Origin of the sequence: Rugamonas fusca (genome assembly GCF_014042365.1) — a bacterium.
GTDB classification, from domain to species: Bacteria; Pseudomonadota; Gammaproteobacteria; order Burkholderiales; family Burkholderiaceae_D; genus Rugamonas; species Rugamonas fusca.
Genome location: NZ_JACEZS010000013.1, coordinates 55187 through 112343, shown reverse-complemented (window position 1 = coordinate 112343; position 57157 = coordinate 55187). Strand labels below are relative to the sequence as shown.

The following is a 57157-nucleotide window of genomic DNA, read 5'->3' as shown; positions in this document are numbered from 1 at the left end:
GCCTGGCGCATGCGGCGGCTGGACCGGCAATGGCGCCGCCAGCACGGCCAGGAGCGTCCATGACGGCTACCCGCTCGCTGTTCCAGCGCCTGCGCAGCACCTACCTGTGGTTCACGGCCGGCTTCGGCTGCTTCCTGGTGGCGCTGGCCGTACTGGAGCAGGAAGGCATGCCGCGCCAGTGGATAGGCTATCTGTTCATGTTCGGCACCATCGTCCTGTACGCCACCATCGGCGTGCTCAGCCGCACCTCCAACGTGCTCGAATACTACGTGGCCGGACGCCGCGTGCCGGCCCTGTTCAACGCCATGGCCACGGCGGCCGACTGGATCTCGGCCGCCAGCTTCATCAGCCTGGCCGGCGGGCTGTACCTGCGCGGCTTCGACGGCCTGGCCTACATCATGGGCTGGACCGGCGGCTATTGCCTGGTGGCGTTGCTGATCGCGCCCTACCTGCGCAAGTTCAGCCAGTACACCATCCCGGACTTCCTGGCCGCCCGCTACGACGGCGGCGACGGCGGCCGGGCCGTGCGCATGCTGGCCGTGGCGGCCACCATCGTCATTTCGTTTACCTACGTGGTGGCGCAAATCTACGCCGTGGGGCTGATCGCCTCGCGCTTTACGGGCGTCGATTTCTCGGTCGGCATCTTCCTCGGGCTAGCCAGCATCCTCGTGTGCTCATTCCTGGGCGGCATGCGCGCCATCACGTGGACCCAGGTGGCGCAGTACATCATCATCGTGGTGGCGTTCCTGATCCCGGCCATGTGGCTGGCCGCCAAGCACAGCGACAACCCGATCCCGCAACTGGCCTACGGCAAGCTGCTGTCGCGCCTGAGCGCGCGCGAGTCGGTGCTGCAGCAAGACCCGAAGGAAGTCCAGGTGCGCGCCACGTTTCGCCAGCGCGCCGCCGAGTACGACGAACGCTTGCGGCAATTGCCGGTGTCGTGGGAAGTGGGCCGCATCGAGGCCCAGCGCCACCTGGACCGCATCAAGCAGCGCAATGCCTCGCTGCTGGAGATCCGCGCCGCCGAGCGGGCCCTGATCGCCTATCCGAAGAACGTGGACGAGGCCAGCCGCGAGTGGAGCGAGGCGCGCGACCAGTTCCTGGCGCGGGCCGAACCGCTCACGCCGCACGCCCAGCCGTATCCCGGCACACCCGAGCAATCGGACATCAAGCGCAACAACTTCCTGGCCCTGGTGTTCTGCCTGATGCTGGGCACGGCCGGCCTGCCCCACATCCTGATGCGCTCCTACACCACGCCCTCCGTCGATGAAACGCGGGTGTCCGTGTTCTGGACCCTGTTCTTCGTGCTGCTGATTTACCTGACCATCCCGGCGCTGGCCGTGCTGGTCAAGTACGACATCTACAACGCCCTGGTGGGCAGCGACTACGCCCACCTGCCCAACTGGGTGTCGTACTGGGCCAATGTGGACAAGGTCAACCCCTTGCTCAACATCACCGACATCAACCACGACGGCGTGGTGCAGCTGGCCGAGATTGCCATCGATGGTGACGTGCTGGTGCTGGCCACGCCCGAGATCGCCGGCCTGCCCTATGTGATTTCCGGGCTGGTGGCGGCCGGCGGGCTGGCCGCCGCACTGTCGACGGCCGACGGCCTGCTGCTGGCCATCTCCAACGCCCTGTCGCACGACGTGTACTACAAGCTGGTCGATCCCACCGCCTCGACCCAGAAGCGGGTCACCATTTCCAAGCTGCTGTTGCTGGCCGTGGCCTTCATCGCCGCCTACGCCGCCTCGCAAAAGCCGGGCGACATCCTGTCGCTGGTGGGCGCGGCGTTCTCGCTGGCCGGCTCGACGCTGGTGCCGGCGCTGGTGCTCGGCGTGTTCTGGAAGCGCGCCAACCACTACGGCGCGCTGGCCGGCATGGCGACCGGATTTTGCATGTGCGTCTACTACATGGTGCACACCAACCCGGTGCTGGGCGGCAGCGCAGCCGGCCAGTGGCTGCACATCGCCCCCATCTCGGCCGGCATCTTCGGCGTGCCCGCCGGGCTGCTGGCCATGGCCGCCGTCAGCCTGGCCACGCCGGCGCCGGCGCACCGCATCGCCTCCATGGTGGACTATATTAGAGCGCCTGAACCATAGCCGTTTTGACAAGTTGATGTTATCCTGCGGAAATTATTAATTTGGCAAATTGGTTTGCCGGGCAATTTCCACACCATGCGACACCCCCACCTCACACTGGCCGCCCTCGCGCTGGGCTGCGCCGTGCTGGCGCGCGCGGCCTCGGCCGCACCACCCGCGCTGGAGAGCTTCTTCGAAAACCCCGCCTTCACGGGCGCCCGGCTATCACCGAGCGGCAAGTTCCTGGCGGCCAAGGTGGCGCTGCCTGGCCAGCGCGACCGGCTGGCCGTCGTTGACCTGAGCAATAATCAGGCCAACATCGCGGCCAGCTTCAGCGACGCCGACATCGGCGAATTCGTCTGGGTCAACGATGAACGGCTGGCGTTCACGGCCACCGACCGCGACCTGGGACGCGGTGACCAGCACTACGCCCCCGGCCTGTACGCGGTGGACCGTGATGGCCAGCATTATCGGCAACTGGCCGAACGGGGCATCACCTTCATCCGCGACGGCATCGGCCACAACCTGCTGCCCTGGAATACCTATTTGCTGGAACAGGACGGGGCCCAGGATTCGGAGTACCTCTACGTGCTCCACCCCAGCCTCGAAGGGGCGGGGCAGTTGGGCGATTTCCAGTTGCAGCGGCTCAACACCTTGACGGGACGCGTCAAGCCCATCGAGGCGCCGGCCCACAACACGCAATGGCTGCTGGACCAGCACGGCGAGCCGCGCCTGACCATCACGACGGAGCAGGGCACGTCCAGCGTCCAGTACCTGGATCCGGCCAGCAAGGCGTGGCGCGTGCTCAACAGCTACAATTCCTACACGGGCAAGGGCGCGCACTTCACCCCGCTGGCCTTCGCGCCGGACGGCAAGCTGTATGTCAGCGCCACCGGGCGCCACGACGAACAGGCGGCCCTGTACCTGTTCGACCCGGCCACGGGCAAGCTGGGCACGCAGCCGCTGCTGCGGGTGAAGGGCTACGATTTCAGCGGCCATGTCATCACGGACCAGCACCGGCTGCTCGGTGTGCGCTACGACGGCGCAGCCGAAGACACCCAATGGCTGGTGCCGGAAATGCAGGCATTGCAGGACGCCGTGGACGCCAGCCTGCCATCGACCATCAACCTGCTAACCCTGCCGGCCCGGCCGGACGCGTCCTGGGTGCTGGTGGAAGCGTATTCCGACCGCCAGCCCCACACCTTCCTGCTGTACAACCGCGACACCAGGAAGGTGCAAATGGTGGGCGAGACCTTCGCCCACATCACGCCGAACGACATGGGGCGCCAGACACTGGTGCACTACGCGGCCCGCGACGGGCTCAACATCCCTGCCCTGCTGACCTTGCCCAAGGACCGGCAAGGCAAGCTGCCGCTGGTGGTGCTGGTCCATGGCGGCCCCTGGGTGCGCGGCAACCATTGGGGCTTCAATCCGGAATCGCAGTTCCTCGCCTCACGCGGCTATGCCGTGCTGGAGCCGGACTACCGGGGCAGCACGGGCTATGGCTACCACCATTTCCAGGCCGGCTGGAAACAGTGGGGCTTGAAGATGCAGGACGACATCGCCGACGGCGCGCGCTGGGCCATCGTCCAGGGGTATGCGGACGCCGGCCGCATCTGCATCGCCGGCGCCAGCTACGGCGGCTACGCCACGCTGATGGGCCTGTTGAACAACCCCGAGCTGTTCAAGTGCGGCGTGGACTGGGTGGGCGTCACCGACATCAATCTGATGTATGACGGCAACTGGCGCTACGCGTCCGACCTGTCGGACGCCTACAAGCAATATGGCATGCCCGACCTGGTAGGCGACCAGGTCAAGGACGCGGCCCAGCTGGAGGCCACCTCGCCGCTGCGGCAGGCGGCCCGCATCAAGCAGCCGCTGCTGCTGGCCTACGGCGGCGCCGACATGCGCGTGCCGCTGTACCACGGCACCAAGTTCTACGACGCCGTCAAGGCCGGCAACAGCCAGGTGGAATGGATCGAATACCCGGAGGAAGGCCACGGCTGGAAGCTGCCCAAGAACCGCATCGACTTCTGGGGCCGGGTCGAGAAGTTCCTCGACCGCCAGATCGGCCAGCACTGAGACGGCGGCGGCCCACACCACGGGCCACCTCCCCCCAACAACCACCAAGGATCATCGTGAACGCTCTTTCCCATCCCCTGCTGCGCGCCTGCGTACTGGCTTGCACCCTGAGCCTGGCTGGCGGCGCCCTGCCCGCCAAAGCCGCCGCGACGGCCCTGCCGCCGCTGGCCGCCTTCTTCGACAATGAAACGTTCAGCGACGCCAAGCTGTCGCCGGATGGCAATTTCCTGGCCGCCCGCCTGTGCACCGAGGGCGAGCGGGCCTGGCTGTCCGTGCTCGACATCAACACCAGGCAGCTCAAGGTGGTGGCGCAATTGCGCGATGCCGACATCGGCCAGTTCGAATGGGTCAACGACCACCGCCTCGTGTTCAACGCCCACGACAGCCGCAGCGCCCAGGGCGAACAGTTCTATGGCCCCGGCCTGTACGCGGTCGAGCGCGACGGCAGCAAATTCCGCCAGCTGGCCGACCGCAGCGGCGACGTGACGGAAACGACGGACATGCGCAAGATGCTGCCCTGGAACACCTTCATGCTCGACGAAACGGGGCCGCAGGACAGCGATGACTACTACGCCGTCAACACCAAGTACGACGAGCAATACCGCTTCAACAACCTGAGCCTGATGCGCGTGAACACGGTCACGGGCCAGTCCAGCCACGTGGAACAACCGAGCAAATGGCGCGACATCTGGCTCGACCAGCACGGCCAGGCGCGCGTGGCCAGCATGAGCGACAGCGAAACGCAAACGCTGTCCTACCGCGACCCGGCCAGCGGCGCATGGCGCACCCTGGCCGTGTTCAAGCGCTACGACACGGAGGCGGCCAGGTTCTGGCCGCTGGCCTTCGGCCCGGATGGCACGCTGTATGTGGTCAGCGCCAACGGCAAGGACAAGCAAGCGCTCTACACCTACGACCTGGCGGCCGGCCGGCTGTCCGGCGAGCCGCTGCTGAGCCTGCCGGACTTCGACTTCACGGGCAAGCTGATCATGGACCAGCACAAGCTGCTGGGCGTGCGCTACACCAACGACGCCGAGAACACCCTGTGGTTCGATCCCGGCATGAAAGCCATGCAGGCGGCCGTCGATGCGCTGCTGCCGGACACCATCAACCTGCTGACCCCGGCCACCCGGGGCAGCGCGCCGCGGGTGCTGGTGCGCGCCTATTCGGACGCCAAGCCCGGCACCTACTACCTGTACGATGGCCAGGCCAAGGCGCTCACGCGGCTGGGCCTGAGCCGCCCCGGCATCGAACCGGCCCAGATGGGCGAGCAGAACCTGGTGCGCTACCCGGCCCGCGACGGCCTCACCATTCCCGCCTGGCTGACGCTGCCAGCCGGCAAGAGCAAGCACCTGCCCATGGTGGTGCTGGTGCACGGCGGCCCCTATGTGCGCGGCGGCCAATGGGGCTGGGATGCGGAGGCGCAATTTCTCGCCTCGCGCGGTTACGCCGTGCTGGAACCGGAATACCGGGGCAGCACGGGCTTTGGCACCCAGCACTTCCACGCCGGCTGGAAACAGTGGGGCTTGAAGATGCAGGATGACATCGCCGATGGCACGCGCTGGGCCATCGCCCAGGGCATCGCCGACGGCAAGCGCGTGTGCATCGCCGGCGCCAGCTATGGCGGCTACGCCACGCTGATGGGGCTGGTCAACGACCCCGACCTGTACCGCTGCGGCATCGACTGGGTGGGCGTGACGGACATCAATCTGCTGTACACCGACAACAGCTGGTTCGACGACAGCGCCATGAGTTCCGAATGGCGGCGCTACGGCATGCGGCGCCTGGTGGGCGACCCCGACCAGGATGCCGCGCAATTGCGCGCCACCTCGCCGCTGGTCCAGGCGGCCCGCATCAAGCAACCGTTGCTGTTGGCCTACGGCGGCGTCGATCGCCGCGTGCCGCTGGTGCATGGCAACAAGTTCCGCGATGCCGTCAGCGCCACCAACAAGGATGTGGAATGGGTGGTCTATCCCAAGGAAGGCCACGGCTGGGTACTGCCGGAAAACCGGATCGACTTCTGGGGCCGGGTCGAGAAATTCCTCGACCGCAATATCGGCCAGCACTGAGGCGGCAAGACGGCCGTTGCGGCGCATTCTGGTGTAGGCTAGCGGCTGGCCGTTCATCCACTCATCGGGGGGTATGCATGTCGTCGGGAAAAATTCTGGTCGCACAGGGAGGCGGTCCCACCGCCGTCATCAACCAGTCGCTGGCGGGGGTGGCGCTGGAGGCACGCCGCTTCCACAACGTCACGCGCGTGTATGGCGCGCTGCACGGGGTGCGCGGCATCGTCAACGAGGACTTCGTCGACCTGACCCGCGAAACCAGCCACAACCTGGAACTGGTGGCGGCCACACCGTCCTCCGCGCTCGGCTCCACCCGCGACAAGCCGGACCTGGCCTATTGCCAGGAGATTTTCCAGGTGCTGCGCGCGCACCAGATCGAACACTTCTTCTACATCGGCGGCAACGATTCCTCCGACACGGTGCGCATCGTCAGCGAGCAGGCGCGGCTGGCCGGCTACCCGCTGCGCAGCGTGCACATCCCCAAGACCATCGACAACGACCTGGTGGGCAACGACCACACGCCCGGCTTCCCGTCGGCGGCCCGTTTCGTGGCCCAGGCCTTCGCCGGCGCCAACCTCGACAACGCCTCGCTGCCGGGCGTGTACGTGGGTGTGGTGATGGGCCGCCACGCGGGCTTTTTGACGGCCGCCTCGGCGCTGGGCAAGAAGTTCCCCGACGACGGGCCGCACCTGATCTACCTGCCTGAACGCACCTTCGAGCTGGAACAGTTCCTGGCCGACGTCAAGGCCACCTATGCCCGTTACGGGCGCTGCGTGATCGCCGTGTCCGAAGGCATCCATGACGCCTCGGGCGAACCGATCGCCACGCTGCTGGCCAAGGATATCGAGCGCGACGCGCACGGCAACGTGCAGCTGTCGGGCACGGGCGCGCTGGCCGATCTGCTGTGCGAGGAGATCAAGGCCAGGCTGGGCATCAAGCGCGTGCGCGGCGACACCTTTGGCTACCTGCAGCGCTCCTTCATCGGCTGCGTGTCGGACGTGGACCAGCGCGAGGCGCGCGAAGTGGGCGAGAAGGCGGTGCAGTTTTCCATGTGGGGCGACCGGGATGGCTCGGTGGCCATCAAGCGCACCGGCTTTTATTCCGTCGACTACGAACTGCTGCCGCTCGACGCCGTGGCCGGCAAGACGCGCGTGATGGAGGACGAGTTCATCAGCGCCAGCGGCACCGATGTGACGGACGCGTTCCGGCTCTACCTGCGTCCGCTGCTGGGTTCGGGTATGCCCGATGCGTTCCGGCTGCGGCCGGCGTCGGTAGAGAAGATTCTGAAGAAATAAGCCGACCAGCGGGCAAAACGCGGGCGCATGCTTGGGCAGTCACCGCGTTGGCAACGCGGAACGCAAACCGAGATGAGTGACGAACGGTTCAAAATCGCGGTCGCGGTAGAGCAGGTGATAATTATCTACTATGCAACGCGTCGCGATCACCGTGTCGATGGTCTTGCGTATCGTGACGCCGAGCTTACGCAGCGCGCGAAAATTCCTGGCTGCCTGTATCGCCACCACTCGCCCGCCCAGCTCGACGACGACCAACGACGTGAGCAGCATCTTTGCCTGGTTGAAGTCGTCATCGGTCCGGAAGCCTTGCAGGACCTCGGTCAGGATCAGATCGCCCGTAGCGAGCAGTTCGCGGCCCAACAGTGCATCAAGCGCATCGGTCTGCCGCGTTGCTATGCCGCGAAAGTAGTCAATCCAGACGCTGGAGTCGACCAGGATCACTGGTCGGTCCGCATGGCGTCAAGGTCGCCGTCCCAGGCCAACTTGCCGCGAAATTGACGTATCTTTTCCTGCCGTTTGAGGCGCAGGACCGTGCGTAATCCAAGCTCCACCGCTTCGCGCTTGGTTTTCAGGCCGGTCAGGCGCAGGGCCTCTTCCATCAAGGTGTCGTCGATCACTATATTGGTTCGCATGATGCGTAGCGCCAAAGCCAGATACGTACTGATGCTAGTCCTCATGGCGGCGGCATGCAAGGCGTAATGCTTCCCGGTCTGCGCAGAACCAAACAGGCGCAAAAAAGCGGACCGTGCGTGAGCAAAGTCCGCTTTTTCAGCGATGCTGCCGCGCCGTGCGCGGCACGCGTTGCGCTTATTTTACGATGGTCTGGTGCTCGTCACCCACGCGGGCGCGGATCACGCCGATGCGCGAGACGGTCTCGCCGGCCGCCTGCAGTTGGGCGAAGGCGGCATCCGCGTTCTCTTTCGACACGATCACGGCCATGCCGATGCCGCAGTTGAACACGCGGTGCATCTCGGCGTCGGCCACGCCGCCGTGCTGCTGCAGCCACTGGAACAGCGGTGGCATGGTCCATGCCTTCGAGTCGAGCTCGGCCACCAGGCCATCCTGCAGCACGCGCGGGATGTTTTCCACCAGGCCGCCGCCGGTGATGTGCACCATGCCCTTCACTTCCATCGCGTCCATCAGCGCCAGCAGCGGCTTGACGTAGATGCGGGTCGGTTCCATCAGCACGTCGGCCAGCTTGCGGCCGTGGAAGTCCGCTTCCAGGTCTGGTTTTGCCACTTCGATAATCTTGCGCACCAGCGAGTAACCGTTCGAGTGGGCACCCGACGAGGCCAGGCCCAGCACCACGTCGCCGGGGCAGATCTTGGTACCGTCGATGATCTTCGCCTTTTCCACCGCGCCCACGGCGAAACCGGCCAGGTCGTACTCGCCGGCCGGGTACATGCTGGGCATTTCCGCCGTTTCGCCGCCGATCAGCGCGCAACCGGAAATCTCGCAGCCCTTGGCCACGCCCTTGATGACGTCGGTGGCGGTCGGTACATCGAGCTTGCCGCAGGCGAAGTAGTCGAGGAAGAACAGCGGCTCGGCGCCCTGCACCAGGATATCGTTGACGCTCATGGCGACCAGGTCGATGCCGACCGTGTCATGGCGGTTCAGCTCGAAAGCCAGCTTGAGCTTGGTGCCCACGCCGTCCGTGCCCGACACCAGCACCGGCTCCTTGTACTTCTTGCTGATCTCGAACAGGGCGCCAAAGCCGCCAATGCCGCCCATCACGCCTTCGCGCATGGTGCGCTTGGCAAAGGGCTTGATCGCTTCGACTAAGGCGTCGCCCGCGTCGATGTCGACGCCGGCGTCACGGTAGGACAGGGAAACATTAGAAGTTTGGCTCATGGTGTATTTCGCAGCGGAGGCGGTAAAATAGAAGGCGGAGACTAATTTTGCATATTTTTTGCCACATTTGCGGCAAAACGGTCGTCAGACCCCGTGCAAATCCGGTCAATCCGCTATTTTATCAAAATGCCCCGTCCAACAGCCCTTTTTTCGCGCAGCCCATCTGAATCCATGCCATTTCCCTTCTCGGTAGAGCAAAAGCAAACGGCTTTCTGGATCGCGGTCTGGCTCGCATTCGTGCTGTTACTGGTGGCGCTGGGCCCCGTGCTCACGCCCTTCATCGCCGCCGCCATCCTCGCTTATGCCCTCAATCCCGGCGTCGATTACCTGGACCGGCTGCACGCGGGCCGCTTCGGCGTGCCGCGCGCACTGGCCGTGCTGGTGGTGCTGCTGCTGTTTTTCGCCGCCATCGGCGCCCTGGTGCTGATCGTGGTGCCCGTGCTGCAAAAGGAACTCCCCCTGCTGCAGGCCCAGATCCCGGCCTTCCTGGCCAAGTTGAACGACTTGCTGGCGCCGCACCTGCGCGCCATGGGCATCACCACCCAGCTCGACGGCGAAAGCATCCGCAAGCTGATTTCCCAGCAACTGGCCGGCGGCGGCGACGAAATCCTGTCCGCCGTGCTGGCCTCGGCCAAGGTGGGCGGCACGGCCGTGCTGGGCTGGATCGCCACCGTGGTGCTGATTCCCGTGCTGCTGTTCTACCTGCTGCTGGACTGGCACGCGCTGCTGGGCCGCGTGGCCGGCGCCGTGCCGCGCCGCTACATCGCCCGCACGCTGGCCATGGCTGGCGAGGTGGACGAACTGCTGGCCCAGTACCTGCGGGGCCAGTTGCTGGTGATGCTGGTGCTGGCCATCTACTATTCGAGCGGCCTGATCATCGCCGGCTTCGACGTGGCGCTGCCGGTCGGCATCATCACCGGGCTGCTGGTGTTCATCCCCTACCTGGGCTTCGGCCTGGGCCTGATGCTGGCCCTGATCGCGGCCGTGCTGCAATTTCCCGGCTGGAACGGGCTGGTGGCCGTGGCCATCATCTACGGTTGCGGCCAGGTGCTGGAAGGCTTCTTCCTCACGCCGCGCCTGGTGGGCGAGCGTATTGGCCTCAATCCGCTGGCCGTGATCTTCGCCCTGCTGGCGTTCGGCCAGCTGTTCGGCTTTGTCGGCGTGCTGCTGGCGCTGCCCGCGTCGGCCGTGCTGATGGTGGCCTTCAAGCACCTGCGCCGCCACTACCTGGACAGCAGCTTTTATAATGCGTGACGTGATGCAGACAACGTGGACGCAAATGACAGGAACTGGGCCTAAGCCATGAAGCAACTGGTGCTCGATTTGGGCGCGGAACAGGCGCACAGCCTTGAATCGTTCGAGGTGGGACAGAACGCCGAGGCGGCGCAGCTGATGACGCAGTTCGCCGCCCGCTCCTCGCGCGAGCACTTCGCCTACCTGTGGGGCGAGTGCGGCGTGGGCAAGACCCACTTGCTCAAGGCGCTGGCCAGCACCGACAAGGCGCGCTACATCTCGCCGTTCTCGATCGAGTCGGAGTTCGTCTATTCGCCCGACGTGGACCTGTACCTGCTGGACGACTGCGAGAAGCTGTCGCCGGTGGCGCAGATCGACGCCTTCGCCCTGTTCAACGAGATCCGCGCCAACCACGCCTTCATGGTGTGCAGCGGCGCCGTGGCGCCGGCCGTGCTGCCGGTGCGCGAGGACCTGCGCACCCGCATGGGCTGGGGCCTGATCTACCAGATCCACGGCCTGACGGACGACGAGAAGGTGGCCGCATTGAGCGCCGCCGCCGCCGCCCGCGGCTTGACGCTCTCGCCGGGCGTGTTACCCTACCTGCTGTCGCACTTCCAGCGCGACATGCGGTCGCTGTCCACCATGCTCGATTCGCTCGACCAGTATTCCCTTGAAACCCAACGCCCGATCACCTTGCCGCTGCTGCGCGAGTGGTTGCAGGCGGAAGCGAAAGAATGATGAATCTCGCCCTGTTTGACCTAGACCATACCCTGCTGCCGCTGGACTCCGACTACGAGTGGGGCCAGTTCCTGGTACGCACCGGCGCCGTGGACGCGGCCGAATTCGACCGCCGCAACAAGGAATTCTTCGCCCAGTACCAGGCCGGCACGCTGGACCCGGTGCAGTACCTGGAGTTCGCCCTCGGCACGCTGGCGCGCTTCCCGCGCCCGCAGCTGGACGCCATGCACCGCCAGTTCATGGACGAAGTGATCCAGCCGGCCATCCGCCCGTCGGCGCTGGCCCTGCTGCGCCGCCACCAGGACGCGGGCGACCTGACGGCCATCGTCACGGCCACCAACGAATACGTGACCTCGCCCATCGCGCGCGCGCTGGGGGTGGAACACCTGATCGCGGCCAAGCCCGAGACGGATGCCGCCGGCAACCTGACGGGCAAGCTGCTGGGCACCCCGACCCAGGGCGCGGGCAAGGTCGCGCACACGCGCGTCTGGCTGGAAAAACTGGGCCACACGCTGGAAGGCTTCGAGCGCAGCCACTTCTACAGCGACTCGCACAACGACATTCCGCTGTTGTCCGTCGTCACCCACCCCGTCGCCACCAACCCCAACGCGACGCTGAAAACGCACGCCGCCGCGCACGGCTGGCCATCAATCGAACTATTCAATGATTAAGAAATTCATCCGCAAAATTTTGGGTACCAAGACTAAGGGAAAACGCGACGTGGATTCGCCCGTCGTGCTGGGGCCGCAGGAACACGGCATCGATCCGCGCCTGCTGTCATCCAACGCGATCCGCGTCACCAGCACGCTGCAGGAAGCGGGCTACGAGGCGTTCGTGGTGGGCGGCGCCGTGCGCGACCTGCTGCTGGGCGTCAAGCCCAAGGACTTCGACATCGCCACCAACGCCACGCCCGAGCAGGTGCGCAAGCTGTTCCGGCGCGCCTTCATCATCGGCAAGCGCTTCCAGATCGTGCACGTGATGTTCGGCCAGGACCTGCTGGAAGTGACCACCTTCCGCGGCACCGCCTCGGCTTCCGCGCCCAAGGACGAACATGGCCGCGTGCTGCGCGATAACACCTTCGGCTCGCAGGCCGAGGATGCCGTGCGGCGCGACTTCACCATCAACGCCATGTACTACAACCCGGCCACGGAACAGGTGCTGGACTACCACGGCGGCATCGAGGACATCCGCGCCAAGACGCTGCGCATCATCGGCCAGCCCGAGGCGCGCTACCGCGAAGACCCGGTGCGCATGCTGCGCGTGGTGCGCTTCGCGGCCAAGCTGCGCTTCCACATCGAGCCGGCGACGGCCGCGCCGATCCGCGCCATGGCGCCCTTGATCGACAACGTGCCGGCCGCCCGCGTGTTCGACGAGATGCTCAAGCTGCTCATGAGCGGCCAGGCCCTGGCCTGCCTGCAGCAGCTGCGCAAGGAAGGGCTGCACCATGGCCTGCTGCCGCTGCTGGACGTGGTGCTGGAGCAGCCGCTGGGCGTGAAGTTCGTGACCCTGGCGCTCGATTCGACGGACGCCCGCATCCACGCCGGCAAGACCGTCTCGCCCGGCTTCCTGTTCGCCTCGCTGCTGTGGCACCAGGTGCTGGAGAAGTGGACCGCCTACCGCACGGCCGGCGAAATGCCGATCCCCGCGCTGCACCTGGCGGCCGACGACGTGCTCGAATCGCAGACGGAAAAACTGGCCCTGCAGCGCAAGATCGGTTCCGACATGCGCGACATCTGGGCCATGCAGCCGCGCTTCGAGCGCCGCACCGGCAAGAACCCGTACAAGCTGCTGGAACACCCGCGCTTCCGCGCCGGCTACGACTTCCTGCTGCTGCGCTGCGCCTCGGGCGAGATCGAAGGTGATCTGGGCCAGTGGTGGACCGCGTTCTACGAAGGCGACGAAGCCGAGCGCGAGGAACTGGTGGCCAGCGCCGGCCGCGGCCCGGCCGCCGGCGCCGGCGGCGCCAAGCGCAAGCGCCCGCCACGCCGTGGCCCGCGCAATCGCGGCGGCCAGGACGGCGGCCGCGAGGAAGGCGGCCGCGAGGAAGGCGCGCCGCGCGCCGTGGAAAACGGCGGCGACTAAGGCGCCAGGCGTCAACGCGCTCCGTACCAGCACCTTCGGCATGACCGTATGAACACCACCGCTTACATCGGCATCGGCGCCAACCTGGGCGACGCGCGCGCCAACGTGGCCGACGCCATCGAGCGCCTGCGCCGCCTGCCCGGCTGCACGTTGCTGGGCACGTCCGGCCAGTACCGCACGGCGCCCATCGATTCCAGCGGCGACGACTACGTCAACGCCGTGGCCAGCATCAGCACCACGCTGGACGCGGAAAGCCTGCTGCAAGCGCTGCACGGCATCGAGCAGGCCCATGGACGCGAGCGCCCCTACCGCAACGCGCCACGCACGCTGGACCTGGACCTGCTGCTGTATGGCGAGCAGCAGATCACCAGCCCCACGCTGACCGTGCCCCACCCGCGCATGACGGACCGGGCCTTCGTGCTGGTGCCGCTGCTGGCGCTGGCGCCGGACGTGGTCATCCCCGGCCGTGGCCCGGCGCGCGACTACGCGGCGGCCGTGGCCGATCAGGGCATCAGCCTACTCAGCTGAGGCCCCAAAAATTTTGCGCGCCCTGCGCGCCCACCGGCAAAGGTCTACACTAGCGCCGATGTCACTCTTACACATTCGAGGAACCCCATGTCTGGATATTTGCAAGGAACCGAAATGACGGCGAGTCAAAAGCCCGCCGCCACGCCCGCGCCGTCCAAGCCGGTCGTCACCAAGGCCGTCACCATCCCCTCGCTCAACGCACTGCGCGCGGCCGGCGAGAAGATCACCATGCTGACCTGCTACGACGCCAGCTTCGCCGCCCTGATGGACCGCTGCGGCGTGGAAGTGCTGCTGATCGGTGACTCGCTGGGCATGGTCTGCAACGGCCACACCTCCACCCTGCCCGTCACCGTGGACGAGATCGCGTACCACACGGCGGCCGTGGCGCGCGGCAGCAAGTCGGCCATGGTGCTGGCCGACATGCCGTTTGGCAGCTACGCCACGCCGGAAGCGGCGTTCAACAACGCCGTCAAACTGATGCAGGCCGGCGCCCACATGGTCAAGATCGAAGGCGGCGCCTGGCTGGCCGACACGGTGCGCTTCCTGACCGAGCGCGCCGTGCCCGTGTGCGCCCACCTGGGTCTGACGCCGCAATCGGTGCACCAGCTGGGCGGCTACAAGGTGCAGGGCAAGACCACCGAATCGGCCGACCTGCTCAAGGCCGACGCGCTCAAGCTGCAGGCGGCCGGCGCGGCCATGCTGGTGCTGGAAGCCATCCCCACCCAGCTGGGCAAGGAAGTGACGGACCTGCTGGCGATCCCGACGATCGGCATCGGCGCCGGCCCCGATTGCGCCGGCCAGGTGCTGGTAATGCACGACCTGCTGGGCGTGTTTCCCGGTCGCAAGGCGCGTTTCGTGAAGAACTTCATGGAAGGCCAGACCAGCATTGCCGCGGCCGTCAGTGCCTATGTGCAAGCCGTCAAGGACGGCAGCTTCCCCGCCCTGGAACACTGCTTCTAAGTAAAATTAACGGCAAGCAAAATCGGGGACGTAACACGGTTTTCCCGCATGGGAAAACCGTGTTACGTCCCCGATTTTGCTTGCTGTTAATTTTTCGTCTTGGTTTTGATTGTCCATGACAGCGCTGTTCCGGCTGTCCGCTCCCGCTGTTCGCACTGTTGCGTCCTGCAACAGCCGGAATAAACCGTGCCAGCCCGCGTCCCGGGCAGCATGGTTTTTTTCGGGCCCGCCCGCCCCTGCGCCATGGGTCATGCAAGCACAGGCATGAACCTTGCTCCCCTTGATGGTAATCAAATAAACCAGGGCGTGGGTTCACTCTGCCGCCCAGCCTGGTCCCTCTCGATCGTTACTGTTGGCAGGATGGCGCAAGCCGGGAGAGCATCATGGAAAAGGTCAAGCAACCCAGCAAGGAACAGGTTCGGCAATACATGGAACAGCGCCGCGCGGCCAACGATCCGCCGCCGTCGATGGACGAAATCCGCCGCCAACTGGGCTGGCAGATGATCGTACTGCCGCCGCTGCCGGACTGGAAGGTGGCATGATGCGCCACCTTCCCCGTCCGCGCGCCGTCACACCAGCGCGGACAGGCAGCGCTCGAAGCCGTCGAGCAGGCGCGCCACGTCCTGCGCCGTCGTCTGCGGGCACACCAGCAGCATGTTGTGGAATGGCGTGATCAGCAATCCCCGGTTGAGCAGGTACAGGTGGATGATCTGTTCCAGCTCGCCGTCGAGTATGGCCCCCGCCTCGCTGCCGTTGCGCGGCGGCTGGGGAGAAAACTGGAACTCCGTGCGTGCCCCCACCTGCGTCACGCACCACGGCAGTCCGTGGCGCGCAATGGCGCCGCGCAGGCCGGCCGCCAGCTGGTCCGCCAGCGCGAACATGGCCTCGTAAGCCTGCTCCGTCATCACCTGTTCCAGATTGGCGCGCATGGCGGCCATGGCGAACATATTGGCGCTCAGCGTCGTGCCCACGCCGGAATGTCCCGGTGGCGCGTCGCGCTTGGCCCGCTCCACCCGCCGCGCCACATCGGCCGTGAAGCCGTACACGGCGCACGGCACGCCGCCGCCGATTGGCTTGCCCACCACCAGCGCATCGGGCGCCATGCCATGCGCGCGCGCGTAGCCGCCGGGGCCACTGCTGATCGTATGCGTTTCGTCGATCACCAAGAGCGTGCCATGGCGGCGCATGATGCGCTGCGCTTGCTCCCAGTAGCCGGGCTGCGGCAGCACCATGCCGATGTTGGTCATCACCGGTTCGGCCAGCACGCAGGCCACGTCGCCGGCGGCCAGCGCCGCGTCCAGCGCGGCCAGGTCGTTGAATTCCACCACCACCGTGTGCCCGGTCAGCGGATAGACCTGGCCCAGCAAGCTGTCGCGCTGCACGGGCACGCCGTCCACCAGGTCCACGAACACGTCGTCCACCGTGCCGTGGTAGCAGCCGTTGAACACGAGGATCTTGCTGCGGCCCGTGGCCGCGCGCAGCCAGCGCAGCACGAAGCGGTTGGCGTCCGAGGCCGACAGCGCGAACTGCCAGTACGGCAGGCCGAAGCGGCGCGCCAGCTCCTCGGCCACCGGGGCCGCGTCCTCGGACGGCAGCATGGCCGTGTAGCCGCGCGCGGCCTGGTGCGCGATGGCGTGGGCCACGGCCGGCGGCGCGTGGCCGAACATGGCGCCCGTGTCGCCCAGGCAGAAGTCGGTGTAGGCGTGGCCGTCGGCGTCCGTGAAGCTGGCGCCGCTCGCCTCGTGCACGGTCAGCGCAAATGGCGTGGACCAGTCGTTCATCCAGTGCATGGGCACCCCGAACAGCAGATGCTCGCCCGCGCGCGCGGCCAGCGCCTGCGAAATGGGATTGCGGGCGATGTAGTCGGCCCGTTCGGCCGCCGCCAGCGCCTGCGCCCTGGCCAGGTTGACACCGTGGCGTGTGATGTTCCCGGTCATCGCGCGCTCCTCACACCAGCAGCATCAGGTGCTCGCGCTCCCACGAGCTGATCACGCGGCTGTAGGTGGCGAACTCCAGCTCCTTCACTTCGCAGAACGCCTGCACGAACAGTTCCCCCAGCACCTCGCCCAGCGCCTTGCATTCACGCAGGCGCTGGATGGCGTCTTCCAGGTTGCGCGGCAGTTCGTTGTGCACGTGTTCCGCGCTGTCGGCCGTGGGCGCCGACGCCGTGAGCTGCTCCACCATGCCCAGGTAGCCGCAGGCCAGCGTGGCGGCCATGGCCAGGTAGGGATTGACGTCCACGCCCGGCACGCGGTTTTCCAGCCGGCGGTTGACGGGCGTGGAATTGGGCACGCGGATGCCGCAGGTGCGGTTGTCGTAACCCCAGCGCACGTTGGTGGGCGCCGACATGAAGCGCGACAGGCGGCGGTAGGAATTGACGTGCGGCGCCAGCAGCAGCGTGGCCGGCGCCGTGTATTTTTCCAGCCCGGCGATATAGTGGAAGAACAGCGCGCTGGCGCTGCCGTCGTCGTTGCTGAAGATGTTCTTGCCGGTCTCCGTATCGAGCACGCTCTGGTGGATGTGCATGGCGCTGCCCGGCTCCGTCTCCATCGGCTTGGCCATGAAGGTGGCGAAGATGCCGTGCCGTAGCGCCGTCTCGCGCACGGCGCGCTTGAACAGGAACACCCGGTCGGCCAGTTCCAGCGCGTCGCCATGGGTGAAGTTGATCTCCATCTGGCCCGCGCCCGCCTCGTGGATCAGCGTTTCCACGCCCAGCCCGTGCAGCTTGCAAAAGCTTGATAACTCAAGGAAAAAGGGATCGAAGTCATTCACGGCGTCGATCGAATAGGACTGGCGGCCGGACTCCGTCTTGCCGCTGCGGCCCAGCGGCGGCACCAGCGGCTCGTGCGGGTTGCTGCTACGCGCGACCAGGTAGAACTCCATCTCCGGCGCCACCACCGGCTGCCAGCCGCGCGCCGCGTACAACTGCAGCACCTTGCGCAGCACGGCCCGCGGCGACAGGCCGACCGGCGTGCCGTCGAAATTCTGGCAATCATGGATCACCAGCGCCACGTTCTCGGCGGCCCAGGGCACCTGGCGCAGCGTGGCCAGGTCCGGCACGCAGATCATGTCCGGGTCGGTCACGCCCGTGTAGGGCGTGTTGTTGGGCTGTTCGCCGTTGACGGTATTCAGCAGCACGCTTTTCGGCAGCCGCATTTCGCCTTCGCTCAGGAACAGGTCCTTGGGCAGGATCTTTCCCCTGGCGATGCCGGTCATGTCGGCGATCACGCATTCCACCTCGTGGATATTGCGCTCGCGCAGAAAGTCGCGCATGGCTTGGGTCATGTCATTCTCCTGTCGCAGCAAGCTCCACCGCGGGCTGCCATGGGTTCAACCGATCTGGATCCAGGTGGTCTTGAGCTCCGTGTACTTGTCGAACGCGTGCAGCGACTTGTCGCGCCCGTTGCCCGATTGCTTGTAGCCGCCAAAGGGCACGGTGATGTCGTCGCCGTCGTACTGGTTCACGTGCACGGTGCCGGCCCGCAGCGCGCGCGCCGTCTGGATCGCCTTGCTCATGTTGGCGGTCCACACGGCCGCCTGCAAGCCGTAAGGCGTGGCGTTGGCCTGGCGCACGGCGTCGTGGATGTCGGTGAAGCTCAGTACCGACAGCACGGGGCCGAAGATCTCCTCGCGGGCGATCTTCATGCCGTTGTCCACCTGGTCGAACAGCGTGGGCTCCACGTAGAAGCCGCCGCTGGCCGTGCGCGCCTGCGCGCCGCCCGCCAGCAGCCTGGCGCCATCCGCCTGGCCCGCGTCGATGTAGCCGAGCACCGTGTTGAGCTGGGTGGCGTCGACGATGGCGCCCATCACCGTGGCTTCGTCCAGCGGGTCGCCCGGCTGGAAGTCCGGCATCATGGCCAGCGCTTTTTCCAGGAAGCGGTCGCGGATGGACGCTTCCACGAACAGGCGCGAGGGCGCGTTGCAGCTCTCGCCCTGGTTGAAATAGATGGAACCGATGGCCGCGGCCACGGCGGCATCGAGATCCGGACAATCGGCGCACACGATGTTGGCCGACTTGCCGCCCAATTCGGTCCAGGCCCGCTTCAGGTTGGACTGGCCGGCCATCTGCATGATCTGCTTGCCGACCTTGGTGGAGCCGGTGAAGCCGATGCAGTCCACGTCCATGTGCAGCGCCAGCGCGGCGCCGGCCTCGTGGCCATAGCCGGGCAGCACGTTGAATACGCCGGCCGGAATGCCCGCCTCCAGCGCCAGTTCGGCCAGCCGCAAGGCCGTCAGCGGCGACTTCTCGGACGGCTTGAGCACCACGCTGTTGCCGGCCGCCAGCGCCGGCGCGATCTTCCAGGCCGCCATGATCATCGGGTAGTTCCACGGCACGATGGCGGCCACCACGCCCACCGCCTCGCGCGTGATCAGGGCCAGGCTGGCATCGGCCGTGGGCGCGATCTGGTCGTAGACCTTGTCGACCGCTTCACCGTACCAGCGCAGGCAGTTGGCCGTGGCGCCCACGTCCACGCTCTGGCTGTACTTGATCGGTTTGCCCATGTCCAGCGTCTCGAGCAGGGCCAGTTCGGGACCGTGCTGCTGTACCAGGTCGGCGAAGCGGATCAGCACCCGCTTGCGCTGGGCGGGCGACTTGCCGGCCCAGCGCCGGTCCTCGAACGCGGCGCGGGCGGCGGCCACGGCCAGGTCCACGTCGGCGCCATCGCAGCGCGCCACCTGCCCCAGGTGGCGCCCATCGACGGGCGACAGCTTGTCGAAGCGCTGCTCCGACCTGGCCCACACGCGCTGGCCGCCGATGAAGGCGCGGCCGTCAATCGTGAGCGCGGCGGCGCGCTCATGCCATAGTGTGCTGCTCATAGGTGCTCCTCCTGAACTGGAAGCTGATCAGCGTCGGCACGCCGATCACCTGCTGGTCGCGGCGCTGGACCGCGTCCGGAACAACGTTCCCGCCCGGCCGGGACGGGCCTTTCAAGCCCCCCCGGCGGCAACGCATAGTTTAACTTCTCCCCGTGCCCTGGTGTCGCCAGTCAACGGCGCGGCCACGGGCGCCGCGCGTCATACCCAACCGCGCCGCTTGATGTCGTCGTACGTCAGGTCCAGGCAATGGCGGATCAGCGCCACCATCTCGTCGATCTGCGCACGCGTCATCACCAGCGGCGGCGCGATGATCATGCGGTCGCCCACGGCGCGCATGATCATGCCGTTGTTGAACATGTAGCCGCGGCACACCATGCCCACGCTGAGCGCTGCGTCGAACGGCACGTTCTCGTGCACGGTGGCGCCCTTGCTGCGCACCAGGTTCAGGCCCGCCACGAAGCCGCAGCTGCTGGTGTAACCCACCAGCGGATGGTCGCCCAGCGTGGCGAAGCGCTCTTTCAGGTAAGGCCCCGTCTCCTCGCCCACGCGCCGCACCAGTTGCTCCGCTTCGATAATGCGGATATTCTCCAGCGCGGCGGCGCACGCCACCGGGTGGCCCGAATACGTGAAGCCGTGATTGAATTCGCCGCCCTGCCCGATCAGCACGTTGGCCACGCGGTCGCCTACCAGCACGCCGCCCAGCGGCACGTAGCCGGAGGTGACGCCCTTGGCGAAGGTGATCAGGTCGGGACGGATGCCGAACAGCTCGGAGGCGAACCACTTGCCCAGCCGGCCGAAGCCGCAGATCACTTCGTCGGCGATCAGCAAAATGCCGTACTTGTCGCAGATGCGCTGGATCTCTGGCCAGTAGGTGGCCGGCGGGATGATCACGCCGCCGGCGCCCTGCACCGGCTCGCCGATGAAGGCGGCCACCTTGTCGGCGCCCAGTTCCAGGATCTTGTCCTCCAGCCAGGAGGCGGCCTTGATGCCGAATGCGTCCTCCGTCATGCCCTGCCCCGCTTCCAGGTAGTTGGGCTGGCCGATGTGGACGATGCCGGGAATCGGCAGGCCGCCCTGGGCGTGCATGCCGTCCATGCCGCCCAGCGAGGCGCCGGCCATGGTGCTGCCGTGGTAGGCGTTGTGGCGGCTGATGATGGTGTGGCGCTCCGGGTAGCCCAGCAGGTCCCAGTAGCGGCGCACCATGCGCACATTGGTGTCGTTGCCCTCCGAGCCGGAGCCCGTGTAGAACACGTGCTGGAAGCCCGGTGGCGCGATCGCGGCCAGCTTGGTGGCCAGCTGCACGGCCGGCACGTTGGTGGTGTTGAAGAAGCTGTTATAGAACGGCAGCGTCTCCATCTGGCGGTACACAGCTTCCGAGATGCTGGTGCGGCCGTAGCCGACGTTGACGCACCACAGGCCGGACATGCCATCCAACACCTTCTTGCCCTGCGAGTCCCACAGGTAGATGCCGTCGCCGCGCACCATCACGCGGGCGCCGTTTTCGTTGAGCTGCTTGAAGTCGGTGAACGGGTGCAGGTAGTGGGCCGAGTCCATTTTCTGGATCGCCGCCGTGTCGTACAGTTCATTGCGGGCGGCGGCGGCCTGCACCGATGCCACCAGTGCGGCGCTGGGCGCCAGTGGATTTGAAGACATGATGATCCCTATCTCAAGTGTGTCGAATGCGCGTGCTGCCGATGGTGGCCGGCAACTTACACATGCAGCAGCAAGTGCTCGCGTTCCCAGGGGCTGATGACGGTCATGAACTCCTGGTGCTCCAGGTCCTTGATGGCCGCATACACGTCGATAAAGCGGTCGCCCAGCACCGTGCGCAGCTTGTCCTCGGCGCGCAGCGCGTGCAGCGCTTCGGGCAGGCCTTGCGGCAGCTCGAACTTGAGGTCGTAGGCGCTGCCCTCGGTGATCGGGGTCGGCTCCAGCTGGTCCACCATGCCCAGGTAGCCGCACGCCAGCGTGACGGCCAGCGCCAGATAGGGGTTGGCGTCGGCGCCGATGATGCGGTTTTCCACGCGGCGGTCCTGCACCCCCGACTCGGGGACGCGGAAGCCCACGGTGCGGTTGTCCATGCCCCACTGGATGTTGATGGGGGCGGCCGTGTGGCGCACGATGCGGCGGTAGGAGTTCACGTACGGCGCCACGATCGCCATGGCCGACGGCATGTAGCGCTGCAGGCCGCCGATGTAGTGCTTGAAGATGGGCGCGGCCGAACCATCGGGCGCGCTGAAGATGTTCTGGCCCGTCTTGATGTCGATCACGCTCTGGTGCACGTGCATGGCCGAACCGGGTTCGCCCGCCATCGGCTTGGCCATGAAGGTGGCGTACATGTCGTGCTTGAGGGCCGCCTCGCGCAGCGTGCGCTTGAAGAAGAACACCTTGTCGGCCAGGCCCAATGGGTCACCGTGCAGGAAGTTGATCTCCATCTGGCCCGCGCCGATTTCGTGGATCAGCGTGTCCACGTCCAGGTTCATCATGTCGCAGTAGTCGTAGATGTCCTCGAACAGGGGATCGAACTCGTTCACGGCGTCGATGCTGTACACCTGGCGCGTGGTCTCGGCACGGCCGCTGCGGCCGATGGGCGGTTTCAGCGGCAGGTCGGGATCGCTGTTCTTGGCCGTCAGGTAGAACTCCAGTTCCGGCGCCACCACGGGCTTCCAGCCACGATCGGCGTACAGCTTGAGCACGCGGCGCAGCACGGAGCGGGGCGCGAAATCGACCAGGCGGCCGTCGGCGAAATAGCAGTCGTGGATCACTTGCGCGGTGGGGTCGGCGGCCCATGGCACCATGGTGATGGTGGTGGGGTCGGCCTTCAGGATCATGTCGCGGTCGGTACTGGAAATGGCGCGGTCGTAGGCCATGTCCTCGGTCGGATAATTGCCCGTCACGGTCATGCCCAGCACGGCCTCGGGGATGCGCATGCCGCGCTCCTGCGTGAATTTGCCGCGCGGGAGGATTTTGCCGCGCGCCACGCCCGTCAGGTCGGGCACCAGGCATTCGATTTCCGTCACCCGTTTCTCGTTGAGCCACAGGTCCATGTCGGTGTACGTGAAGTTCTCGCGTATTGCCATTTGATTCTCTCGTCAGTCTTGATCTTGCGCGGCACGGTCTCTTACGCCGCGCGCTTATGGTCGTGCGTGGACGGGGACACTAAGGGACCCGTCGCGACCACAGTTCGTAGGTCTTCATGCGCCTCTCCCTGCTTTGCTTTGATAGATCCGGCATGCCTGGCCAAAGGCCAGGAACATTTTCTGAGAATCGGGGTTGTGCTCCAGGCGCCACTCCGGGTGCCATTGCAGCGCCAGCGTGAAGCCGGGGGCGTCGGCCACGCTATAGGCTTCCACCAGGCCGTCCCCGGCGCGCGCCTCCACCTGCAGGCCCGGCGCCAGCGTGGCGATACCCTGGCCATGCAGCGAGTTGACGTCGATCTCGGTGGCGCCTTCGAGGATGCGCGACAGGCGGCCGCCCTGCTCGAGCCGCACACGGTGCGACGGCGCATATTGTTCTTCCAGCGACAGGTGCTTGGGCTCGCGGTGGTCGCGCATGCCTTCCACTTCGTGCACGGCCTGGTGCAGCGTGCCGCCCAGCGCCACGTTCACTTCCTGGAAGCCACGGCAAATGGCCAGCAGCGGCAGGCCGCGCGCCAGCGCGGCGCGGATCAGCGGCAGCGTGGTGGCGTCGCGCGCCGGGTCCAGCGGCAGGCTGGGGTCGCGCAGTTCCTGGCCATACAGGCTGGCGTGCACGTTGGAGGGGGAGCCGGTCAGCATGATGCCGTCGGCCACGGCCAGCACGGCTTGCAGGTCGGTCGCCTCGCCCAGCGCGGGCAGGATCAGCGGCTGGCAGCCGGCGCCGGCGGCCACGGCGTCCACGTATTTGCGTTGCGCCGTGTGGTTGGGGTGGACGCCGACCTGGTTGATACAGGCCGGCACGATCACGATGGGGCGATGCATATTGTCTGGTCTCGTTGCTAGTCTTCGCATGGGCGGCGTTTCCGCTACCGTATGCCCGGATGGACTGGAACCACTCTGCCGCAACAACTTGTTCCTATATTACTTGTTGCGCCACGACTTGCTGGCACAATTTTCCCATTTTCGCTTCCGTTTGCATGAAATTTGATTAATCATAGGCGGAAATGGGACTCATGGTGAGCACCACTTGTTGAATTCGGTTGGAACCACCGGCACAAGGCTGAGTCACCCGCATCCGATCGGCTGGCGCAAACCCTGGCCCAACCCGACCTCCATCCGCGCCTGCCGCAACAGCGCCGCCGGTACGAGGCGGCCAAGGCCGTCAGCCACCAGCAACTGCTGGGGGCCCACTATCACCCGATGGCCGTGCCGCCATGCGCCGACGTGCGCGGCCCCCCCCCCCTACGACGGTCGCGGTAGAATTGAATCAGCCGGGCACGCACACGCCCGACATGGACGACACCAAGCGCCTGCGGCCACGGCGGGGCCTGATCCCGCCAGCCTGCCGCGTGTACGGCAACGTGGTGCGCGTCCTGTTCCCGCTGACTATCGGCGACGCGCTGTCTGATGAGGCTCCCGGCATCCTGGAGCCGGCCATGCGCGCCGCCCCACACTGAAAGGCTGCCATGCTTACACTGAACGATCCGGCGCTGCTGCGCCAGCAATGCTATATCAACGGCGAGTGGTGCGACGCGGATAATGGCGCCACCGTCAACGTCATCAACCCGGCCACCGGACAGACGGTCGGCACCATCCCCCACATGGGCGCGGCCGAGACGGCGCGCGCCATCGACGCGGCCAACCGCGCCTGGCCCGCGTGGCGCAGGAAGTCGGCCAAGGAACGGGCCGCCGTGCTGCGCAAGTGGCATGACCTGATGCTGGAACACGCCGACGACCTGGCCCTGATCATGACCACGGAACAGGGCAAGCCGCTGGCCGAAGCCAAGGGCGAGATCGGCTACGCCGCCTCGTTCATCGAATGGTTCGCGGAGGAAGGCAAGCGGGTCAGCGGCGACACCATGCAGTCGCCGTGGCCGGACCGCCGCATCGTCGTCACCAAGGAACCGATCGGCGTGTGCGCGGCCATCACGCCATGGAACTTCCCGTCGGCCATGATCACGCGCAAGGTGGGTCCGGCGCTGGCCGCCGGTTGCCCCATCATCGTCAAGCCGGCCGAACTGACGCCGTTCTCGGCGCTGGCGCTGGCCGTGCTGGCCGAGCGGGCCGGCATGCCGGCCGGTGTGTTCAGCGTGCTGACGGGCGACGCGCGCGCCATCGGCGGCGAGATGACGAGCAATCCCGTGGTGCGCAAGTTGAGCTTCACCGGCTCCACGGCCGTGGGCCGCCTGCTGATGCAGCAATGCGCTCCCACCATCAAGAAGCTGTCGCTGGAACTGGGCGGCAACGCGCCGTTCATCGTGTTCGACGATGCCGACCTGGACGCGGCCGTGGAAGGCGCCATCGCCTCCAAGTACCGCAACGCCGGCCAGACCTGCGTGTGCGCCAACCGCCTGTATGTGCAGGACGGGATCTACGACGCATTCGCCGCCAGGCTGGTGGCGGCCGTAGCCAGGCTCAAAGTGGGCAATGGCGTGGAGCCGGGCGTGACGCAAGGGCCGATGATCGAGGAGAAGGCCGTCATCAAGGTCGAGGAACATGTGGCCGACGCGCTGGCCAAGGGTGGCCGCCTATTGGCCGGTGGCCAGCGCCACGCGCTGGGCCACAGCTTCTTCCAGCCCACCGTGATCGCCGACGTGACGCCGGACATGCTGGTGGCCAAGGAAGAAACCTTCGGCCCGCTGGCGCCGCTGTTCCGCTTCAGGACGGACGAGGAAGTGATCGCCATGGCCAACGACACGGAGTTCGGCCTGGCCGCCTACTTCTACTCGCGCGACATCGGCCGCATCTGGCGCGTGGCCGAAGGGCTGGAAAGCGGCATGGTGGGGGTGAACACGGGACTGATCTCGAACGAGATCGCGCCGTTCGGCGGGGTCAAGCAATCGGGCCTGGGGCGCGAAGGCTCCAAATACGGCATCGAGGACTACCTGGTCATCAAGTACATCTGCATGGGCGGGATTTAGGCGGTCCTTCCCGAAGGGTCAGACTCTCGCACCAAGGCGGGGAGTCTGACCTCGTTGCCTATTCCGATTTAGCGGCGGCAGCCACCTGTTTCTGGCGTTGCCGCTCCATGCGCGCCATCCACAGGCTCGATGCGACCACGGCCACCGACACCACCAGGATGGTCAGCGCCGCCACGGCGTTCACGCGCGGATCGAGGCCCAGGCGGGCGCGCGAGAAGATCACGATCGGCATGGTCGAGGAACCGGGGCCGGACAGGAAGGCCGACAGCACCACGTCATCGAGCGACAGCGTGAACGTGAGCAGCCACGCCGAACCGAGCGCCTGCGTGATATTGGGCAGCGTGACGAGGAAGAACACCTGGTAGGGCTTGCACCCCAGGTCCATGGCCGCTTCCTCCAGCGACTTGCTCATCTCCTGCAGGCGCGACTGCACCACCACCGTCGCGTAGGCCATGCCCAACAAGGTGTGCCCCAGCCAGATCGTCAGCAAGCCCCGCTCCGGCACGCCGAACGTCTTCTGGGCCAGCACCAGCATCAGCAGCAACGACAGGCCGATGATCACTTCCGGCATCACCAGTGGCGCGCTCACCATGCCCGAGAACAGCGTGCGGCCGTGGAAGCGCTGGTAGCGGTTCAGCACGAACGCGGCGAAGGTGCCCAGCGTGACGGAGGCGAACGCCGTCAGCACGGCGATCCGCAGCGACAGCCCGAAGCCGGAGATGATCTCCGTATCGTTCATCAGCGCCGCATACCATTGGGTCGAGAAGCCGCTCCACACCATGTCCTGGCGCGAGCTGTTAAACGAGAACACCACCAGCACCACGATGGGCAGGTACAGGAACACGTAGCCCAGCGACAGCCAGCCGCGCCCGAACCACCGTTGGAGGAAACTCTGTCCGTTCATGCGCGCCCCGCCATCTGTTGCTCCGCCTTGTATTTATTGAAGATCGCCATCGGCACCAGGATCAGCAGGATCACCACCACCGTCACGGACGACGCCATCGGCCAGTCGTTATTGGTGAAGAATTCGTCCCACAGCACGTGGCCGATCATCAGCGTTTCCGGGCCGCCCAGCAGTTCGGGAATCACGTATTCGCCCACGGCCGGAATGAACACCAGCATGGAACCGGCGATGATGCCCGACTTCGACAGCGGCACCGTGATGCGCCAGAACGCCTGCATGGGCGTGGCGCCCAGGTCGGCCGCCGCTTCCAGGTAGCGCAAGTCCATTTTCACCAGGTTGGCGTACAGCGGCAGGATCATGAACGGCAGGTAGGCGTACACCATGCCGATGATGAGCGAGAACTGGGTGTTCATCATGTGCAGCGGTTCCGTGATGGCGCCCATGCTGATCAGGAAGTGATTGAGGATGCCGTTGTTGGCCAGGATGCCCTTCCATGCATAGATCCGCAGCAGGAAGGAGGTCCAGAACGGCAGCATCACCATCATCAGCAACACCGGCCGCACGGTGGATTTGGCGCGCGCCATGAAGTAGGCGAACGGGTAGCCGATCAGCAGGCACAGGACGGTCGTGATGGCGGCGAACTTGATCGAGCTGAGGTAGGTCAGCACGTACAAATCGTCCTGCGCGATGAACAGGTAGTTCGAGATTTTCAGCTTGAACGTGATCACGCCGTCCACCAGCGTCATCAGGGTGCCGAACGGGTTGGTGGCGTCCGGTTCCGTGAAGCTGATGCGCATCACGATCAGGAACGGCACCAGGAAGGCGCCCACCAGCCAGAGGAACGGCACGGCGATCACGAGACGGCGCCCCGTGATCCAGCGCAGCGTGATGAGGCGCAGCAGCTTGTTGAGCAAGGTCGTCATGGCACGCTCCGCGTCAGCTGGTCAGCACGACGACGTCGGCGCCATCCCACCACGCGTAGACGCGCTGGTCGCGGCGCAAGGCGGTTTCGTCATGGCGGGCCGCGTTGGTGCGCGAGACTTTCAGCTCCATGCCGCTGTCGAGCTTCACATGGTAACGCGTGGTGTTGCCGAAGTAGGCCATGGCCGTGATCGTGCCCTGCACGCAGTTGTAGCCATGCTCGCCGGGGTGGGCGCGTTGTTCGGCCGTCGGCGCTTGCACCTGCAGACTGATCTTCTCCGGCCGCACGGCCACCGACACCGGCATGTCATCCGTGCCCGTGATGCCGTGGGTGACGTAGTGCCGGCATTCGGGCGTGTCGATCATCACATGGTCGGGCTGGTCCTCCACCACGCGGCCGTCGAACAGGTTGACGCTGCCGATGAAGTCAGCCACGAAGCGGCAGTTGGGCGTCTCATAAATCTCGCCTGGCTTGCCCACCTGGAGGATGCGGCCTTCGCTCATGATGGCGATGCGGGTGGCCATGCTCATGGCTTCGTCCTGGTCGTGCGTCACCATCACGCACGTCACGCCGACCTGCTCGATGATGTTGACCAGTTCCATCTGGGTGCGCTCGCGCAGCTTCTTGTCCAGCGCGCCCAAGGGTTCGTCCAGCAGCAGCAACTGCGGGCGCTTGGCCAGGCTGCGCGCCAGCGCCACGCGCTGCTGCTGGCCGCCCGACAGCTGGTGCGGCTTGCGCTTGCCGTAAGCCTTCAGCTGCACCAGGTCCAGCATCTGGTCCACGCGCTGCGCCACCTCGTCCTTGGGCAGGCCGTCGCGGCGCAGGCCGAAGGCGATGTTGTCCCACACGGTCAGGTGCGGGAACAGCGCGTAGGACTGGAACATCATGTTGATGGGACGCTGGTACGGCGGCACGTTGATGATGTCCTTGCCGGCCAGTTCGATCTGGCCCGAGGTGGGCGTCTCGAAGCCGGCCAGCATGCGCAGCAGAGTCGATTTGCCGCAGCCGGAGCTGCCCAGCAGGGCGAAGATCTCGCCCTTGTCGATCGCGACCGACACGTCGTTGACGGCCCTCACGCCATCGAATTCCTTGACCAGGTTACGTATCAACAGAAAAGGCTGGCCGGATTCGCCTTTGGCGGCGGCAGGTCGGTCTATGGTCATAGTGTCGAAATGTAAAATTTATAAGAAAGACAGCGTATGGCAAGCCGGTCGCGGGCCGCCGTTGTGGACAACCCGTGATTATAGATGGAGCGCGGGGGATGGGGAATCAGCCTGTCAAACATGCAGCAGCAAATGCTCACGCTCCCACGGGCTGATGACGGTCATGAATTCGCGGTGCTCCAGTTCCTTGATGGCCGCGTACACGTCGATGAAGCGCTCGCCCAGCACATCGCGCAGCCGCTCCTCGGCGCGCAGCCGCTGCAGCGCCTCGGGCAGGCCCTGCGGCAGCTCCAGCGGGTGGTTGTAGGCGCTGTCGACCGTCATCGGCGTCGGTTCGATCTGCTCGATCATGCCCAGGTAGCCGCAAGCCAGCGTGACGGCCATCGCCAGGTAGGGATTGGCGTCGGCGCCGATGATGCGGTTTTCCACGCGCCGCTCCTGCACGCCGGAGATGGGCACGCGGAAGCCCACGGTGCGGTTGTCCATGCCCCACTGGACGTTGATGGGCGCGGCCGTATGGCGCACGATGCGGCGATACGAATTCACGTATGGCGCCATGATGGCCATGCAGGCCGGCGTATAGCGCTGCAGGCCGCCGATGTAGTGGCGGAACAGCGTGGATGGCGCACCGTCCGCGTCACTGAAGATATTGCGGCAGGTGGCCGCATCGGCCACGCTCTGGTGCACGTGCATGGCCGAACCGGGCTCGCCGCCCATGGGCTTGGCCATGAAGGTGGCGTACATCTTGTGCTTGAGGGCCGCTTCGCGCAACGTGCGCTTGAAGTAGAACACCTTGTCGGCCAGCGCCAGCGCATCGCCGTGCTGGAAATTCAGACCCATCTGGCCGGCGCCCGTTTCGTGGATCAGGGTGTCCACGTCCAGGTTCATCATGTCGCAGTAATCGTAGATGTCCTCGAACAGCGGGTCGAATTCGTTGACGGCGTCGATACTGTAGACCTGGCGCGACGTTTCGGCGCGGCCGCTGCGGCCCACGGGCGCCTTGAGCGGCAGGTCGGGGTCGATATTCTGCTCGGTCAGGTAGAACTCCAGTTCCGGCGCCACCACGGGCTTCCAGCCCTTGTCCGCATACAGCTTGAGCACGCGGCGCAGCACGGAACGGGGCGCGAAATCGACCAGCGTGCCGTCGGAAAAATAGCAGTCGTGGATCACCTGCGCCGTAGGGTCGGTGGCCCACGGCACGGTGGTGATGGTGGTGGGGTCGGCCCGCAGGATCATGTCGCGGTCGGTGCTGGAGATGGCGCGGTCGTAGGCCGCATCCTCGGTCGGGTAGTTGCCCGTCACCGTCATGCCCAGCACGGCCTCCGGGATGCGCATGCCACGATCCTGCGTGAACTTGGTGCGCGGCAGGATCTTGCCGCGCGCCACGCCCGTCAGGTCGGGCACCAGGCATTCGATTTCGGTAACGCGTTTATCGTTGAGCCACTGATCCATGTCGGCATCAGTGAAATTGTCGCGGATGGGCATTTGTACTCTCGACAGGCATGATCTGGCGATCGATGAGCTAATTTACCATATTTCAAAAAGCCACATTTCGGGTTTGTGCTACATTTGTCGTACTCTCGGAGGCTCCCATGTCCACCACGACCACGATCCGCTTGCCGGCAGAATTGAAGGCAAGGATCGCCAGCGCCGCCGAGCGCGCCGGCAAGACCACACACAGCCTGATACTGGAGGCGATCACGGAGAAAGCCGAGCAGGAAGAGCAGCGGGCCAGCATGAACGCCGAGGCGGACGCGCGCTTTGCCAACATTGTCGCCTTCGGCCAGACCATACCGTGGGCCGACATGCGGCGCTATCTTGAGGACCGCATTGCCGGCCAGCCGGCAACTCCGCCTACAGCAAAGAAGCCGCCCGGCTAACCATGGCGCAGATAGAACTTGCACCTGAAATTGCCGAGGACTATCGCATCCTTGCATACCAGGCGCAGTATCAAGTCGTCGATGGCCCCGCCCGCATCATGGAAATCGTTCATGCGATCGATGTTCTGGCACACAACCCACTGATCGGCAGACCGGCTGCCAATGGTAAACGCGAACTGGTGATCGGACGCCGAGGACATGGCTACGTGGCCCTCTACCGATGTGTGGAAGCCTTCGACACGGTGTTTGTTCTCGCCGTGCGTAGTCAGCGCGAGGCAGGTTATGCGCGCTCCCAAAGTCGGCCATCCCGAATTCGCCTTAAACGGCCGATGAGTTGCATCTCCTTTGTCAGGCAGCCCGCTCCTCCGCCACCGCCACCCGCGTTTCCACCAGCAGCTTCTTGATCTCCGGGACGCAGGAGCCGCAGTTGCCGCCCGCCTTCAGGCACGCCGTCACCTGCGCCACCGTCTGCAGATCCTGCTGCACGATGGCGTTGCAGATGGTGTTGCGGCCCACGCCGAAGCACGAGCACACGGTCGGTCCCGTGTCGGCGCCCTTCTCCACCGGCTGCCCCACCAGCAGGCCCACGCGGTCGATCTCGCTCAATTGCTCCTTGGAGAACAGGCCGGCCAGCCAAGCGCGCGATGGCATGTCCTGGCGCGGCGACAGGAAGATGCACTGGTCGATCCGGTCGTCCACCAGGTGCACGGCGCGGTACACGCCGGCGCTGCGGTCTTCGTATTCCAGCCAGTCGGCCTGTTCGCCCTGCACGCCCAGCAGGTTGCGCGCCCAGCTGGCGAAATCGGCGATGCTCTGGCGCCCGGCCAGTTCGTAGCGGGCGAAGTCGCGGCCCTGGATGCGGGTCCAGTGGGCCACGCTGTCGAGATTGAGCTCGCGCCGGCTCAGGATGAAGCCGTGCCAGTTCAGGCGGAACTGCTCCACCCGCACCGGCGTGTGCTTGAATTCCGGTTCGCCCGACACGGGATCGACCACCGGATTCACCAGCGCGCCCACGCGCGCGTCGGACGCCGTCTGGCCGTTCCAGTGGATGGGGATGAACACGCTGCCGCGCGCGATGCCGCCGCCGTGCTGCACGCGCGCCACCATCGAGCCCCAGGCCGTGCTGATGCGCGCCAGTTCGCCGGCGCGCACGCCGTGCAGCAGCGCGTCCTGCGGGTGCATGTCGACGAACGATTCGGCAACGTGGTCGGCCAGCTTGGGCGCCTTGCCGGTGCGCGTCATGGTATGCCAGTGGTCGCGCACGCGGCCCGTGTTGAGCGCCAGCGGATAGTCTTCGCAGATCGTGTTGACGGGCAGGCGGGGCACGACGGCGATGAAGCGCGCCTTGCCGTCCGCGTGGGCGAAGCGGCCGTCGCCGAACAAGCGAGCCTGGCCCAGCAGGTCGCCGGATTCCAGCCGCGTGACCGGCCACTGCACGGGTTCCAGCGCGTCGTAGCCTTGCTGGCCCAGGCCGGCCAGCGCGCCGATGTTGAACGCGCGCGGCACGTCGTCGGCCGTGTTGCGATAGCCGCTCAGGCGCGCGTGTTCATCGAAAATCTCATGCGCGCTGTTGAAGTCAAAACCTTCGTAGCCCATGCGCTGGGCGAAGCGGCACAGGATCTGCCAGTCGGGCAGCGCCTCGCCCGGCGCCGGCAGGAAGGCGCGCTGGCGCGAGATGCGGCGCTCGGAATTGGTGACCGTGCCATCCTTCTCGCCCCAACCCAACGCCGGCAACAGCACGTGGGCGCAGGCGTTGGTGTCGGTGTTCTGCATGATGTCGGTGGCCACCACCAGTTCGCACTTTTCCAGCGCGCGGCGGGCCTGGTCGGCGTCCGGCAGGCTGACCAGCGGATTGGTGGCGATGATCCACACGGCCTTGACCTTGCCATCCTCGATGGCGCGGAACAGGTCCACCGCCTTCAGGCCGGCCTTGTCGGCCATGCGCGGCGATTGCCAGAACGTTTGCACCAGCTCGCGGTGCTCGCCGCGCTCGAGATCCATGTGGGCGGCCAGCATGTTGGCCAGCCCACCCACTTCGCGCCCGCCCATGGCGTTGGGCTGGCCCGTGATCGAGAACGGCCCCATGCCGGGCTGGCCGATGCGCCCGCCGAGCAGGTGGCAGTTGATGATGCTGTTGACCTTGTCCGTCCCGGCCGAGGACTGGTTCACGCCCATCGAGAACGCCGTCACCACCCTGGCGGTGGCGGCAAACGATTTGTAGAACTCCAGCAGCACCGGCAGTTCGATGCGGCATTTACGGGCCACGGCGGCCGGATCGGCGCAATCGACGTCGGCCGCGGCCACCGCCTCGGCCATGCCGTTGGTGTGGCGCGCGACGAATTCAGCATCCACCGCGCCGTTGCGGGCCAGGTAGCTGAGCAGGCCGTTGAACAGCCACACGTCCGTGCCCTGCTTGACCGACAGGTGCAGGTCGGCCAGTTCGCAGGTGGCCGTACGGCGCGGGTCGATCACCACCAGCTTCACGTGCGGGCGGGTTTCCTTGATGCGGGCGATGCGCTGGAACAGGATGGGATGGCACCAGGCCGTGTTGGAACCCACCAGCACCACCATGTCGGCCAGTTCCAGGTCTTCATAGCTGACCGGCACCAGGTCTTCGCCGAATGCGCGCTTGTGGCCAGCCACCGCCGACGACATGCACAGGCGCGAGTTGGTGTCGATATTGGCGCTGCCCACGTAGCCCTTCATCAGCTTGTTGGCGATGTAGTAGTCCTCCGTCAACAACTGGCCCGACACGTAAAACGCCACCGCGTCCGGCCCGTGTTCGGCGATGATGTCCTGCCACTGCCCGGCCACGCGGTCCAGCGCCGCATCCCACGACACCTGGCGCAGCGCGCCATTCTCGCGTACTTGCGGATGCAGCAGGCGGCCTTCCAGTCCCAGCGTTTCGCCCAGGGCCGAGCCCTTGACGCACAGTTTGCCGAAGTTGGCCGGATGGTTGCTATCGCCGGCGATATCAGTACCGCCGTCGCCCTTGGGCGTGGCCTTGACGCCGCAGCCCACGCCGCAATAAGCGCAGGTCGTGCGGACCGAGAGAGGTTCGAGAGACAGGTTCACAATCAGTTCCAGTTCAGGCGTTGCCAGTTCAGGCGGCGGCGCACAGCGCTTCGCCGAACAGCAGATGATGGCGGATAGGCCCGATGTCGGTGCCTTTCTGGATCAGGCCAAAGTACCACGGCCCGTCTTGCACATCGCCGTACAGCACGGCGCCGGCGATGCGGTTGTCCTTCAATACGAGGCGCTTGTAGACACCGCGCTTGGCGTCGCGCAGCACCAGGTCTTCGCTGCCTTCGCCGCCGATGAAGTCGCCCACCGAGTACAGGTCCACGCCCGTCACCTTGAGGCGGGTGGGCGAGGTTTGCTGCACGTAGCGGCGGTGGCCGGCGCCGGCCAGGTGGGCGCCGCACACGCGCGCCTGTTCCCAGATCGGCGCCACCAGGCCGAAGGTGGCGCTGCGGTGCTGCACGCATTCGCCCACGGCGTACACGCGCGGATCGTAGGTCTGCAGCGTGTCGTCCACCACGATGGCGCGTTCGCAGTGCAGGCCCGAAGCCTTGGCCAGTTCGATGTTGGGACGCACGCCGGCCGTCATCACCACCAGGTCGGCCGGGATCTCGGTGCCGTCCTTGAAGCGCACGCCGGTCACGCGGTCCGGTCCGACGATGGCTTCCGTCTGGGCGCTCAGCATGAAGCGCAGGCCCTTCACTTCCAGCGCCTTTTGCAGCAGCTGGGCGGCGGGCTTGTCGAGCTGCTGGTTCATCAGCGCGTCCGTCACGTGCACCACCGTCACTTCCATTCCCTGGCGCAGCAGGCCGTTGGCCGCCTCCAGACCCAGCAGGCCGCCGCCGATCACCACCGCGTGGCGATGATTGCGCGCCGCTTCCAGCATGGTTTCCACGTCCTGGATGTCGCGGAACGCGATCACGCCCGGCAGGTCGTGGCCCGGCACGGGAATGATGAAGGGTTTGGAGCCGGTAGCCAGCAGCAGCCGGTCGTAGCGCACTTCGAGTCCGGAGGCGGCGCGCACCACGCGCTTGCGGCGGTCGATGTGCACGACCGGATCGCCCGCATGCAGCGTGACGCCGTGGTCCACATACCACTGGCGCGTGTGCAGCATGATGTCGTCGATGCTCTTTTCGCCGGCCAGCACGGGCGACAGCAGGATGCGGTTGTAGTTACCGTGCGGCTCGGCGCCGAACACGGTGATGTCGTACATGTCGGGCGCCAGCTTCTGCAGCTCCTCCACGGTGCGCATGCCCGCCATGCCGTTGCCGATGACAACCAGCGCCGGTTTCATAAACCTACCCAGACCTTTCCGCCCTCAACGCGGGCGGGATAGGTGGCCACCGAGTGCTCGGGCGATTCCAGGCATTCGCCCGTTTGCAGGTCGAAGTGCTGCTTGTAGATGGGCGAGGCGACCACGATGCGCTCACCCAGGTTGCCCACCAGGCCGCGCGAGAGCACGGCGGCGTGCGAGTTGGGGTCGTAGTTCTCGATGGCGAACACGCGCGGGCCGCCGTCGTCCACATGGAACACGGCGATCTGGGTATCGTTGAGCAGGGCGCAGACGCCGGTGTTGGGCACGATCTCGTCGAGCGCGCAAACGGAAATCCAGTTATCGGTTTGAATGTCGCGGTGCATGGTGTTCTCCTTTAGCTTGACGGGTTAGGCTGCTTTGACTGCGATGGGAATCACGCGCTGGCGTTCTTCCGGCGTGGCCGGACGGATCTGGCCCCGTTCCTCCATGAACAACACGTTCTGGTCGGCCTGGTCGCTGTTGACGAAGTGGCGGAAGCGCTTGCGGGTTTCCGGATCTTCCACGGCGGCCTTCCATTCGCATGCGTAGGTGTTGACCACGTGCTGCATGTCCGCTTCCAGCTCGGCGGCGATGGCCAGCTTGTCGCCGATGATGACGTCCTTCAGGTAATCGAGGCCGCCTTCGAGGTTGTCGCGCCATACGCTGGTGCGCTGCAGGCGGTCGGCCGTGCGGGTGTAGAACATCAGGAAGCGGTCGATGTAGCGCACCAGCGTGGCCTTGTCCAGGTCGGAGGCCAGCAGTTCGGCGTGGCGTGGCTTCATGCCGCCGTTGCCGCACACGTACAGGTTCCAGCCCTTCTCGGTGGCAATGATGCCCACGTCCTTGCCCTGCGCCTCGGCGCACTCACGGGTGCAGCCGGACACGCCGAACTTGATCTTGTGCGGGGTGCGCAAGCCCTTGTAGCGGTTCTCCAGTTCGATGGCCAGGCCGACGGAATCGTCCACGCCATAACGGCACCAGGTCGAGCCCACGCACGATTTGACGGTGCGCAGCGACTTGCCGTAAGCGTGGCCCGATTCGAAACCGGCCGCGATCAGTTCTTCCCAGATCAGCGGCAGCTGCTCGACGCGGGCGCCGAACAGGTCGACCCGCTGGCCGCCCGTGATCTTGGTGTACAGGCCGTACTTCTTGGCCACGGTGCCCACGGCGATCAGGCCATCGGCCGTCACTTCACCGCCGGCCATGCGCGGCACGACGGAGTAGGTGCCATCCTTCTGGATGTTACCGAGGAAGTAGTCGTTGGTGTCCTGCAGGCTGGCATGCTCCTTCTTGAGCACGAAGTCGTTCCAGCACGAGGCCAGGATGCTGGCCGCCAGCGGCTTGCACACGTCGCAGCCCAGGCCCTTGCCGTGCTGCTTGAGCAGGTCGGCGAAGGTGGTGATCTTGCCGACGCGGATCAGGTGGAACAGCTCCTGGCGCGAGTACGGGAAGTGCTCGCACACGTGGTTGTTGACGGCCATGCCCAGCTTCTTCATTTCCGACTTCATGATCTGGGTCACCAGCGGCACGCAGCCGCCGCAGGCCGTGCCGGCGCCGGTGCAGGACTTGAGCTCACCGATGCTGGTGGCGCCGCCGCCCACGGCGTCGCACAACGTGCCCTTGGAAACGGCGTTGCACGAGCAGATCTGGGCGCTTGCCGGCAGCGCATCCACGCCCAGGCCGGGCTTGGCCTTGCCGTCGGACTGCGGCAGGATCAGGAATTCGGGCGACTCGGGCAGCTCGATTTTGTTGAGCATCATTTGCAGCAGGGTGCCGTATTCGCTGGCGTCGCCCACCATCACGCCGCCCAGCAGGTATTTGCCGCAGTCGGACACGACGATCTTCTTGTAGATCTGCTTGCGCTCATCCGTGAACTGGTAGGAGCGGCTGCCTTCCACCTTGCCGTGCGGGTCGCCGATGCTGGCCACGTCCACGCCCATCAGTTTGAGCTTGGTGCTCATGTCGGCGCCCGTGAACTCGGCTTCGTGCTCGCCCAGCAGGTGCTTGGCGGCGATGCGGGCCATGTCGTAGCCGGGCGCCACCAGGCCGAACACCTGGCCGTTCCACAGCGCGCATTCGCCGATGGCGTAGATGTTCGGGTCCGAGGTCAGGCACTGGTTGTTGATCGAGATGCCGCCGCGCGGGCCGATGGCCAGGCCGCACTCGCGCGCCAGGTGGTCGCGTGGGCGGATGCCGGCCGAGAACACGATCATGTCCGTGTCCAGGTGGCTGCCGTCGGCGAATTCCATGCGGTGGGTGCCCGCTTCGCCATCGACGATGGCGGTGGTGTTCTTGCCGGTGTGGACGGTCACGCCCAGGTCTTCGATCTTCTGGCGCAGCACGCGCGCACCGGCATCGTCGACCTGCACCGCCATCAGGCGCGGCGCGAATTCGACCACGTGGGTTTCCAGGTTCATGTCACGCAGGGCTTTCGCGCATTCGAGGCCCAAGAGGCCGCCGCCGATCACCACGCCCGTCTTGGAGCGCTTGCCGCAGGCGAGCATGCCTTCCAGGTCTTCGATGGTGCGGTAGACGAAGCAATCCTTGCGGTCCTTGCCCGGCAGTTGCGGCACGAAGGGATAGGAGCCGGTGGCCATTACCAGCTTGTCGTACTCCAGCACTTCGCCGCTGCGCACGGTGACCGTCTTGGCCGCGCGGTCGATGGCGACCGCGCGGGTGTTCAGCTTGAGCAGCAGGTTGCCGCGTTCAAAAAAGCCGGGCGGCACCAGCGACAGCTGCTCGGCCGTGGTTCCGGAAAAATACTCGGACAGGTGAACGCGGTCGTAAGCCGGACGTGGCTCTTCGGACAGCACGGTCACGTGCAGGTCGCTGCTGTCACCCAGCGTTTCCAGGAATTTTTGGCCGACCATGCCGTGGCCGATGACGATGATTTTCATGATGCGGTTCCTTATGCTCGATTACTCTTATGCTGCGATCTTGGAGGGCATGGACGCCGTTTCCATGGCTTCGCTGGAGAAGCGGGCCGCCAGTGCGCACAGTGCGGATACGGCCACCAGTACGCCCAGCACGCCCAGGGTTTGCTGCGTGTTGCCCAGGCCCTTCATCAGGAAGCCAGCCGCCACGGCGCCCACGTTGCCGCCGGCGCCGATGATGCCGGCCACGCCGCCCAGGGCGCGCTTGTCGACGAAGGGCACCAGCGCGTAGGTGGCGCCGCAAGCCATGTGGGTGAACAGGCCGAAGGTCAGCATGGCGATCACGGCATAGGTGGCGCCGCTGGCGTTGGCGAACCACAGCAGGCCGGCGCCTTCGCCGATCATCATCACGAACAGCAGCGTGACGCGACTGTTCAGGTCACCGCGCAGTGCGGCCTTGTCGGACACCCAGCCGCCCAGGGCGCGGGCGAACAGGGCCAGCAGGCCGAAGCTGCCGGCGGCCAGGCCGGCCGATTTGACAGAGAAGCCGAAGTGGTCGACGTAGTAGATGGCGGCGATGTTGTGGATGAAGATCTCGATGCCGAAGCAGGCGCCGTAGGTGACGAACAGCAGCCACACGCGGTGGTTGGTGGCGGCCAGTTTGAAGCTGTCCCAGCCGCCCTTCTTGCCGCCTTCAATGGGGATGCCGGCGGCGCGCATGTCGGCGTAGTTACCTTCCGGGCAGTCCTGGGTGTAGCGGTAGTAGATGCCGGCCATGATGATCATCAGCACGCCCGGCACGATCAGGGCAGCGCGCCAGCCCATGGTTTCGCTGACGCCGGCCATGACCATGGCGCCCATCAGCAGCGGCATGGCCGCCTGCGCCGCGCCACCACCGGCGTTGCCCCAGCCGGCGGCGGCCGCGTTGGCCGTGCCCACCACTTTCGGCGCGAACATGACCGAGGTGTGGTACTGGGTGATCACGAAGCTGGCGCCGACGGCGCCGATGCCGAGGCGGAACATCAAGAAGCTTTCATAGCTCTGGGCGAAGGCCACGCCGATCACGGGGATGGCGCCCAGCAGCAGCAGGCCGGTGTAGGTCTTGCGCGGGCCGAAGTGGTCGCACAGCGGGCCGACGATCAGTCGCACCAGGATGGTGATGGCGACGGCGGCGATGTTGATGTTGGCGATCTGCGCCACGCTGAGGTTGAACTCGCCTTTAATGACAGGCATCAGCGGTGCGCAAGCGAACCACGCGAAGAAGCAGACGAAGAACGCCATCCAGGTCAGGTGGAAGGCCCGCATCGGCGGGGTGGAGATCGAGAAAAGCTTGATGCTGTTAGCTTTGCTGGTCATGTTTATTTTCCCGTTAAGAAAACGCAAACGGCGCCCGCCCACTCAGGTCGAAAGACCAGGTTGGGCGGACGCCGTTGTCCTGCCGGTCCGTCGTTAGACCGGCGAAATGTGGTGGGGATCGCCTTTGATCCCTTACCTTAGCTATTGCAAGAGCTGTGCCAGCTGTATCGGCAGGGCGCCACAGGGGGAAAAGCGCGCAAAGCGTTGCCACAGGGCCAGATCGGGCGGGAATGGTGCGATGTTGCGGTGCAGCGACGCACGCTAACGGTGCGCGAGCAGTGCCCAAAACCGGACAAGCAGAAAAAATGAGGACGCACAATTTCCCCGAAAGAAAATCGGGGACGTAACACCATTTTCCCTTGCAGCATTGATCTATGGGAAAACCGTGTTACGTCCCCGATTTTGGTTTTTGGAAAAACGGGGGGAGGGCGGACGGAAAATGGGGACGGAGCATCATTTCCTTGGAAATGATGCTACGTCCCCATTTTTCATCCCCATTTTCCGCGGCCGTCAGCAGGCGGCCATGGCCAGGCCGGGTTGCGCGAGCTGCGCTTGCCAGTCGTCGGCGCAGCGCACGACGTCGCCGATGACGATGATGCTGGGGCTGCCCAGGCCGCTCGCGCGCAGCGCGGCCGGCAGCTCGCCCAGCGTGGTGAGCAACTGGCGCTGGGCGCGGCAGGTGGCCGATTGCACCACGGCCACCGGCGTGGACGGGTCGGCGCCGCCGCCCAGCAGGCCGGCCTGGATCGCCTCGCAACGGGCCACGCCCATGTACACCACCAGCGTCAGCTTGCTTTGGGCCAGCGCCGCCCAGTTCGGTTCGGACGCGGCATCCTTGCCGTGGCCCGTGACGAACACGGCGCCCTGGCTCCAGGACCGGTGCGTGAGCGGCACGCCCAGCGTGCCCGGCGCGGCCAGCCCGCTGCTGATGCCGGGCACCACCTCGACGGCGATGCCGTGCGATTTCAGCGTGGCCCGTTCCTCGCCGCCGCGGCCGAACAGGTAGGGATCGCCGCCCTTCAGGCGCACCACGTGGTGGCCGGCGCGCGCTTCAGCCACCATCAGGCGTTCGATGAATTCCTGCGGCGTCGATTCGCAGCCGCCGCGCTTGCCCACCTGGATCACGCGCGCCCTGGGTGCGTGCACCAGGATGTCCGGATTCACCAGGTCGTCGATCAGCACCACGTCGGCGCGGGCGATGGCTTTCACGGCCTTGATGGTCAACAGGTCCGGGTCGCCGGGACCGGCGCCCACCAGGGTGACACTGCCTTGCTCATTCATGGTGCTCTCCTCAAAAAGTCGCAGCTTCGGCCGGGGCCTGGGCCCGGTGCCGTATCGGGAACGCGGCGGCGTAAGCGCGCGGGTCGCGGCCATCCCACACGATGCCGTCCATCAGCTTGGAACTGCGCAGCATGCTGTCGGGCACGGGCGTGCCGCTCATCTCGGCGGCCTGGCGGTACAGGCCGATCTGGTGCACATGGCTGGCCACGGCCAGGTATTCGGGGTCGCGCGTGATCAGGCCCCAGCGCCGCAGCTGGGTCATGAACCACATGCCGTCCGACAGGTAGGGGAAGTTGGCGGCGCCGTTGGCGTGAAATTGCAGGCAATACGGGTCTTGCCAGTTCTTGCCCAGGCCATTCTCGTAATGGCCCAGCGCACGCGGCGCGATCACGTCGCGGCTGGTGTTGACGTAGCCGTGGCCGGCCAGGATTTCCAGTGCGGCCAGCTTGTTGGCCGGCGATGCTTCTATCCACTTGCCCGCATCCAGCACGGCCGCCACCAGCGCGCGGCAGGTGTTGGGGTGATGCTTGACGAAGGCGGCCGTGGTGCTCAGCACTTTTTCCGGATGGTCGGGCCAGATCTGCTGGCTGGTGGCGGCCGTGACGCCCACGCCATCGGCCACGGCACGGTGGCCCCAGGGTTCGCCGGCGCAAAAGCCATCCATGTGGCCGGCGCTCAGGTTGGCCACCATCTGCGTGGGCGGCACCGTGATCACGCGCGCGTCGCGGATCGGGTCCACGCCGTGCGCGGCCAGCCAATAGTACAGCCACATGGCATGGGTGCCGGTGGGGAAGGTCTGGGCGAAGGTGTAAGTGCGCGGCGCACCCTGCATCAGCGCAGCCAGCGAGGGGCCGTCCACGGCGCCCTGCTCGGCCAGCCGGCGCGACAGGGTGATGGCCTGGCCGTTGCGGTTCAAATTCATCAGGATGGCCATGTCCTTCTGCTGCCAGCCCACGCCGAGCTGGGCGCCGTAGACCATGCCGTACAGCAGGTGGGCGGCATCCAGCTCGCCGCTGACGAGCTTGTCGCGCACGCCGGCCCACGAGGCTTCCTTGCGCAGCACGATCTTGATGCCGTATTTTTCGTCCATGCCCAGCACGGACGCCATGACCACGGTGGCACAGTCGGTCAGCGGATTGAAGCCGATCTTGACGGTTTGCTTTTCCGGTTTCAGTCCGCCGCTCATGGCCGCGCTCCGGTTGGCTGGGTTCGCATGTTGGTGCGTATCATCGCAGTGCTCTCCATCGACAAATAAAAAGGCGCCCTTCCCGCCGTGCTCGCTGGCATGCGGTGCAGACGCCCTTGTCTTGTGCAGCCCGGCCGCCATTGGCCGGACTCGCTATGCCATGGAGTGAGTGCAAGGACCATGCCATGCATTTGGGGCGATGTGGGCGCAGTTCAGCCCGTGAAATGCCGGAAAAAACGCACTGTTTTTGTGCCGCGCACCATTCTGGACGGCCTTCAGCCCAGCAAGTCCTCGACGTCGAGGATGCGCTGCGCGATTTCGGCCAGCTTGAGGTTCTTGTTCATGGCCATGTTGCGCAGCTTCTGGTAAGCCTGGTCTTCGGTGAGGCGGTGGCGCGCCATCAGCAAGCCCTTGGCGCGCTCGATCACCTTGCGCTCGGCCAGCTTGTGCTTGGTGTCGTTCAATTCCGTGAGCAGCTTTTGCTCCTGCTTGAAGCGGGCCAGCGCCACGTTGAGCACGGGCTTGATGCGGTCAGCCTTGAGGCCGGCGACGATGTAAGCGCTCACTCCGGCCCGCATGGCCTGTTCCATGGACTGTTCGTCCTCGCTTTCCGTGAACAGCACGATGGGGCGGCGTTCGTCGCGGGTGGCCACGACGATGTGTTCGAGCACGTCGCGCGCGTCCGATTCAGCGTCGATGATGATCATGTCAGGCTGCAGCTGGGCAATCTGGTCGGGCAGATACATGTCGGCCGGCAGCGAGGCGAGGATGTCATAACCGGCCTCCTGCAAGCCCTCGCGCAGGGCCTGGGCCCGTGCCGCTTGGGCGCGCTGGGCCACGTCGCCCGCGTTGGCGGCCGTGATGACGGTGTTGACGATGATGATACGGAGATTGCGCATGGCTGGTTCTGGTGGCAGCCGGGGATTCATGGCGTGCGAATGTTAAGCTTCATACATCCAGTATAAGCAAGAACCGCACCACGCGCTGGAGACAACGGGGGAGGCAGCGCGGGCGACCGGCGCCGCCGGTCGCCCGCGCAAACGGGTCAGGCCGGCTGCTCGCCGTACTTCTGCAGGCGGGCCGCCAGGCGTGGCGCCAGGTCGTCGCCAGACGTGACGGTCATTTCCAGGTCGTTCAGCAAGCCATCCTTGAGGCCGTAGACCCAGCCATGCACGGTCAATTCCTGGCCGCGGTCCCACGCATCCTGCACGATGGTGGTCTGGCACACGTTGACCACCTGCTCCACCACGTTCAGTTCGCACAGGCGTTCCGAGCGGGCGTTGGTGTTGAGCACGTCACCGAGGTAGCGCTCGTGCTTCTGGTGCACATCCTGCACGTGGCGCAGCCAGTTGTCGGCCAGGCCCACGCGGGTGCCCGTCATGGCCGCGTGCACGCCCTTGCAGCCATAGTGGCCCACGATGATCACGTGCTTGACCTTGAGCACGTCGATGGCGAACTGCAGCACGGACAGGCAGTTCAGGTCCGAGTGCACCACCACGTTGGCGATGTTACGGTGCACGAACACGTCGCCGGGCGCGAGGCCCAGCAGTTCGTTGGCGGGCACCCGGCTGTCGGAACAGCCGATCCACAGATATTCGGGCGAAGCCTGTTGCGCCAGGCGCTGGAAAAACTCGGGATCGCGATTGACCTCCGATTGGGCCCACTGGCGGTTGTTACGCAGCAGGTCTTGCAGGGGGGAATTACCGATCACTTGCTCGCTCATTTCGTCCTCTCTACATAATAAAACCGCCGTTCTGTCCCGGAGGGCATGGCGGCGGTCTGTCTGTGAACGCCGAAGCGTCCTGAATGTGTGGAGCGAATTCTACCTGAAATTACTCAAAGAAGTCTTTGACCTTGTCTTTCCAGGTTTTGCTCTGCGGGCTGTGCTTGGCACCGCCTTCGGTGGTGAGCTTCTCGAAGTCGCGCAACATTTCTTTTTGCTTTTCCGTCAACTTGACCGGGGTTTCCACGGCCACGTGGCAGAACAGATCACCCGCGTAACCGGAGCGCACGCCCTTGATGCCCTTGCCTTTCAAACGGAAGGTCTTGCCCGACTGGGTGCCTTCAGGAATCGTGAACGACACCTTGCCCGACAGCGTAGGCACTTCAATATCGCCACCCAGAGCCGCCTTGGCGAACGAGATCGGCATTTCGCAATGCAGGTCGTCGCCTTCGCGCTGGAACACCGGATGCGGCTTGATGTGGATTTCCACGTACAAGTCGCCCGACGGGCCGCCATTGGTGCCCGGCTCGCCGTTGCCGGACGAGCGGATGCGCATGCCGTTGTCGATACCGACCGGAATCTTCACTTCCAGCGTCTTGTTGCGCTTGATGCGGCCCGCGCCGCCGCAAGGCGAGCAAGGGTCGGTGATGATCTTGCCCGTGCCGTGGCACTTGGGGCAGGTCTGCTGGATGCTGAAGAAGCCCTGCTGCATGCGCACCTGGCCGTGGCCGCCGCAAGTGGAGCAGGTCGAGGGCGACGTGCCGGGCTTGGCGCCGGAACCGTGGCAAGTGTCGCACTTGTCCCACGACGGCACGCGGATCGTCGTGTCGAAGCCGTGCGCGGCCTGTTCCAGCGTGATTTCGAGGTTGTAGCGCAAGTCGGCGCCGCGGTACACCTGCGGGCCGGCATTGCGGCCGCGGCCGCCGCCACCGAAGATGTCGCCGAAGATGTCGCCAAACGCATCGCCGAAGCCGCCCGCGCCGCCGAAACCGCCACCGCCACCCATGTTGGGATCGACGCCGGCGTGACCATAGCGGTCATACGCTTCGCGCTTCTCCGGGTTGGTCAGCATCTCGTACGCTTCCTTGACTTCCTTGAACTTCTCTTCCGACTCTTTGCTGTCCGGATTGCGGTCCGGATGGTATTTCATCGCCAGTTTGCGATAAGACTTCTTGATCTCGTCTTCCGTGGCATTTTTTGCGACACCGAGTGTCTCGTAGAAATCACGCTTTGCCATGTTGTCGGCACCTTGCTGTATTTACTGATGTACTGATTATGCGAAAAAGCCGAGCGACCACCATCAGGCTCGCCCGGCTCGGCAGGAAAGCGCGGCCGGGGGCATGCCCCCGGCTGCGTGGATGCCTGGATTACTTGCTGTCCTTGACTTCCTTGAAGTCGGCATCGACCACGTCGTCCTGCGGCTTGGCTTGCTCTTGCGCGCCAGCGTGCTGCTGGGCGCCTTCGCCGCCGGCCGCGGCCTGCTGGGCCTGCATGTCAGCGTACATCTTCTCGCCCAGCTTCTGGGACGCGGTCGACAGTGCCGCCACCTTGGCGTCGATCTCGGCCTTGTCGCCGGACTTGATCGAACCTTCCAGCTCGGTGATGGCCGCTTCGATCTTTTCCTTCTCGCCCGCTTCCAGCTTGTCGCCGTATTCGGTCAGCGACTTGCGGGTCGAGTGCACGAGGGCGTCGGCCTGGTTGCGCGATTCGGCCAGTTCCTTGATCTTCTTGTCCTCTTCCGCGTTGACTTCGGCGTCCTTCACCATCTTCTGGATTTCCGCTTCCGTCAGGCCGGAGTTGGCCTTGATGGTGATCTTGTTTTCCTTGCCGGTGGCCTTGTCCTTGGCGCCCACGTGCAGAATGCCGTTGGCGTCGATGTCGAAGGTCACTTCAATCTGCGGCGTGCCGCGTGCTGCTGGCGGGATGCCTTCCAGGTTGAATTCGCCCAGGCCCTTGTTGCCGGCCGCGATTTCACGTTCGCCCTGGTAGACCTTGATGGTCACGGCGGGCTGGTTGTCGTCAGCGGTCGAGAACACTTGCGAGAACTTGGTCGGAATCGTCGTGTTCTTGTGGATCATCTTGGTCATCACGCCGCCCAGCGTTTCGATACCCAGCGACAGCGGGGTCACGTCCAGCAGCAGCAAGTCCTTGCGGTCGCCCGACAGCACGGAACCCTGGATGGCAGCACCGACGGCCACGGCTTCGTCCGGGTTCACGTCCTTGCGTGGATCCTTGCCGAAGAATTCCTTGACCTTTTCCTGCACCTTGGGCATCCGGGTCATACCGCCGACCAGGATGATGTCATCGATGTCCGACACTTTCACGCCAGCATCCTTGATGGCGGTGCGGCATGGCTCGATGGTGGCGTTGATCAGCTCTTCCACCAGCGATTCCAGCTTGGCGCGGGTCATCTTCAGGTTCAGGTGGACCGGCGCGCCGTTGGCCATGGCGATGTACGGCTCGTTGATCTCGGTCTGCTGCGACGACGACAGTTCGATCTTGGCGCGCTCGGCCGAAGCCTTGATACGCTGCAGGGCGATCGGATCCTTCTTCAGGTCCAGGCCATTGATCTTCTTGAATTCGTCGATGATGTAGTCGATCACGCGCTGGTCGAAGTCTTCGCCGCCCAGGAAGGTGTCGCCGTTGGTCGACAGCACTTCGAACTGCTTCTCGCCATCCACGTCCGCGATCTCGATGATGGACACGTCGAACGTGCCGCCGCCGAGGTCATACACGGCGATCTTGCGGTCGCCCTTTTCGGTCTTGTCCAGGCCGAAAGCCAGCGCAGCCGCGGTCGGCTCGTTGATGATGCGCTTGACGTCCAGGCCGGCGATACGGCCGGCATCCTTGGTGGCCTGGCGCTGCGAGTCGTTGAAGTAAGCGGGCACGGTGATGACGGCCTCGGTGACTTCTTCACCGAGGTAGTCTTCGGCCGTCTTCTTCATCTTGCGCAGCACTTCGGCGGAGATCTGCGGCGGGGCCAGCTTCTTGTCGCGCACGCCGATCCAGGCGTCGCCGTTGTCAGCCTTGATGATCGAGTAAGGCATCAGGCCGATGTCCTTCTGCACTTCCTTTTCCTCGAACTTGCGGCCGATCAGACGCTTGACGGCGAACAGCGTGTTCTTGGGGTTGGTGACGGCCTGGCGTTTTGCCGGCGCGCCAACGAGGATTTCACCATCTTCCTGGTAAGCAATGATCGATGGCGTCGTGCGCGCGCCTTCGGCGTTTTCGATTACCTTTGGCTGACCGTTTTCCATGATGGAAACGCAGGAATTTGTGGTTCCCAGATCGATACCGATAATTCTACCCATGATTGTTTTCCTTATTTGCTAAAGTTCAGATGGTACTAATGTGTGGAAATGCGGTACGTTTTCAAGTGCTTATCGCAAAATTTCCAACGTTCGCCGCAGGCCCCGCTTATTTGGCCTGGGCCGCCGTCACGATGGCCGGGCGCAGCAGGCGGTCGGCGATCATGTAACCTTTTTGCAGGACGGACACGACCGTGTTCGCTTCCTGCTCGGCCGGCACCACGGCCACGGCCTGGTGCTTGTTCGGGTCGAGCTTGTCGCCCTGGGCCGGCATGATTTCCAGCAGGCGGTTCTTCTCGAACGCCGAATTGAGTTGCTTCAGGGTCATCTCGACGCCCTCTTTCAGCGATTCGAGCGAAGGCGACTCGACCTTCAGGGCCATTTCCAGGCTGTCCTTGACGGGCACCATGGCCTCGGCGAAGCTTTCCACGGCGAATTTATGCGCCTTGGCGACGTCTTCCTGGGCGCGGCGGCGGATGTTCTCGCCTTCGGCCTTGGCGCGCATGAAGGCGTCGTGCATCTCAGCCAGACGCGCTTCGGTAGCGGCCAGTTGCTCTTCCAGAGTGGGCTCAGCGGGAGTCGAAGCTTGGGCCGACGCCTGATCCGCCTCGGGATTAGGTACAGCTTGGTTTTCCTGATCTTGCATCTAAAAGACTCCTACATTCATATTGTTTGACTAAGCATTTACTACTGCACTGTCCGGGCAGATGGGGCTTACCCCCTGTCGTTTCAAGGGGTTTCCCCACCGTCCGACCGGCGCCGCCTGTGTCATGTAACAACGGTTACAAAACTTCCGATACGCGCAGATTCCTTTTTGCTAAGAACCGGCTAGTATGTAAACAGACGGCTCAGCAGGCCGCTCAGCAGGCCGTTTCCCCGGGAGTGCCTCATCATGAAGTTGCCATTGATCGCAGCATCCATCCTCGCCTACATCATCCTGGCCACCGCCTGGCTGTGCTATGCGGCCGATCCCCTGGGCCGGCTATTTTAACAGGCTGGCACTCGTCACTGCCAAGTGCTGATTATGCCGCGCCGGCGCGCGGAGTTCCACCCCTCGCAACAAGTTGTCGCTTTTTTATGCCGCGGCGCCGCGCTTGAGGGCCGCCTCGCGGCTAGCTTCCGCCTCTTTTTTCAGCAGTGCACGCTGCGATGGCGTGCTCAGCGTGGGCCAGCCCACGAGATGCTGCTCGGCAATGTCGGCCAGCGCCGCGATCCAGCCGGGGGCCGCGTTCAGGCAGGGGATGTAGTGGAAGGCACGGCCGCCGGCCGCCTCGAAGTCGTGCCGCACTTCCATCGAGATTTCCTCCAGCGTCTCCAGGCAATCGCTGGTGAAGCCGGGGCACAGCACGTCCACGCGGCGCACGCCGTCGCGCGCCAGTTGGGCGACGGTGGGGGCCGTGTACGGCTGCAGCCATTCGGCCTTGCCGAAACGGGACTGGAAGGTGACCACGTATTGCTCGGGCGTCAGCTTGAGGCGGGCCGCCAGCAGCCGGGCCGTCTTCAGGCATTCGCAGTGGTAGGGGTCGCCCAGCAGCAAGGTGCGCTTGGGCACGCCGTGGAAGCTGATGACCAGCTTGTCGGGCCGGCCGTTGGCGTCCCAATGGGCCAGCACCGACTGTTCCAGCGCGTGGATATAGCCTTCGTGGTCGTGGTAATGCTTAACGAAACGCAACTCTGGCACGTTGCGCACGCGCGCGTAATGGGCGAACACGGCGTCGTAGATGGAGCCGGTGGTGGTGCCCGAATATTGCGGATAAGCCGGCAGCACGGCGATGCGCTCGCAGCCGTCGGCCTGCAGCTGGCCCAGCACCTCGGGCAGCGACGGGCTGCCATAGCGCATCGCCATCACCACCTTGACGTCATGGCCGCGCTCGCCCAGCAAACCTTGCAGGTACTGGGCCTGCTGCTGGGTGTACACCTTCAGCGGCGAGCCTTCCCGGGTCCAGATCGACGCATACTTGGCCGCCGATTTGCCGGAACGGAAAGGCAGGATGATCAGGTTCAGGATGAACCACCAGACGGCGCGCGGAATTTCCACCACGCGCGGGTCGGACAGGAATTGCTTCAGGTAGCGCCGCACGGCGGGCCGGGTCGCCGCATCGGGCGTGCCCAGGTTGACCAGGACGACGGCGCTGCGTGGCACCTTGCCATGCGTGTGGGGAGGTTCTGGAAGAAAGGTCATGGCGAGCGCGGTGATGGACGGAGCTTGCCATTATAGTTAAGTTGGCGGGCGCGGGGGGATGCCTGTCCCCGCCCGTTGTCACGACGCCAGCAGCTCGCGCGCGTGCTTGCGCGTGGTGGCCGTGATTTCCAGCCCGCCCAGCATGCGCGCCACTTCCTCCACGCGCGCCTTGGCGTCGAGCACGTCGATGCGCGAGGCCGTCTTGCCGTTGTCCAGCGTGCTCTTGGCCACCTGGAAGTGCTGGCCGGCCTGGCTGGCCACCTGCGGCAAGTGGGTCACGCACAGCACTTGCCGTTCCTGTCCCAGACGGCGCAGCAAGCGCCCCACCACTTCAGCCACGCCGCCGCCGATGCCGCTGTCGACTTCGTCGAAGATCAGCGTGGGCGTGGTGGTGGCGTTGGACGTGATGACGGAAATGGCCAGCGCGATCCGGGCCAGTTCACCACCGGACGCCACCTTGGCCAGCGGCCGCGGCGCCACGCCGGCGTGGCCAGCCACCAGGAATTCCACCTGCTCCAGGCCATGACTGGCCGGCTCGCAGGGATGGAGCGCCACCTCGAAGCGCCCGCCCGTCATGTTCAAGTCCTGCATCGCGCGGGTGACGGCTTCGCCCAGCTGGCGCGCCGCCTGCGCGCGCGTGGCCGACAGCCGCTGCGCGACGGCCAGGTAGGCGGCCTTGAGTTTTTCCTCCTGCTGGCGCAAGCCGTCCAGGTCGGTAGCGTCGGCCAGCTGGCGCAGCTTGGCCGCCAGCGCCGCGTGTTCCTCCGGCAGCTGCTCCTCGGTCACGCGGAACTTGCGGGCCGTGGAGTGGATCGCTTCGAGCCGCGCGTCGACCTGGCGCAAGCGCTCCGGGTCCAGCTCGACCCGGTCCAGGTAGCTGTTGAGCGCATAGGCCGCTTCCTGCAACTGGATGCGGGCCGGCTCGATCAGATCGACGATCGCTTGCAACGCCGTGTCGATGCCGGCCAGCTTGCCCAGCTTCTGGTTCAGGGCCGACAGCTGCGACAGCACGGGATGGTCGTCCGCCTCGGAAATGACGGCCAGCGCTTCCTGCACCCCTTCCAGCAGGCTGGCCGCGTGCGACAGGCGGCTGTGCTCATTGCTGATCTCGGTCCATTCGCCGGGCCGCACGGCCAGCTTGTCCAGCTCGCCCACCTGCCATTCCAGCCGCTCGCGCTCGTACAGCACGTTGGCGGCGTTGGTTTCGTATTCCTCGCGCTGACGGGCCAGCGCGCGCCAGGCCTTGTAGGCGGCGGCCACGGCCTTGCCATCGTCGGCCGCCGTGGCGCGCGCGCCGCCATCGGCCGATGGTGACAAGGCCTGGTGGTCCAGCAGCACACGCTGGGCGTCGGCCTTGAGCAGCGACTGGTGCGCGTGCTGGCCGTGTATGTCCACCAGCAAGTCGCCCAGCTCGCGCAACTGGGCCGCCGTGGCGGCGATGCCGTTGATGTAGGCCTTGGAGCGGCCCGCGTTGTCGATCACCCGGCGCAGCAGCGCGCCGCCCTCGTCGGCCGCGTATTCGTTGGCCTGCAGCCAGGCGGTGGCCTGCGGCGTGACGGCGAAGTCGGCCGTGATGTCGGCCTTGGCCGCGCCCTCGCGCACCACGCTGGCATCGCCACGGCCGCCCAGCGCCAGCGTCAGCGCGTCGATCAGGATGGACTTGCCGGCGCCGGTCTCGCCCGTGAAGACGGAAAAGCCGGCGGAAAATTCCAGTTCTATCGTGTCGACGATGACGAAGTCGCGAATGGTCAGGGTACGCAGCATGGTGGACTAGGGGGTGGGTCGCTGGATAGTGGGTCGGTGGGCCGGGTCAGCTGAGTTTGCCTTCGCCGGACGGGTATTCGTTCCAGTGCAGCTTTTCGCGCAGGGTGTGGTAGTAGCTCCAGCCTTCCGGGTGCAGGAAGGTGATGGTGTGGGGCGAACGCTTGATCAGGATGCGGTCGTGCGCCATCAGGCTGGCGAAGGTCTGCATGTCGAAATTGACGCTGATGTCGCGCCCGCGCATGATCTCGATCTCGATCAGGCTGGAATCGGGCAGCACGATGGGCCGGTTCGACAGCGCGTGCGGCGCGATCGGCACCAGGCCGATGCCACCCAGGCTGGGGTGCAGCAGCGGCCCGCCAGCCGACAGCGCGTAAGCCGTCGAGCCCGTGGGGGTGGCGATGATCAGGCCATCGGAACGCTGGTTGTACATGAAGTGGCCATCCACATCGACGCGCAGCTCGGCCATGCCGGCGCCGGCGCCGCGAGACACGACCACGTCGTTGACGGCCATGCCAACGTGGATCACGTCGCTGTCGCGCAGCACCTGGCCCTCGAGCAGCGTGCGGCGCTCGGCCTGGAAGCTGCCGGTCAGCATCTTGGCCAGCACGCCGAGCATGCCGTCGAGCGGGATGTCGGTCATGAAACCGAGCCGGCCCTGGTTGATGCCGATCAACGGCACGTCATATGGCGCCAGCTGGCGCGCGATGCCCAGCATGGTGCCGTCGCCGCCCATCACGATGGCCAGGTCGGCGTGGGCGCCGATGTCGACCGGACTCATGGCCCGCGCGCCCTTCAACCCAAGGTGGGCGGCCGTCTCCTCCTCGAACACGACCGCGTGGCCGCGCCGCTCCAGGAACGCGACGATGTGGCCCACGGATTCCTCGATGCCATCCGTGTTGTGGCGAACGACGAGCGCGATGGTATGGAACGGGACATGCAAGTCAGGCATAAGGATCTCGGCGAGGTGATGATGAGCGACACGCAGCAGGGTAACCGATAACGCCAGCTTCTGCCATAAACGGCGCGGCCGCTACGCGCTGACCGGATGCCCGACCGCACGCCCGCACGACTCCACCATCAAATACTGTATATGCGAACAGTATAGTGCGACGGCCGGGCGCTGGCAAGCGCCGGCGCCGGGCTCAATGGCCGGCCGTCAGCACACCGGCACCGACGGTAAACATGAAGGCGATGGCCATGGTCACCGAATAGGCCGCCATCAGGGCCAGCCAGCGCCAGGCCGTGGCGAACTTGCCGCCCCGGTAGACGCGGCGCATGGCCCACGGCAGGTAGGCCAGCAGCCATATCCACGCGGCGAATTTGGCGACGCCGGGCATGGGCAGCATCAGGCACATGAACAGGAAGAAAGCGAAGGCGTTCACATGCAGCGCGAACAGCAAATGCTCGCCGTAGCGCCGGCCCGAGCCCAGGTACAGCAGCTTCAGGTACAGCGCGAACAATGGCAGTAGCAGGAACATGGCGTACGGCGCGAAGTGGTAGAAGCCTTCCGTGAACACCTCTACGCGCTGGGCATCCGTCAGGCTGGACAGGTATTGTTCCTGGTGCTTGAGCTTGGCCGCGCCGGCTGGCCAGAAATCCTTGAGCCCCGTGACCAGCAGGTCGCCGTCGCCACCATCGTCGTCGAAGAACACCACCTCGCCCCGCTGCGCCCTGGCGGGCGCGGCCTGGCCTTGGCCTTGGCCTTGCTCAGCGTGGACCGCGGCCGGCTTTGCGGCCGGACCTGCCGCCGTCTCCGAACTGGCCAGGTTGATGGGATTGGCCAGCTTGATCAGCGCGAAGAACAGCACGCTCAAGGTCAGGTACAGGCGCAGCGGCTGGACAAAGCGCACGCGCCGGCCCCGCACATATTCGTTGGTGAGCGCGCCGGGCCGGAACAGCAGCCGTCCCAGCGTGCCCCACAGCTTGCCTTCGAGCGCCACGTAATGGCCGATGAACTCGTGCAGGAATTCGCGCGTGCTGGGCGGATGGAGCACCGTCTCCTGTCCGCACTGGTGGCAGTAATTGCCGCTGACAGTGGCCTGGCAGTTGGCGCAATTGGGCGGCGCCGCATGGGCATGGGCCGGGGCGGCGTGCAATTCAGGGGTCAAGGCGCATCCTTCGCAAACGGGACCATCATGGTCGCAAATTCAATGATGGCGAAATGGTAACCGAGTTTTGCTCCCAAGAGACGATCGCGTGGCCGCGCCAATTGCGCGACCGGCATGGGCGGGGCGCGCTAAGATGCACACTTCAAGCCTTACTGGAAAGGCACAATCATGGCGACAACCAGCAAGCCCGGCACCGCCCCCGGCGGCGGCCATCTGCCGCACGAGCGCGACGAAACGACGGAACAGCCGTCACGCCGTCCGCGCACCATCATCGAACAGGCCAGCAGCGACCTCGAACATGGGCTGGTCGATACCGACCTGCATGGCGTACGTGGCGTGGAGCAGGTCAAACCCGCCCCGCCCCATCCGGATGGCGCCGCGCCCAAGCCGGACGTGCGGCGCGACTGACGGCGGACGGCCATGCGGCGCGCACTCATGTTGTCGCCACGGCCGGCGCGCGCGCACTGGCCGCAGTGGCGGCTGCGCCAGTTTCCACTGCCGGCTTTGTGGGCGCTGGCCTGCGTATCCGCGCTGGCACAAGCGCAATACCCGCCCGGCTTTGGCCCCCACCCTGACCTGCCCGAACCGGTCCGCGCCCTGATCCCCACTGTCGCCGTCGCCCCGGTGGCGCGCTGGCAGGGGGACGAGCATCCCGTGCCCGCCGCCGGCTTCCAGGTGCAAGCCTACGCACGCGGCCTGGACCATCCGCGCTGGCTGTATGTGCTGCCCAATGGCGACGTGTTGGTGGCAGAAACCAACGCCCCCGCGAAGGCCAACGCCGGCCACGGCGTGCGCGGCATGATCACCCGCCACCTGATGAAGAAAGCGGGCGCCGGGGTCGTGTCGGCCGACCGCATCACCTTGCTGCGCGGCGTGGGCGCCGATGGCATGGCGGCCGAGCGCACGGTGTTCCTCGAACAGCTTGCGTCGCCATTCGGCATGGCGCTGGCCGGGAACAAACTGTACGTGGCCAACACCAATGCCGTGCTGCGCTTCGATTACAGGGAAGGCCAGACCAGCATCGCCACGCCCGGCGCCAATGTACTCGATCTGCCGGCCGGCCCGCAAAACCAGCACTGGGCCCGCAACCTGCTGGCCGCACCCGATGGCCGCACGCTATACATCGGCGTCGGTTCCAGCAGCAACGTGGGCGAGAACGGTCCGCAGGCGGAAACGGGCCGCGCCGCCATCTGGCAATACGACACGGCCAGCGGCAAGGCGCGTCCCTACGCGACCGGCTTGCGCAACCCGGTCGGCATGGATTGGGAACCGCACAGCGGCCAGTTGTGGACCACCGTCAACGAGCGCGACGAGTTGGGCGACGAGCTGGTGCCGGACTACATGACGGCCGTGCACGACGGCGCCTTTTACGGCTGGCCCTACAGCTATTTCGGCGCCCACGCGGACCCGCGCGTGACGCCCGCGCGGCCCGACCTGGTGGCGCGCGCCAGCGTACCCGACTACGCGCTGGGCGCGCATACGGCGTCGCTGGGACTGGCCTTCTACCGTGGCGAACTGTTCCCACCCAGTTACCGCGACGGCGTTTTCGTCGGCCAGCATGGCTCGTGGAACCGGCGCCCGCCCAGCGGCTACAAGGTGATCTTCGTGCCGTTCGCCAACGGCGCACCATCCGGCCCGCCGCGCGATTTTCTGATCGGCTTCCTGGACCGCAAGGGCACGGCCCATGGCCGCCCGGTGGGCGTAGCCGTGGCGCGCGATGGCGCGCTGCTGGTGGCCGACGACGTGGGCAACACGGTGTGGCGCATCACGCCCAAGGCGCGCTGACGCCGATGTTGCCGGGCTTATGTGCGTCTCCGTACGGAGCCGCACATCAGGCGGGGCGATGATGGCCCATCGCAAGCACAACAGGAGCACATCATGAAACGCACTGGAACGGCCGTCTGGAGCGGTGACCTGAAAGGCGGCAGCGGCAGGGTCGCGACCGAAAGCGGCATCCTCGACAACGTCTCGTACTGCTACCACAGCCGCTTCGAGCACGACGCCGGCAGCAACCCGGAAGAACTGCTGGGCGCGGCCCACGCAGCCTGCTTCACGATGACCCTGGCGGGAGAACTGGCCGCCGCCGGCATGAAGCCGCGCAGCCTGATCACGACGGCCACCGTCTCGCTGGGCAAGGTGGGCGATGATTTCCAGATCGGTTCAGTGCACCTGAACCTGATCGCCTTCATCCCCGGCGCCAGCCAGGCCGCGTTCGAGCAGGCGGCGCTCAAGGCCAAGCTGGAATGTCCGCTGTCGCGCGTGCTGAACACCCACATCACGCTGGACGTGCGGCTGGACCATTGAGCAAAGCACCGCCAGCATGGTCGCGGCAAAACGCATAGAATGCGCCTTACTGTCCACCAATCAGAAAGACCACCATGCGTATTTTGCACACCATGCTGCGGGTAGGCGACCTGCAACGTTCGATTGATTTTTACACCAAGGTGCTGGGCATGAAGCTGCTGCGCACCAGCGACAACCCGGAATACAAGTACACGCTGGCCTTCCTCGGCTACGGCGCCAATCCCGAGCACGCGGAACTGGAACTGACCTACAACTACGGCGTGAGCAGCTACGAGATGGGCACGGCCTACGGCCACCTGGCCATTTCGGCCGAAGATATTGTCCGTGCCTGCGAGGCCGTCAAGGCCAACGGCGGCAACGTGACGCGCGAGCCGGGCCCGGTGAAAGGCGGCTCGACCGTGATCGCCTTCGTGACGGACCCGGACGGCTACAAGATTGAACTGATCGAACGCCAGTTCGACGGCGCCGGCGCCGGCCTGTAAGCCAGCGCCAGCCCGCCCTGGCTGGCGAACATGGCCGCTTAGCGCGCCAGCAGGGCGTTGATGGTGTCGAGGTCTTCCGGCTTGAGCGAGCCGGCGGCCGCCTTCAGGCGCAGGCCGGCCATGATGGTGTCGTAGCGGGCCTTGGACAGGGTCTGCTGGGTTGCGTACAGCTGCTTCTGTGCATTCAGCACGTCGATATTGATACGCACGCCCACCTGGTAGCCCAGCTTGTTCGAATCGAGCGAGGACTTGCTCGACACTTCGGCCGCCTCCAGCGCCTTGACCTGGGCCAGACCGCTGTTCACGCCCAGGAACGCCTGACGCGCACCTTGCGCGGCCACGCGGCGGGTCGCTTCCAGGTCATTGCGGGCCTTGTCTTCCAGCGCGATCGATTCGCGCACCTTGCTGGTGACGGCGAAGCCACTGAACAGGGGCACGTTCCATTGCACGCCGATGGAGTTGCCATTGGCCGTGGTGCTGGCCGTCTGGTTGCTGTGCGTGTTGCTGGCCACCAGGTTGACGGTCGGATAGTGGCCGGAGCGGTTGCGCTCGATGTCGCGCTTGGCGATCTCCAGTTGCAACTGGGCGCCGACGACCGCATAGTTCTGGCCTTCGGCCGAGCTGACCCACGGGTCCATCGTCGCCGGCTGGGGCGCGGCCAGGGTCACGCCGGCACGCAGCGGCGCCAGTTCCGCGGGGGCCTGGCCGATGATCACTTGCAGCGCCGTGCGCTTGTTGTCCAGGTCGTTGATGGCGGCAAACTCCTGCGCCACCACCAGGTCATAGGCGGCCTGCGCTTCGTGGGTGTCCGTGATGGTTTGCGTCCCCACTTCGAAGTTGCGCTTGGCCGAGGCCAGTTGCTCGGTCGTCGCCACTTTCTGGGCCCGGGTCGCCGTCAGGTAATCCTGCGCCGTCAGCACGTCGAAATACGCTTGCGCCACGCGCACGATCAGGTCTTGCTGGGCTTGCGCGAAGCTGGCCTCGGCGGCCGCCTGCACCAGCTTGCTTTGCTGGTACTGCTGCCAGCTGGCCCAGTTGAACAGCGGCTGGGTCAGCGTGACCTGGTAATTGTTGGCGTGATAGTCATTGTCACGCTTGCTGCCCGGAATGCCGGGGCCCAGGTAATTGTTGGCGGTCGTGATGTCGCCCGTGTTGCGGCTGTTGGAACCACTGGCCGAGATAAATGGCAGCAGGCCGGCCCGGCCCTGGGTAATGCGCTCCTCCCCCGCCGTCAGGCTGGCGCGGGCGCCGGCGAAGGTCGCGTCGTTGGCCAGCGCCTGCTGGTACACCTGGACCAGGTCGGCCGCCTGTGCGTTGAACGTCATGAAAGCGCTGGCGATCAGCACGGCGATAAGGGGTCTCTGCATTGCGTTCTCCGTGGGAGTCATCAAAAAAAGTTAATCATATCAAAAAGACACCATCCATTGCCGCCGCACCCAGTGCCGCGTCGCCGCGGCCCGGTATCGCTCGCTTAATATTTGGGCATCGCGTGGTCGACCTGCACGGCCCAGGCGTGCACGCCGCCGGTCAGGTTGCTCACCTTGCCGAAGCCGTGACGCTCCAGGAAGGCGGCCACCTGCAGGCTGCGGGCGCCGTGGTGGCAGATGCACACGATGG

The 57157-nt window shown here is 65.6% G+C and carries 51 protein-coding genes (2 of these 51 cut by a window edge); 20 read left to right on the top strand and 31 right to left on the bottom strand.

Annotation, left to right across the window (positions count from 1 at the left end):
• The 5 genes from H3H36_RS16070 to H3H36_RS16050 all read left to right on the top strand — a co-directional run.
• On the top strand, nt 1–63 hold the end of the coding sequence (locus tag H3H36_RS16070) for a DUF4212 domain-containing protein (RefSeq protein WP_182219106.1). It extends 207 nt beyond the left edge of the window; 63 of the gene's 270 nt are visible here — the last part of the coding sequence; its start codon lies beyond the left edge, outside the window; it ends in the stop codon at nt 61–63.
• Nucleotides 60–2102, top strand: a complete 2043-nt coding sequence (locus tag H3H36_RS16065) for a sodium:solute symporter family protein (protein WP_182219105.1) — start codon at nt 60–62, stop codon at nt 2100–2102. The genes H3H36_RS16070 and H3H36_RS16065 overlap by 4 nt, the downstream gene beginning before the upstream one ends.
• 75 nt (nt 2103–2177) lie before the next feature.
• Complete coding sequence (locus tag H3H36_RS16060; RefSeq protein WP_182219104.1) at nt 2178–4163, top strand: alpha/beta fold hydrolase; 1986 nt, start codon at nt 2178–2180, stop codon at nt 4161–4163.
• Between the two features lie 56 nt (nt 4164–4219).
• The gene (locus tag H3H36_RS16055; RefSeq protein WP_311196640.1) at nt 4220–6229 is read left to right on the top strand and encodes a S9 family peptidase; all 2010 of its coding nucleotides are present in this window, start codon (nt 4220–4222) and stop codon (nt 6227–6229) included.
• A 77-nt stretch (nt 6230–6306) separates the two neighbouring features.
• A complete protein-coding gene (locus tag H3H36_RS16050; RefSeq protein WP_182219102.1) occupies nt 6307–7521 on the top strand; it encodes a 6-phosphofructokinase in 1215 nt (404 codons plus the stop codon).
• Between the two features lie 39 nt (nt 7522–7560).
• On the opposite strand, the gene vapC is transcribed toward H3H36_RS16050, so the two are convergent.
• The 3 genes from vapC to purM form a co-directional block, all read right to left on the bottom strand.
• Nucleotides 7561–7962: a type II toxin-antitoxin system VapC family toxin gene (vapC, locus tag H3H36_RS16045; protein ID WP_182219101.1), complete on the bottom strand. Its 402-nt coding sequence runs from the start codon at nt 7960–7962 to the stop codon at nt 7561–7563.
• Nucleotides 7959–8153, bottom strand: coding sequence for a type II toxin-antitoxin system VapB family antitoxin (locus tag H3H36_RS16040; RefSeq protein ID WP_182219100.1), 195 nt, complete (start codon nt 8151–8153; stop codon nt 7959–7961). Before H3H36_RS16040 ends, vapC begins: the two co-directional genes overlap by 4 nt.
• Nucleotides 8154–8328: 175 nt before the next feature.
• Nucleotides 8329–9372 (bottom strand): phosphoribosylformylglycinamidine cyclo-ligase, encoded by a 1044-nt coding sequence (purM, locus tag H3H36_RS16035; protein ID WP_182219099.1) that lies wholly within the window; start codon nt 9370–9372, stop codon nt 8329–8331.
• A gap of 171 nt (nt 9373–9543) precedes the next feature.
• On the opposite strand from purM, the gene H3H36_RS16030 reads away from it, so the two are divergent.
• The 7 genes from H3H36_RS16030 to H3H36_RS16000 all read left to right on the top strand — a co-directional run bounded on the left by H3H36_RS16030 (nt 9544) and on the right by H3H36_RS16000 (nt 15455).
• The gene (locus H3H36_RS16030) at nt 9544–10626 is read left to right on the top strand and encodes an AI-2E family transporter (protein WP_182219098.1); all 1083 of its coding nucleotides are present in this window, start codon (nt 9544–9546) and stop codon (nt 10624–10626) included.
• Nucleotides 10627–10674: 48 nt separating this feature from the next.
• Nucleotides 10675–11343 (top strand): DnaA regulatory inactivator Hda, encoded by a 669-nt coding sequence (hda, locus tag H3H36_RS16025; RefSeq protein ID WP_182219097.1) that lies wholly within the window; start codon nt 10675–10677, stop codon nt 11341–11343.
• Complete coding sequence (locus H3H36_RS16020) at nt 11343–12014, top strand: histidinol-phosphatase (RefSeq protein ID WP_182219160.1); 672 nt, start codon at nt 11343–11345, stop codon at nt 12012–12014. Before hda ends, H3H36_RS16020 begins: the two co-directional genes overlap by 1 nt.
• Nucleotides 12007–13425 (top strand): polynucleotide adenylyltransferase PcnB, encoded by a 1419-nt coding sequence (pcnB, locus tag H3H36_RS16015; RefSeq protein ID WP_182219096.1) that lies wholly within the window; start codon nt 12007–12009, stop codon nt 13423–13425. Before H3H36_RS16020 ends, pcnB begins: the two co-directional genes overlap by 8 nt.
• A 48-nt stretch (nt 13426–13473) precedes the next feature.
• The gene (folK, locus tag H3H36_RS16010; RefSeq protein ID WP_182219095.1) at nt 13474–13953 is read left to right on the top strand and encodes a 2-amino-4-hydroxy-6-hydroxymethyldihydropteridine diphosphokinase; all 480 of its coding nucleotides are present in this window, start codon (nt 13474–13476) and stop codon (nt 13951–13953) included.
• Nucleotides 13954–14040: 87 nt separating this feature from the next.
• Complete coding sequence (gene panB / locus H3H36_RS16005; protein ID WP_375539599.1) at nt 14041–14913, top strand: 3-methyl-2-oxobutanoate hydroxymethyltransferase; 873 nt, start codon at nt 14041–14043, stop codon at nt 14911–14913.
• Between the two features lie 383 nt (nt 14914–15296).
• Entirely contained in the window at nt 15297–15455 is a 159-nt protein-coding gene (locus H3H36_RS16000; RefSeq protein WP_182219093.1) for a hypothetical protein, read from the top strand.
• Between the two features lie 27 nt (nt 15456–15482).
• Here the strand turns inward: H3H36_RS16000 and H3H36_RS15995 are convergent, their stop codons facing one another.
• The 6 genes from H3H36_RS15995 to H3H36_RS15970 form a co-directional block, all read right to left on the bottom strand.
• Nucleotides 15483–16850 (bottom strand): aspartate aminotransferase family protein, encoded by a 1368-nt coding sequence (locus H3H36_RS15995; protein ID WP_182219092.1) that lies wholly within the window; start codon nt 16848–16850, stop codon nt 15483–15485.
• Between the two features lie 10 nt (nt 16851–16860).
• Nucleotides 16861–18198, bottom strand: coding sequence for a glutamine synthetase family protein (locus tag H3H36_RS15990; protein WP_182219091.1), 1338 nt, complete (start codon nt 18196–18198; stop codon nt 16861–16863).
• A 45-nt stretch (nt 18199–18243) separates the two neighbouring features.
• Nucleotides 18244–19731 (bottom strand): aldehyde dehydrogenase, encoded by a 1488-nt coding sequence (locus tag H3H36_RS15985; RefSeq protein WP_182219090.1) that lies wholly within the window; start codon nt 19729–19731, stop codon nt 18244–18246.
• Nucleotides 19732–19929: 198 nt separating this feature from the next.
• Nucleotides 19930–21384 carry an aspartate aminotransferase family protein gene (locus tag H3H36_RS15980; protein WP_182219089.1) on the bottom strand — a complete coding sequence of 485 codons (1455 nt, stop codon included), beginning with the start codon at nt 21382–21384 and terminating at the stop codon, nt 19930–19932.
• A 56-nt stretch (nt 21385–21440) separates the two neighbouring features.
• The gene (locus H3H36_RS15975; RefSeq protein ID WP_182219088.1) at nt 21441–22811 is read right to left on the bottom strand and encodes a glutamine synthetase family protein; all 1371 of its coding nucleotides are present in this window, start codon (nt 22809–22811) and stop codon (nt 21441–21443) included.
• A gap of 114 nt (nt 22812–22925) precedes the next feature.
• Nucleotides 22926–23690 (bottom strand): gamma-glutamyl-gamma-aminobutyrate hydrolase family protein, encoded by a 765-nt coding sequence (locus H3H36_RS15970; RefSeq protein ID WP_182219087.1) that lies wholly within the window; start codon nt 23688–23690, stop codon nt 22926–22928.
• A gap of 440 nt (nt 23691–24130) precedes the next feature.
• On the opposite strand from H3H36_RS15970, the gene H3H36_RS15965 reads away from it, so the two are divergent.
• Together H3H36_RS15965 and gabD are read left to right on the top strand one after the other, a co-directional pair.
• Complete coding sequence (locus H3H36_RS15965; RefSeq protein ID WP_182219086.1) at nt 24131–24325, top strand: hypothetical protein; 195 nt, start codon at nt 24131–24133, stop codon at nt 24323–24325.
• A 9-nt stretch (nt 24326–24334) separates the two neighbouring features.
• Complete coding sequence (gabD, locus tag H3H36_RS15960; protein WP_182219085.1) at nt 24335–25789, top strand: NADP-dependent succinate-semialdehyde dehydrogenase; 1455 nt, start codon at nt 24335–24337, stop codon at nt 25787–25789.
• Nucleotides 25790–25847: 58 nt separating this feature from the next.
• Here gabD and H3H36_RS15955 read toward each other — a convergent pair whose 3' ends face one another.
• The 4 genes from H3H36_RS15955 to H3H36_RS15940 form a co-directional block, all read right to left on the bottom strand.
• On the bottom strand, nt 25848–26693 hold the full coding sequence (locus tag H3H36_RS15955) for an ABC transporter permease (RefSeq protein WP_182219084.1): 846 nt from the start codon (nt 26691–26693) through the stop codon (nt 25848–25850).
• Entirely contained in the window at nt 26690–27616 is a 927-nt protein-coding gene (locus tag H3H36_RS15950; protein WP_182219083.1) for an ABC transporter permease subunit, read from the bottom strand. The genes H3H36_RS15955 and H3H36_RS15950 overlap by 4 nt, the downstream gene beginning before the upstream one ends.
• A 13-nt stretch (nt 27617–27629) precedes the next feature.
• The gene (locus tag H3H36_RS15945) at nt 27630–28778 is read right to left on the bottom strand and encodes an ABC transporter ATP-binding protein (RefSeq protein ID WP_182219082.1); all 1149 of its coding nucleotides are present in this window, start codon (nt 28776–28778) and stop codon (nt 27630–27632) included.
• 114 nt (nt 28779–28892) lie between these two features.
• Nucleotides 28893–30263: a glutamine synthetase family protein gene (locus H3H36_RS15940; RefSeq protein WP_182219081.1), complete on the bottom strand. Its 1371-nt coding sequence runs from the start codon at nt 30261–30263 to the stop codon at nt 28893–28895.
• Between the two features lie 107 nt (nt 30264–30370).
• Here H3H36_RS15940 and H3H36_RS15935 point away from each other — a divergent pair, with 107 nt between their 5' ends.
• Together H3H36_RS15935 and H3H36_RS15930 are read left to right on the top strand one after the other, a co-directional pair.
• A complete protein-coding gene (locus tag H3H36_RS15935; RefSeq protein ID WP_182219080.1) occupies nt 30371–30658 on the top strand; it encodes a CopG family ribbon-helix-helix protein in 288 nt (95 codons plus the stop codon).
• 2 nt (nt 30659–30660) lie between these two features.
• Entirely contained in the window at nt 30661–31062 is a 402-nt protein-coding gene (locus H3H36_RS15930; RefSeq protein ID WP_182219079.1) for a type II toxin-antitoxin system RelE/ParE family toxin, read from the top strand.
• Here H3H36_RS15930 and H3H36_RS15925 read toward each other — a convergent pair.
• From H3H36_RS15925 to H3H36_RS15850, 16 genes are all read right to left on the bottom strand, one after another.
• Entirely contained in the window at nt 31007–33733 is a 2727-nt protein-coding gene (locus tag H3H36_RS15925; RefSeq protein ID WP_182219078.1) for a nitrate reductase, read from the bottom strand. The two genes, H3H36_RS15930 and H3H36_RS15925, sit on opposite strands and share 56 nt — an antisense overlap.
• 28 nt (nt 33734–33761) lie before the next feature.
• The gene (locus H3H36_RS15920; protein WP_182219077.1) at nt 33762–34973 is read right to left on the bottom strand and encodes an NAD(P)/FAD-dependent oxidoreductase; all 1212 of its coding nucleotides are present in this window, start codon (nt 34971–34973) and stop codon (nt 33762–33764) included.
• A complete protein-coding gene (gene nirD, locus H3H36_RS15915) occupies nt 34970–35317 on the bottom strand; it encodes a nitrite reductase small subunit NirD (RefSeq protein WP_182219076.1) in 348 nt (115 codons plus the stop codon). Before nirD ends, H3H36_RS15920 begins: the two co-directional genes overlap by 4 nt.
• A gap of 24 nt (nt 35318–35341) precedes the next feature.
• Nucleotides 35342–37870: a nitrite reductase large subunit NirB gene (gene nirB, locus H3H36_RS15910; RefSeq protein ID WP_182219075.1), complete on the bottom strand. Its 2529-nt coding sequence runs from the start codon at nt 37868–37870 to the stop codon at nt 35342–35344.
• A 27-nt stretch (nt 37871–37897) separates the two neighbouring features.
• Nucleotides 37898–39202, bottom strand: a complete 1305-nt coding sequence (locus tag H3H36_RS15905; protein WP_182219074.1) for an MFS transporter — start codon at nt 39200–39202, stop codon at nt 37898–37900.
• Between the two features lie 510 nt (nt 39203–39712).
• Nucleotides 39713–40483 carry a uroporphyrinogen-III C-methyltransferase gene (gene cobA / locus H3H36_RS15900; RefSeq protein ID WP_182219073.1) on the bottom strand — a complete coding sequence of 257 codons (771 nt, stop codon included), beginning with the start codon at nt 40481–40483 and terminating at the stop codon, nt 39713–39715.
• Nucleotides 40484–40493: 10 nt separating this feature from the next.
• Complete coding sequence (locus tag H3H36_RS15895) at nt 40494–41669, bottom strand: CmpA/NrtA family ABC transporter substrate-binding protein (RefSeq protein ID WP_229219937.1); 1176 nt, start codon at nt 41667–41669, stop codon at nt 40494–40496.
• 275 nt (nt 41670–41944) lie between these two features.
• Nucleotides 41945–42568 carry an ANTAR domain-containing response regulator gene (locus tag H3H36_RS15890; RefSeq protein WP_182219071.1) on the bottom strand — a complete coding sequence of 208 codons (624 nt, stop codon included), beginning with the start codon at nt 42566–42568 and terminating at the stop codon, nt 41945–41947.
• 146 nt (nt 42569–42714) lie between these two features.
• The gene (gene can, locus H3H36_RS15885; RefSeq protein WP_182219070.1) at nt 42715–43392 is read right to left on the bottom strand and encodes a carbonate dehydratase; all 678 of its coding nucleotides are present in this window, start codon (nt 43390–43392) and stop codon (nt 42715–42717) included.
• Between the two features lie 109 nt (nt 43393–43501).
• Entirely contained in the window at nt 43502–44629 is a 1128-nt protein-coding gene (gene dnaJ, locus H3H36_RS15880; RefSeq protein ID WP_182219069.1) for a molecular chaperone DnaJ, read from the bottom strand.
• Between the two features lie 130 nt (nt 44630–44759).
• Complete coding sequence (dnaK, locus tag H3H36_RS15875; protein ID WP_182165359.1) at nt 44760–46703, bottom strand: molecular chaperone DnaK; 1944 nt, start codon at nt 46701–46703, stop codon at nt 44760–44762.
• Nucleotides 46704–46809: 106 nt separating this feature from the next.
• Nucleotides 46810–47346, bottom strand: coding sequence for a nucleotide exchange factor GrpE (grpE, locus tag H3H36_RS15870; protein ID WP_182165362.1), 537 nt, complete (start codon nt 47344–47346; stop codon nt 46810–46812).
• A gap of 429 nt (nt 47347–47775) precedes the next feature.
• The gene (hemH, locus tag H3H36_RS15865; protein WP_182219068.1) at nt 47776–48882 is read right to left on the bottom strand and encodes a ferrochelatase; all 1107 of its coding nucleotides are present in this window, start codon (nt 48880–48882) and stop codon (nt 47776–47778) included.
• A 78-nt stretch (nt 48883–48960) separates the two neighbouring features.
• A complete protein-coding gene (recN, locus tag H3H36_RS15860) occupies nt 48961–50646 on the bottom strand; it encodes a DNA repair protein RecN (RefSeq protein WP_182219067.1) in 1686 nt (561 codons plus the stop codon).
• A gap of 46 nt (nt 50647–50692) precedes the next feature.
• Nucleotides 50693–51595: an NAD kinase gene (locus tag H3H36_RS15855; RefSeq protein WP_182219066.1), complete on the bottom strand. Its 903-nt coding sequence runs from the start codon at nt 51593–51595 to the stop codon at nt 50693–50695.
• A 193-nt stretch (nt 51596–51788) separates the two neighbouring features.
• Nucleotides 51789–52754, bottom strand: coding sequence for a DUF3667 domain-containing protein (locus H3H36_RS15850; RefSeq protein WP_229219936.1), 966 nt, complete (start codon nt 52752–52754; stop codon nt 51789–51791).
• A 168-nt stretch (nt 52755–52922) separates the two neighbouring features.
• Here H3H36_RS15850 and H3H36_RS15845 point away from each other — a divergent pair, with 168 nt between their 5' ends.
• The 4 genes from H3H36_RS15845 (at nt 52923) to gloA (ending at nt 55540) form a co-directional block, all read left to right on the top strand.
• Complete coding sequence (locus H3H36_RS15845; protein WP_182219065.1) at nt 52923–53162, top strand: hypothetical protein; 240 nt, start codon at nt 52923–52925, stop codon at nt 53160–53162.
• Nucleotides 53163–53189: 27 nt separating this feature from the next.
• Nucleotides 53190–54539 carry a PQQ-dependent sugar dehydrogenase gene (locus tag H3H36_RS15840; protein ID WP_182219064.1) on the top strand — a complete coding sequence of 450 codons (1350 nt, stop codon included), beginning with the start codon at nt 53190–53192 and terminating at the stop codon, nt 54537–54539.
• 93 nt (nt 54540–54632) lie between these two features.
• On the top strand, nt 54633–55058 hold the full coding sequence (locus tag H3H36_RS15835) for an OsmC family peroxiredoxin (RefSeq protein ID WP_182219063.1): 426 nt from the start codon (nt 54633–54635) through the stop codon (nt 55056–55058).
• Between the two features lie 74 nt (nt 55059–55132).
• Entirely contained in the window at nt 55133–55540 is a 408-nt protein-coding gene (gloA, locus tag H3H36_RS15830) for a lactoylglutathione lyase (protein WP_182219062.1), read from the top strand.
• Between the two features lie 38 nt (nt 55541–55578).
• Here the strand turns inward: gloA and H3H36_RS15825 are convergent, their stop codons facing one another.
• Together H3H36_RS15825 and H3H36_RS15820 are read right to left on the bottom strand one after the other, a co-directional pair.
• Entirely contained in the window at nt 55579–56907 is a 1329-nt protein-coding gene (locus H3H36_RS15825; protein WP_182219061.1) for a TolC family outer membrane protein, read from the bottom strand.
• 104 nt (nt 56908–57011) lie between these two features.
• A protein-coding gene (locus H3H36_RS15820) for a rhodanese-like domain-containing protein (RefSeq protein ID WP_182219060.1) crosses the window boundary here: on the bottom strand, nt 57012–57157 show its end. 178 nt of this gene lie beyond the right edge of the window; 146 of the gene's 324 nt are visible here — the last part of the coding sequence; its start codon lies off the right edge, out of view — the gene reads right to left on this strand; it ends in the stop codon at nt 57012–57014.

Excerpts from the sequence above, each read along its gene's own strand:
- H3H36_RS15905 (WP_182219074.1), bottom strand. The coding sequence starts at position 39,202 with ATGACCAGCAAAGCTAACAGCATCAAGCTTTTCTCGATCTCCACCCCG.
- grpE (WP_182165362.1), bottom strand. The coding sequence starts at position 47,346 with ATGCAAGATCAGGAAAACCAAGCTGTACCTAATCCCGAGGCGGATCAG.
- H3H36_RS16060 (WP_182219104.1), top strand. The coding sequence starts at position 2,178 with ATGCGACACCCCCACCTCACACTGGCCGCCCTCGCGCTGGGCTGCGCC.
- H3H36_RS16050 (WP_182219102.1), top strand. The coding sequence starts at position 6,307 with ATGTCGTCGGGAAAAATTCTGGTCGCACAGGGAGGCGGTCCCACCGCC.
- H3H36_RS16030 (WP_182219098.1), top strand. The coding sequence starts at position 9,544 with ATGCCATTTCCCTTCTCGGTAGAGCAAAAGCAAACGGCTTTCTGGATC.
- gloA (WP_182219062.1), top strand. The coding sequence starts at position 55,133 with ATGCGTATTTTGCACACCATGCTGCGGGTAGGCGACCTGCAACGTTCG.
- nirD (WP_182219076.1), bottom strand. The coding sequence starts at position 35,317 with ATGCACCGCGACATTCAAACCGATAACTGGATTTCCGTTTGCGCGCTC.
- H3H36_RS15840 (WP_182219064.1), top strand. The coding sequence starts at position 53,190 with ATGTTGTCGCCACGGCCGGCGCGCGCGCACTGGCCGCAGTGGCGGCTG.
- recN (WP_182219067.1), bottom strand. The coding sequence starts at position 50,646 with ATGCTGCGTACCCTGACCATTCGCGACTTCGTCATCGTCGACACGATA.
- H3H36_RS16040 (WP_182219100.1), bottom strand. The coding sequence starts at position 8,153 with ATGCGAACCAATATAGTGATCGACGACACCTTGATGGAAGAGGCCCTG.
- H3H36_RS16000 (WP_182219093.1), top strand. The coding sequence starts at position 15,297 with ATGGAAAAGGTCAAGCAACCCAGCAAGGAACAGGTTCGGCAATACATG.
- dnaK (WP_182165359.1), bottom strand. The coding sequence starts at position 46,703 with ATGGGTAGAATTATCGGTATCGATCTGGGAACCACAAATTCCTGCGTT.
- pcnB (WP_182219096.1), top strand. The coding sequence starts at position 12,007 with ATGATTAAGAAATTCATCCGCAAAATTTTGGGTACCAAGACTAAGGGA.
- H3H36_RS15845 (WP_182219065.1), top strand. The coding sequence starts at position 52,923 with ATGGCGACAACCAGCAAGCCCGGCACCGCCCCCGGCGGCGGCCATCTG.
- H3H36_RS16065 (WP_182219105.1), top strand. The coding sequence starts at position 60 with ATGACGGCTACCCGCTCGCTGTTCCAGCGCCTGCGCAGCACCTACCTG.
- purM (WP_182219099.1), bottom strand. The coding sequence starts at position 9,372 with ATGAGCCAAACTTCTAATGTTTCCCTGTCCTACCGTGACGCCGGCGTC.
- can (WP_182219070.1), bottom strand. The coding sequence starts at position 43,392 with ATGAGCGAGCAAGTGATCGGTAATTCCCCCCTGCAAGACCTGCTGCGT.
- H3H36_RS15950 (WP_182219083.1), bottom strand. The coding sequence starts at position 27,616 with ATGACGACCTTGCTCAACAAGCTGCTGCGCCTCATCACGCTGCGCTGG.
- H3H36_RS15945 (WP_182219082.1), bottom strand. The coding sequence starts at position 28,778 with ATGACCATAGACCGACCTGCCGCCGCCAAAGGCGAATCCGGCCAGCCT.
- dnaJ (WP_182219069.1), bottom strand. The coding sequence starts at position 44,629 with ATGGCAAAGCGTGATTTCTACGAGACACTCGGTGTCGCAAAAAATGCC.
- H3H36_RS15980 (WP_182219089.1), bottom strand. The coding sequence starts at position 21,384 with ATGTCTTCAAATCCACTGGCGCCCAGCGCCGCACTGGTGGCATCGGTG.
- H3H36_RS15975 (WP_182219088.1), bottom strand. The coding sequence starts at position 22,811 with ATGGCAATACGCGAGAACTTCACGTACACCGACATGGACCTGTGGCTC.
- H3H36_RS15995 (WP_182219092.1), bottom strand. The coding sequence starts at position 16,850 with ATGACCGGGAACATCACACGCCACGGTGTCAACCTGGCCAGGGCGCAG.
- hda (WP_182219097.1), top strand. The coding sequence starts at position 10,675 with ATGAAGCAACTGGTGCTCGATTTGGGCGCGGAACAGGCGCACAGCCTT.
- H3H36_RS15940 (WP_182219081.1), bottom strand. The coding sequence starts at position 30,263 with ATGCCCATCCGCGACAATTTCACTGATGCCGACATGGATCAGTGGCTC.
- cobA (WP_182219073.1), bottom strand. The coding sequence starts at position 40,483 with ATGAATGAGCAAGGCAGTGTCACCCTGGTGGGCGCCGGTCCCGGCGAC.
- folK (WP_182219095.1), top strand. The coding sequence starts at position 13,474 with ATGAACACCACCGCTTACATCGGCATCGGCGCCAACCTGGGCGACGCG.
- H3H36_RS15890 (WP_182219071.1), bottom strand. The coding sequence starts at position 42,568 with ATGCGCAATCTCCGTATCATCATCGTCAACACCGTCATCACGGCCGCC.
- H3H36_RS15935 (WP_182219080.1), top strand. The coding sequence starts at position 30,371 with ATGTCCACCACGACCACGATCCGCTTGCCGGCAGAATTGAAGGCAAGG.
- H3H36_RS15920 (WP_182219077.1), bottom strand. The coding sequence starts at position 34,973 with ATGAAACCGGCGCTGGTTGTCATCGGCAACGGCATGGCGGGCATGCGC.
- H3H36_RS15930 (WP_182219079.1), top strand. The coding sequence starts at position 30,661 with ATGGCGCAGATAGAACTTGCACCTGAAATTGCCGAGGACTATCGCATC.
- nirB (WP_182219075.1), bottom strand. The coding sequence starts at position 37,870 with ATGAAAATCATCGTCATCGGCCACGGCATGGTCGGCCAAAAATTCCTG.
- hemH (WP_182219068.1), bottom strand. The coding sequence starts at position 48,882 with ATGACCTTTCTTCCAGAACCTCCCCACACGCATGGCAAGGTGCCACGC.
- H3H36_RS15990 (WP_182219091.1), bottom strand. The coding sequence starts at position 18,198 with ATGACCCAAGCCATGCGCGACTTTCTGCGCGAGCGCAATATCCACGAG.
- H3H36_RS15970 (WP_182219087.1), bottom strand. The coding sequence starts at position 23,690 with ATGCATCGCCCCATCGTGATCGTGCCGGCCTGTATCAACCAGGTCGGC.
- gabD (WP_182219085.1), top strand. The coding sequence starts at position 24,335 with ATGCTTACACTGAACGATCCGGCGCTGCTGCGCCAGCAATGCTATATC.
- H3H36_RS15955 (WP_182219084.1), bottom strand. The coding sequence starts at position 26,693 with ATGAACGGACAGAGTTTCCTCCAACGGTGGTTCGGGCGCGGCTGGCTG.
- H3H36_RS15855 (WP_182219066.1), bottom strand. The coding sequence starts at position 51,595 with ATGCCTGACTTGCATGTCCCGTTCCATACCATCGCGCTCGTCGTTCGC.
- H3H36_RS16020 (WP_182219160.1), top strand. The coding sequence starts at position 11,343 with ATGAATCTCGCCCTGTTTGACCTAGACCATACCCTGCTGCCGCTGGAC.
- panB (WP_375539599.1), top strand. The coding sequence starts at position 14,041 with ATGTCTGGATATTTGCAAGGAACCGAAATGACGGCGAGTCAAAAGCCC.
- H3H36_RS15895 (WP_229219937.1), bottom strand. The coding sequence starts at position 41,669 with ATGAGCGGCGGACTGAAACCGGAAAAGCAAACCGTCAAGATCGGCTTC.
- H3H36_RS15985 (WP_182219090.1), bottom strand. The coding sequence starts at position 19,731 with ATGAGCAGCACACTATGGCATGAGCGCGCCGCCGCGCTCACGATTGAC.
- H3H36_RS15825 (WP_182219061.1), bottom strand. The coding sequence starts at position 56,907 with ATGCAGAGACCCCTTATCGCCGTGCTGATCGCCAGCGCTTTCATGACG.
- H3H36_RS15835 (WP_182219063.1), top strand. The coding sequence starts at position 54,633 with ATGAAACGCACTGGAACGGCCGTCTGGAGCGGTGACCTGAAAGGCGGC.